At 63.0% G+C, this 56,289-nt stretch carries 54 protein-coding genes (2 of these 54 only partly in view); 35 read left to right on the top strand and 19 right to left on the bottom strand.

The window, feature by feature from the left end; translation table 11 throughout:
- Both QF092_RS12105 and QF092_RS12100 read left to right on the top strand, forming a co-directional pair.
- Positions 1-753, top strand: partial view of a dioxygenase family protein gene (locus QF092_RS12105; protein ID WP_281464161.1) — the 3' portion only. The gene continues 141 nt to the left of window position 1, outside the view; 753 of the gene's 894 nt are visible here — the last part of the coding sequence; the start codon falls outside the window, past its left edge; it ends in the stop codon at positions 751-753.
- A 7-nt stretch (positions 754-760) separates the two neighbouring features.
- Complete coding sequence (locus tag QF092_RS12100; protein WP_281464160.1) at positions 761-1,543, top strand: fumarylacetoacetate hydrolase family protein; 783 nt, start codon at positions 761-763, stop codon at positions 1,541-1,543.
- A gap of 17 nt (positions 1,544-1,560) precedes the next feature.
- Here the strand turns inward: QF092_RS12100 and QF092_RS12095 are convergent, their stop codons facing one another.
- On the bottom strand, positions 1,561-1,959 hold the full coding sequence (locus tag QF092_RS12095; protein WP_281464159.1) for a winged helix-turn-helix transcriptional regulator: 399 nt from the start codon (positions 1,957-1,959) through the stop codon (positions 1,561-1,563).
- Between the two features lie 125 nt (positions 1,960-2,084).
- On the opposite strand from QF092_RS12095, the gene QF092_RS12090 reads away from it, so the two are divergent.
- Positions 2,085-2,936, top strand: a complete 852-nt coding sequence (locus QF092_RS12090) for an NAD(P)H-binding protein (RefSeq protein ID WP_281464158.1) — start codon at positions 2,085-2,087, stop codon at positions 2,934-2,936.
- Between the two features lie 42 nt (positions 2,937-2,978).
- On the opposite strand, the gene QF092_RS12085 is transcribed toward QF092_RS12090, so the two are convergent.
- Genes QF092_RS12085 through QF092_RS12075 form a run of 3 tightly spaced genes read right to left on the bottom strand, consistent with a single transcriptional unit; the run spans position 2,979 to position 6,585 of the window.
- Positions 2,979-4,859 (bottom strand): bifunctional sugar phosphate isomerase/epimerase/4-hydroxyphenylpyruvate dioxygenase family protein, encoded by a 1,881-nt coding sequence (locus QF092_RS12085; protein WP_281464157.1) that lies wholly within the window; start codon positions 4,857-4,859, stop codon positions 2,979-2,981.
- Positions 4,860-4,872: 13 nt separating this feature from the next.
- Positions 4,873-5,796: an AEC family transporter gene (locus QF092_RS12080; protein ID WP_281464156.1), complete on the bottom strand. Its 924-nt coding sequence runs from the start codon at positions 5,794-5,796 to the stop codon at positions 4,873-4,875.
- Positions 5,797-5,820: 24 nt separating this feature from the next.
- Entirely contained in the window at positions 5,821-6,585 is a 765-nt protein-coding gene (locus QF092_RS12075) for an HpcH/HpaI aldolase family protein (RefSeq protein WP_281464155.1), read from the bottom strand.
- A 262-nt stretch (positions 6,586-6,847) separates the two neighbouring features.
- Here QF092_RS12075 and dctP point away from each other — a divergent pair, with 262 nt between their 5' ends.
- Genes dctP through QF092_RS12055 form a run of 4 tightly spaced genes read left to right on the top strand, consistent with a single transcriptional unit; the run spans position 6,848 to position 10,511 of the window.
- Positions 6,848-7,846 (top strand): TRAP transporter substrate-binding protein DctP, encoded by a 999-nt coding sequence (gene dctP / locus QF092_RS12070; RefSeq protein WP_281464154.1) that lies wholly within the window; start codon positions 6,848-6,850, stop codon positions 7,844-7,846.
- A complete protein-coding gene (locus QF092_RS12065; RefSeq protein WP_281464153.1) occupies positions 7,846-8,349 on the top strand; it encodes a TRAP transporter small permease in 504 nt (167 codons plus the stop codon). The genes dctP and QF092_RS12065 overlap by 1 nt, the downstream gene beginning before the upstream one ends.
- A 12-nt stretch (positions 8,350-8,361) precedes the next feature.
- Positions 8,362-9,657, top strand: coding sequence for a TRAP transporter large permease (locus QF092_RS12060; protein WP_281464152.1), 1,296 nt, complete (start codon positions 8,362-8,364; stop codon positions 9,655-9,657).
- Positions 9,654-10,511 carry a shikimate dehydrogenase family protein gene (locus QF092_RS12055; RefSeq protein ID WP_281464151.1) on the top strand — a complete coding sequence of 286 codons (858 nt, stop codon included), beginning with the start codon at positions 9,654-9,656 and terminating at the stop codon, positions 10,509-10,511. The genes QF092_RS12060 and QF092_RS12055 overlap by 4 nt, the downstream gene beginning before the upstream one ends.
- A gap of 7 nt (positions 10,512-10,518) precedes the next feature.
- On the opposite strand, the gene QF092_RS12050 is transcribed toward QF092_RS12055, so the two are convergent.
- Entirely contained in the window at positions 10,519-11,169 is a 651-nt protein-coding gene (locus QF092_RS12050; protein ID WP_281464150.1) for a GntR family transcriptional regulator, read from the bottom strand.
- Positions 11,170-11,320: 151 nt separating this feature from the next.
- Here QF092_RS12050 and QF092_RS12045 point away from each other — a divergent pair, with 151 nt between their 5' ends.
- On the top strand, positions 11,321-11,992 hold the full coding sequence (locus tag QF092_RS12045; RefSeq protein WP_281464149.1) for a GntR family transcriptional regulator: 672 nt from the start codon (positions 11,321-11,323) through the stop codon (positions 11,990-11,992).
- Here the strand turns inward: QF092_RS12045 and QF092_RS12040 are convergent.
- Genes QF092_RS12040 through pcaD form a run of 6 tightly spaced genes read right to left on the bottom strand, consistent with a single transcriptional unit; the run spans position 11,989 to position 16,622 of the window.
- On the bottom strand, positions 11,989-13,314 hold the full coding sequence (locus QF092_RS12040) for a class-II fumarase/aspartase family protein (protein ID WP_281464148.1): 1,326 nt from the start codon (positions 13,312-13,314) through the stop codon (positions 11,989-11,991). The genes QF092_RS12045 and QF092_RS12040 overlap by 4 nt on opposite strands.
- Positions 13,314-14,144 carry a 3-oxoadipate:acetyl-CoA acetyltransferase gene (locus QF092_RS12035; protein WP_281464147.1) on the bottom strand — a complete coding sequence of 277 codons (831 nt, stop codon included), beginning with the start codon at positions 14,142-14,144 and terminating at the stop codon, positions 13,314-13,316. Before QF092_RS12035 ends, QF092_RS12040 begins: the two co-directional genes overlap by 1 nt.
- Complete coding sequence (gene pcaG / locus QF092_RS12030) at positions 14,145-14,756, bottom strand: protocatechuate 3,4-dioxygenase subunit alpha (RefSeq protein WP_281464146.1); 612 nt, start codon at positions 14,754-14,756, stop codon at positions 14,145-14,147.
- On the bottom strand, positions 14,756-15,478 hold the full coding sequence (pcaH, locus tag QF092_RS12025) for a protocatechuate 3,4-dioxygenase subunit beta (RefSeq protein WP_281464145.1): 723 nt from the start codon (positions 15,476-15,478) through the stop codon (positions 14,756-14,758). The genes pcaG and pcaH overlap by 1 nt, the downstream gene beginning before the upstream one ends.
- Positions 15,475-15,846: a 4-carboxymuconolactone decarboxylase gene (gene pcaC, locus QF092_RS12020; RefSeq protein WP_281464144.1), complete on the bottom strand. Its 372-nt coding sequence runs from the start codon at positions 15,844-15,846 to the stop codon at positions 15,475-15,477. Before pcaC ends, pcaH begins: the two co-directional genes overlap by 4 nt.
- Positions 15,843-16,622, bottom strand: coding sequence for a 3-oxoadipate enol-lactonase (gene pcaD, locus QF092_RS12015; RefSeq protein ID WP_281464143.1), 780 nt, complete (start codon positions 16,620-16,622; stop codon positions 15,843-15,845). Before pcaD ends, pcaC begins: the two co-directional genes overlap by 4 nt.
- 77 nt (positions 16,623-16,699) lie before the next feature.
- Between pcaD and QF092_RS12010 the strand changes: the two genes are divergently transcribed.
- A complete protein-coding gene (locus QF092_RS12010) occupies positions 16,700-17,614 on the top strand; it encodes a LysR substrate-binding domain-containing protein (RefSeq protein ID WP_281464142.1) in 915 nt (304 codons plus the stop codon).
- 603 nt (positions 17,615-18,217) lie between these two features.
- Positions 18,218-19,381 (top strand): substrate-binding domain-containing protein, encoded by a 1,164-nt coding sequence (locus QF092_RS12005; protein WP_281464141.1) that lies wholly within the window; start codon positions 18,218-18,220, stop codon positions 19,379-19,381.
- Between the two features lie 3 nt (positions 19,382-19,384).
- On the opposite strand, the gene QF092_RS12000 is transcribed toward QF092_RS12005, so the two are convergent.
- A complete protein-coding gene (locus tag QF092_RS12000) occupies positions 19,385-20,203 on the bottom strand; it encodes an SDR family oxidoreductase (protein ID WP_281464140.1) in 819 nt (272 codons plus the stop codon).
- 147 nt (positions 20,204-20,350) lie between these two features.
- On the opposite strand from QF092_RS12000, the gene iolG (QF092_RS11995) reads away from it, so the two are divergent.
- The 5 genes from iolG (QF092_RS11995) to QF092_RS11975 all read left to right on the top strand — a co-directional run bounded on the left by iolG (QF092_RS11995) (position 20,351) and on the right by QF092_RS11975 (position 26,244).
- Positions 20,351-21,361 carry an inositol 2-dehydrogenase gene (gene iolG / locus QF092_RS11995; RefSeq protein ID WP_281464139.1) on the top strand — a complete coding sequence of 337 codons (1,011 nt, stop codon included), beginning with the start codon at positions 20,351-20,353 and terminating at the stop codon, positions 21,359-21,361.
- Between the two features lie 202 nt (positions 21,362-21,563).
- Positions 21,564-22,613, top strand: coding sequence for a sugar ABC transporter substrate-binding protein (locus QF092_RS11990; protein WP_281464138.1), 1,050 nt, complete (start codon positions 21,564-21,566; stop codon positions 22,611-22,613).
- 15 nt (positions 22,614-22,628) lie between these two features.
- On the top strand, positions 22,629-24,128 hold the full coding sequence (locus QF092_RS11985; protein WP_281464137.1) for a sugar ABC transporter ATP-binding protein: 1,500 nt from the start codon (positions 22,629-22,631) through the stop codon (positions 24,126-24,128).
- The gene (locus tag QF092_RS11980) at positions 24,125-25,168 is read left to right on the top strand and encodes an ABC transporter permease (protein ID WP_281464136.1); all 1,044 of its coding nucleotides are present in this window, start codon (positions 24,125-24,127) and stop codon (positions 25,166-25,168) included. The genes QF092_RS11985 and QF092_RS11980 overlap by 4 nt, the downstream gene beginning before the upstream one ends.
- 209 nt (positions 25,169-25,377) lie before the next feature.
- On the top strand, positions 25,378-26,244 hold the full coding sequence (locus QF092_RS11975) for a MurR/RpiR family transcriptional regulator (protein ID WP_281464135.1): 867 nt from the start codon (positions 25,378-25,380) through the stop codon (positions 26,242-26,244).
- A 32-nt stretch (positions 26,245-26,276) separates the two neighbouring features.
- Here the strand turns inward: QF092_RS11975 and QF092_RS11970 are convergent, their stop codons facing one another.
- Genes QF092_RS11970 through iolD form a run of 3 tightly spaced genes read right to left on the bottom strand, consistent with a single transcriptional unit; the run spans position 26,277 to position 29,862 of the window.
- Entirely contained in the window at positions 26,277-27,092 is an 816-nt protein-coding gene (locus QF092_RS11970) for an SDR family oxidoreductase (RefSeq protein ID WP_281464134.1), read from the bottom strand.
- The gene (gene iolE, locus QF092_RS11965; RefSeq protein WP_281464133.1) at positions 27,089-27,982 is read right to left on the bottom strand and encodes a myo-inosose-2 dehydratase; all 894 of its coding nucleotides are present in this window, start codon (positions 27,980-27,982) and stop codon (positions 27,089-27,091) included. Before iolE ends, QF092_RS11970 begins: the two co-directional genes overlap by 4 nt.
- Positions 27,983-27,990: 8 nt before the next feature.
- Positions 27,991-29,862 (bottom strand): 3D-(3,5/4)-trihydroxycyclohexane-1,2-dione acylhydrolase (decyclizing), encoded by a 1,872-nt coding sequence (gene iolD / locus QF092_RS11960; protein ID WP_281464132.1) that lies wholly within the window; start codon positions 29,860-29,862, stop codon positions 27,991-27,993.
- A gap of 107 nt (positions 29,863-29,969) precedes the next feature.
- Here iolD and iolG (QF092_RS11955) point away from each other — a divergent pair, with 107 nt between their 5' ends.
- From iolG (QF092_RS11955) to QF092_RS11905, 11 genes are all read left to right on the top strand, one after another.
- Positions 29,970-30,977, top strand: coding sequence for an inositol 2-dehydrogenase (gene iolG, locus QF092_RS11955; RefSeq protein ID WP_281464131.1), 1,008 nt, complete (start codon positions 29,970-29,972; stop codon positions 30,975-30,977).
- Positions 30,977-32,416, top strand: a complete 1,440-nt coding sequence (locus QF092_RS11950; RefSeq protein WP_281464130.1) for an NAD-dependent succinate-semialdehyde dehydrogenase — start codon at positions 30,977-30,979, stop codon at positions 32,414-32,416. Before iolG (QF092_RS11955) ends, QF092_RS11950 begins: the two co-directional genes overlap by 1 nt.
- The gene (locus QF092_RS11945) at positions 32,413-33,222 is read left to right on the top strand and encodes an HpcH/HpaI aldolase family protein (protein ID WP_281464129.1); all 810 of its coding nucleotides are present in this window, start codon (positions 32,413-32,415) and stop codon (positions 33,220-33,222) included. Before QF092_RS11950 ends, QF092_RS11945 begins: the two co-directional genes overlap by 4 nt.
- Complete coding sequence (locus QF092_RS11940) at positions 33,222-34,202, top strand: hydroxyacid dehydrogenase (RefSeq protein ID WP_281464128.1); 981 nt, start codon at positions 33,222-33,224, stop codon at positions 34,200-34,202. Before QF092_RS11945 ends, QF092_RS11940 begins: the two co-directional genes overlap by 1 nt.
- A complete protein-coding gene (locus QF092_RS11935; protein WP_281464127.1) occupies positions 34,199-35,317 on the top strand; it encodes a Gfo/Idh/MocA family protein in 1,119 nt (372 codons plus the stop codon). The genes QF092_RS11940 and QF092_RS11935 overlap by 4 nt, the downstream gene beginning before the upstream one ends.
- Positions 35,314-36,288 carry a Gfo/Idh/MocA family oxidoreductase gene (locus tag QF092_RS11930; RefSeq protein WP_281464126.1) on the top strand — a complete coding sequence of 325 codons (975 nt, stop codon included), beginning with the start codon at positions 35,314-35,316 and terminating at the stop codon, positions 36,286-36,288. The genes QF092_RS11935 and QF092_RS11930 overlap by 4 nt, the downstream gene beginning before the upstream one ends.
- A 24-nt stretch (positions 36,289-36,312) precedes the next feature.
- Positions 36,313-37,137 carry a TIM barrel protein gene (locus tag QF092_RS11925; RefSeq protein ID WP_281464125.1) on the top strand — a complete coding sequence of 275 codons (825 nt, stop codon included), beginning with the start codon at positions 36,313-36,315 and terminating at the stop codon, positions 37,135-37,137.
- Between the two features lie 197 nt (positions 37,138-37,334).
- Complete coding sequence (gene xylF, locus QF092_RS11920; protein ID WP_281464124.1) at positions 37,335-38,360, top strand: D-xylose ABC transporter substrate-binding protein; 1,026 nt, start codon at positions 37,335-37,337, stop codon at positions 38,358-38,360.
- Positions 38,361-38,455: 95 nt separating this feature from the next.
- On the top strand, positions 38,456-39,757 hold the full coding sequence (locus QF092_RS11915) for a sugar ABC transporter permease (protein WP_281464123.1): 1,302 nt from the start codon (positions 38,456-38,458) through the stop codon (positions 39,755-39,757).
- Entirely contained in the window at positions 39,754-40,515 is a 762-nt protein-coding gene (locus QF092_RS11910; RefSeq protein WP_281464122.1) for an ATP-binding cassette domain-containing protein, read from the top strand. Before QF092_RS11915 ends, QF092_RS11910 begins: the two co-directional genes overlap by 4 nt.
- A 46-nt stretch (positions 40,516-40,561) precedes the next feature.
- Positions 40,562-41,632, top strand: a complete 1,071-nt coding sequence (locus QF092_RS11905) for a Gfo/Idh/MocA family protein (RefSeq protein ID WP_281464121.1) — start codon at positions 40,562-40,564, stop codon at positions 41,630-41,632.
- 74 nt (positions 41,633-41,706) lie between these two features.
- Here QF092_RS11905 and QF092_RS11900 read toward each other — a convergent pair whose 3' ends face one another.
- A complete protein-coding gene (locus QF092_RS11900; RefSeq protein WP_281464120.1) occupies positions 41,707-42,729 on the bottom strand; it encodes a LacI family DNA-binding transcriptional regulator in 1,023 nt (340 codons plus the stop codon).
- Between the two features lie 278 nt (positions 42,730-43,007).
- Here QF092_RS11900 and QF092_RS11895 point away from each other — a divergent pair, with 278 nt between their 5' ends.
- The 8 genes from QF092_RS11895 (at position 43,008) to iolG (QF092_RS11860) (ending at position 50,105) form a co-directional block, all read left to right on the top strand.
- A complete protein-coding gene (locus QF092_RS11895) occupies positions 43,008-44,024 on the top strand; it encodes a sterol desaturase family protein (protein ID WP_281464119.1) in 1,017 nt (338 codons plus the stop codon).
- 103 nt (positions 44,025-44,127) lie between these two features.
- Positions 44,128-45,099 (top strand): substrate-binding domain-containing protein, encoded by a 972-nt coding sequence (locus QF092_RS11890; protein ID WP_281464118.1) that lies wholly within the window; start codon positions 44,128-44,130, stop codon positions 45,097-45,099.
- A 91-nt stretch (positions 45,100-45,190) separates the two neighbouring features.
- A complete protein-coding gene (locus QF092_RS11885; RefSeq protein WP_281464117.1) occupies positions 45,191-46,237 on the top strand; it encodes an ABC transporter permease in 1,047 nt (348 codons plus the stop codon).
- A gap of 7 nt (positions 46,238-46,244) precedes the next feature.
- On the top strand, positions 46,245-47,066 hold the full coding sequence (locus QF092_RS11880) for an ATP-binding cassette domain-containing protein (RefSeq protein WP_281464116.1): 822 nt from the start codon (positions 46,245-46,247) through the stop codon (positions 47,064-47,066).
- Positions 47,067-47,171: 105 nt separating this feature from the next.
- On the top strand, positions 47,172-47,483 hold the full coding sequence (locus QF092_RS11875) for a MocE family 2Fe-2S type ferredoxin (protein ID WP_281464115.1): 312 nt from the start codon (positions 47,172-47,174) through the stop codon (positions 47,481-47,483).
- Position 47,484: 1 nt separating this feature from the next.
- Complete coding sequence (locus QF092_RS11870) at positions 47,485-48,258, top strand: TIM barrel protein (protein ID WP_281464114.1); 774 nt, start codon at positions 47,485-47,487, stop codon at positions 48,256-48,258.
- A 19-nt stretch (positions 48,259-48,277) separates the two neighbouring features.
- Positions 48,278-49,087, top strand: coding sequence for a 3-methyl-2-oxobutanoate hydroxymethyltransferase (locus QF092_RS11865; RefSeq protein ID WP_281464113.1), 810 nt, complete (start codon positions 48,278-48,280; stop codon positions 49,085-49,087).
- 16 nt (positions 49,088-49,103) lie between these two features.
- Positions 49,104-50,105 (top strand): inositol 2-dehydrogenase, encoded by a 1,002-nt coding sequence (gene iolG, locus QF092_RS11860; protein WP_281464112.1) that lies wholly within the window; start codon positions 49,104-49,106, stop codon positions 50,103-50,105.
- Between the two features lie 495 nt (positions 50,106-50,600).
- On the opposite strand, the gene QF092_RS11855 is transcribed toward iolG (QF092_RS11860), so the two are convergent.
- Positions 50,601-50,852, bottom strand: coding sequence for a transposase (locus QF092_RS11855; protein WP_281464111.1), 252 nt, complete (start codon positions 50,850-50,852; stop codon positions 50,601-50,603).
- Positions 50,853-51,256: 404 nt separating this feature from the next.
- On the opposite strand from QF092_RS11855, the gene QF092_RS11850 reads away from it, so the two are divergent.
- Positions 51,257-51,760 (top strand): hypothetical protein, encoded by a 504-nt coding sequence (locus QF092_RS11850; protein WP_281464110.1) that lies wholly within the window; start codon positions 51,257-51,259, stop codon positions 51,758-51,760.
- Between the two features lie 4 nt (positions 51,761-51,764).
- On the opposite strand, the gene QF092_RS11845 is transcribed toward QF092_RS11850, so the two are convergent.
- The gene (locus QF092_RS11845; RefSeq protein WP_281464109.1) at positions 51,765-53,132 is read right to left on the bottom strand and encodes a cytochrome P450; all 1,368 of its coding nucleotides are present in this window, start codon (positions 53,130-53,132) and stop codon (positions 51,765-51,767) included.
- A 577-nt stretch (positions 53,133-53,709) separates the two neighbouring features.
- A protein-coding gene (locus QF092_RS11840) for a Hint domain-containing protein (RefSeq protein ID WP_281464108.1) crosses the window boundary here: on the bottom strand, positions 53,710-56,289 show its 3' portion. Its footprint extends 780 nt past the window's final position; 2,580 of the gene's 3,360 nt are visible here — the last part of the coding sequence; its start codon lies beyond the right edge, outside the window; its stop codon occupies positions 53,710-53,712.

The raw sequence follows: 56,289 nt of genomic DNA, 5'->3' as shown, positions 1-56,289 counted from the left end.
GAGGCCGAGTTCCAGAAGGCGACCCGGATTCTGAACACGATGGGCCAGCAGACCACCGAAAAGCACAACGAGTTTGTCCTTATGGCGGGCTCGCTGGGTGTGTCCACGCTGGTCTGCCTGATGAACAACGGCGATAATGGCGCGACCGAGACGACGCAGTCCCTGCTTGGCCCGTTCTGGCGGATGAACCAGCCGCAGACCGAAAACGGCGGGTCGATCCTGCGGTCGCCTACGCCGGGACAACGCCTCTATGGTACGTTCACCTTCCTGGATCGTGACGGGCAGCCGATCGAGGATCTGGAGGTCGACATCTGGCATGCCTCGCCGGTCGGGCTCTACGAGAATCAGGATGAGGCCCAGGCAGAGTACAACCTGCGCGGCAAGTTCCGCACCGGGCCGGATGGAGTGGTGCGGTTCACCTCGGTCAAGCCGGTGGGCTATCCGATCCCGACGAACACGACGGTCGGGCAACTGTTGGCCGCGCAGAGCCGCCACCCGTACCGGCCAGCGCATATCCATTTGCTGGCGCACAAGGTGGGGTTCAAGACGCTGATCAACCAGACCTATGTCGACGAGACTGACTATTTGACCTCGGATGTCCAGTTCGGCGTGACGGCGGCATTGATCGGCAAGCTTGAACGCCATTCCGGTCCGCACCCAATCGACGGGGACATCGGGGACTGGTTCACGCTGGTCCATACACTTGTCCTTGAACCGGGCATCTCGACCCTTCCCGTTCCCCCGATCAAGTGAGGCATTGATGCTGACCGAAACCGAACGGCAACTGGTTGCCGACACGATCCTTGCCGCCGAAGACAGCCGCAAGGTCTGCCCGCAGCCGTCGAAGACCTGGCCAGAGATGACGCTTGAGGACGCATATGACGTGCAGCGCCGCTGGGCCGACGCGCGGACCCGGCGTGGGGCCAAGATCATCGGCCGCAAGATCGGCCTGACCAGCCGGGCGATGCAGCAGGCGTCGAAGATGACCGAGCCGGACTACGGCGTAATGCTGGATGACGCGCTCTATCGCGACGGAGCCCGGATCGCTGCGGGGACCTTCATCAAGCCGCGGCTTGAAGTGGAACTGGCCTTCGTGATGGGGCAGGATCTGCAAGGCGCGGGCTGCCAGATTCATGACGTGCTGCGCGCGACCGAGTTCGTGACCCCGGCGCTGGAGATTATCGACTACCGCACCGAGGTGCCGCGCCAGATCGTCGATACCATCGCCGACAACGCTGCGTTTGGGGCCACCGTTCTGGGCGGACGGACGATCCGGCCCTTTGACGTGGATCTGCGCTGGGTCGGCGCGACGCTCAGCCAGAATGGCACGATCGAGGAAACCGGGTTGGCGGCCGGCATCATGGGGCATCCGGCGGCGGGTCTGGCCTGGCTGGTGAACAAGCTGTCAGCGCAGGGGGATGGGCTGAAGAAGGGTGATATCGTGCTGGGCGGGTCCTTCACCCGGCCGGTCGATATCCGGTCGGGCGACGTGATCCACGCCGACTATGGCCCGCTTGGGGGGATCGGGGTCAGTTTCGCCTGACCCTTTGTGAATCCGGGTCAGTCGGTGGAACTCGCGTCGAATGCCGCCCGCGCGGCCTCGATATTGGCCTGCTGTCCGCGTGCCCAGATGGCCAGCGCATATAGCGGCTCCGTCAGGGAGTGGCCGACGGCGGTCAGTTCGTAATCGACGCGGGGCGGGATCGTGGCAAAGGCAGTGCGCTTCACCAGACCGTCCCGCTCAAGCCCGCGCAGGGTCATCGTCAGCATCCGATGTGACAGGCCGGGGATTTCCCGCTGCAGCGCGTTGAACCGCATCGGGCCGTGCGACAGGACGCCCACGACCATGATCGTCCATTTGTCGCCTATCCGGTCTAGGACCTGACCCAGCGCCTTGCAGTTCGCGGCACCCTCCTGCGCCTGATCTGGCGTCACCAGTCTGAGCTTTGGCTTGGTCACGGGTACCTCACTTATTCTGCACGCACAGAAAGGTGCGTGGGGATCATTCACGTGCGTTCTTGCACGAAGTTGTGGTTACGATCATATCGCCACGAACTAAATGTTCGTGAAAAAGGATGCAACCCATGAAGATCGGTATCAGTGGCGCAAGCGGCCAGCTTGGCCAGGCAGTGGTTAAGGAACTGGTCGCCCGTGGCGGCGGGCATGAGCTGGTGGCGATCTCGCGCACGCCGCGCCCGGCCACTGGGATCGAGGGGCGTCCCGGCGACTATGACCGGCCCGAAAGCCTCGCCGCCGCCTATGGCGGTCTGGATCGCCTTCTCCTGATTCCGTCCAGCGATCTGCGTTCCGGGGTGCGGGGCGGGCAGATGGCGGTGGCCATCAAGGCGGCGGTCACGGCCGGGGTGGGCCACATCGTGCTGATGTCGGCGGCAGGAACCCGGGCGCAGGCGGAGCCCGCCATTGGCGCATCCTATTGGACGGCCGAGCAAACCCTGATCATGACCGCACCGGTCTGGACGATCCTCCGGATGAACTACTATGCCGAGGCGCTGGCGCAGGAAGCGCAGATGTCGGCGGCCTCTGGCATGCTGACCGGCCTGTCGGAAAATCGCGTGGCCTTCGTCTCACGCGATGACATCGCGGCGGCAGCGGCGGGGATCTTGACCGGCGATGGACATGCGGGCGCGATCTACAACGCAACGGGACCAGCCGCCCTGGCCGGTGCGGAACGGGCAGCGCTGATTGCCGAAGTGGGTGGCTTCCCCCTTGGTTTCGTGACCCTCCCCGAGGCTGCGCTCGCCGACGGCATGGCGCAGATGGGCCTGCCCGAGCATGTCATCAACGCCGTCATCGGCATCCAGCGCGACTTCTCGAACGGGGCTTTCGACATCGTCACGGGCGATATCGCAAAGTTGGCGGGCCGCCCGCCACGGACGTTGCGCGAGGTGCTGACCGAGTTGCTCTCTGCTACCTAAACTAGGGACTGACGCACAGAATGCCCGTCCCCGGGCGCATGGTCAGAACTTCGGCAACCCTGGCGGGCGCGTCGCGCGTTTCTGGGCTGCAATTCGGAACGGAGCATTGGCAGCACCGTAGCCGTCATAGTTGCCCTGGCGCTGGACGAACTCGAAGAACAGGCCTTCGGGGCGGCTGCGGGAATAGACCTGGAAGAACTGTCCGCCCGCGTCTTCGTCATACAGCACGTTCAGCGGCTTCATCCGGGCAACCAACGTGTCCGGCAGGCCGAAGCGGGCGGCGACATCGTCAAAGTAGTTTTCGCCAATCTTCAGGATCGGGAAGCCACGGGCTGCCAGTGCCTCGGCCGTGGCGAAGATGTCGTTGGTCGCAAAGGCGATGTGCTGGACCGAGGCACCGAAGCCTTCCTCGACAAAACGCCCGACCAGCGTCCGGCGGGCCTCGGACCCGTTCAGCGTGACCCGCAGCGCCCCGGACTGCACCGCCTGCGACCGGACTAACCCGTCCGGGTCGGCCACGTCGACCATCGGGGCCTTCGCCGCATCGAACATCGCGTGGTAAAACAGCGACCAGCTGAGCATCTCGTCATGCGCCATGGTCTGGCCGATATGGTCGATGCCGGTGAGGCCGACACCTGCGTCAGCGGCCGCGGCTTCGGCGAAATCCGCCTTCCAGATGCGCGACAGGGTCGGGCCGTCATCCAGAAGCCGCAGTACGCTGCCACCGACGCCGCGGACGGCTGGGATCGACAGTTCCCCGGGCGGCACGTCCTCGGCGTGAGGGGTCACATGGAGTGCCCTGGCCCGGTCCAGGGCGGCCTCTGCATCAGGGACCTTCAGGGCTATCTCGGATACGGTCGTGCCGCGCACGACATAGGTGGAATGGGCAAATCCGGTGGATTCCATATTGACCAGCACGTTGACCCCACCCTGCCGCCAGCGTGTCACCGACTTGGAGACATGGCGGGCAACAGGGGTGAAGCCGGCACCGGAAAGGAAGGTGGAAAGGTCCGGTTCTTCCTTTTTGGAGGTCACGAATTCGACGAACTCGACGCCCTTGATCGGCGCGGGCGCCGGGAAATCTGGCAAGGCTGAAGGCAGCGCCGGTTCCTGCCGGCGCACCCTGTCCATCAGATCGACCAGCGACCGGTAGCCGTCCAGCGCCACCAGACGCGGCAGGCCCGCGCGGAACTGGTCGTTGAAGATTTCAAGGCTCAGCGGCCCGGCATAGCCGGTGGCCGTGACCGCGCGCATGAAGCCGGTGACGTCCAGATCGCCCTCGCCCGGCATGTTGCGGAAGTGGCGCGACCAGTACAGCAGATCCATCGGTATGGCGGGCGCATCGGCCAACTGGACAAAGAAGATGCGGTCACCGGGGATCGACCGGATCGATTGCAGGCTGATGCCCCGGCCAAGGGTGTGAAAGCTGTCGAGGATCAGGCCGATGTTCGGGTGATCGGCACGTCGCACCACCTCCCAGGCGTCGCGGTGGTCATTGACGTGGCGGCCCCAAGCCAGCGCCTCGAACCCGACTCGGATGCCATGCTGGGCGGCAACTTCGCCAAGATCACGGAAATCCTGCGCCATACGGTCGATGCCGCCTATCGCGGCGGGGTGGACAGAGGAGCAGACCAGCACGAGGTCCGTGCCAAGCTGGTTCATCAGGTCGAACTTGCGCTGGGCCCGGGCAAAGGCGCGGCTTCGGTGCGGCTCGGGCAGGCCTTCGAAGTCGCGGAACGGCTGGAAGAGGGTGATCGTCAGCCCGTGGTCTGCGACCATGCGTCCTACATCGCGGGGCGACATGTCCGACGCTATGAAGTCCTGCTCGAATATCTCGATCCCGTCGAAGCCAGCTGCGGCAACGGCTTCCAGCTTTTCGGGCAGGGTGCCGGCGATTGAGACAGTAGCGATGGAGGTTCTCATGGGCAATCTCCGGTCACGCAGGGGATGAAGTCAGCCAAAGGATGGCCGAAACGGTGAGGAAGGACAGCACGGTGGTCAGGATTAGGGCCGAAGCGGCGAAGCTTTCGGCACCCCAGCGCTGGCCAAACAGGGCGTATATCGACATCATCGGGACACTGGCAAATAGGACACCGGCGAGGACAAGGTCCTGCGGCAGGCTCCCACTGAGGGTCAGCGCAACAAGCACAGCCAGGGGATGCAGGACCAGCTTGCCCGCCACAACTGCCGCCACCGGTCCCTTGATCGGGGCAAAAGACAGGGCGGCCACGATCCCCCCGACGGCCACCAGAGCGACCGGCGGGCCGACGGGCGCGAGGATCTCCAGCGTCCGCTCCATTGCTCCTGGCAGGGCCAGGCCCGAGGCGGACAGTGCCAGCGCGGCGACCACGGCGATCAGGATCGGGTTCGACAGCACGGGGCGCAGGGTGTTTTGCAGGAGCGATTGTCCCCTCCCGCCGTCGGCCAGCAACATCGCAAGCGGGATCATCACCACGTTTTCGACCAGCATCGCCATCGCCAGCGCTTGCACAGCCACATCGCCCAAGACCATGGCGACGATGGGAAAACCCATGAAGCCGCTGTTGGACGAGGACATGCCTAACCCTTGCAGCACCGCGACCTGTCGGGACTGTCGCAGGACCTTCGCCGCGAAGAGGGTGCCCACCGCGAAGATGGTGAGCGATCCCGCGAGATAGCCGACGACGAAGTCCCAGCGCATCGCCTCGGCCACGGGGACGCGGCTGATGTTCACGAACAGGGTCGCGGGGATGAAGATCCCGATCACTACCCTGCCGAGCGCCCGGATGTCCTCGACGCTGACCAGTCCGCCCTTCACCACCGCAAAGCCAAGCGCGATGATCAGGTAAATCGGAAAGGTGATCGCAAGAACCTCTACCATGCGCCCCCCTTGCGCCGGATGCCGTCAGCCCTTCCACTGCCGCGCCAGCGCGCGCGCCCCTCGCAGCAGGATCGCCTGGTCCACATCGACAGCGGTAAAGACCGACCCCGCAGCCACCGCCTGTTTCAGAAGGTCAGGGTCCAGTGACAGGATGCCCGCGGGCTTACCGGCCGCGCGGACGCGGCGGATTGCCTCAAGGATCGCGGCCTTCACCTCAGGCGCGCCGGTGTCGCCCGGAAAGCCCATGCTGGCGGCGAGGTCGGCGGGGCCGACAAAGATGCCGTCTACACCTGGCACGGCTGCGATGGATTCGATGTTCGTCAACGCCTCGGCGGTTTCGACCTGCACTAGCAGACATATCTCGTCATTGGCACGGGCGATGTAGCGGTCCACCGCGCCATAGCGGCTGGCGCGGGTGATCCCGGCCACGCCCCGCGTCCCATGTGGCGGATAACGGACGGCCGAGACCGCGCGCGCGGCCTCTTCGGCGTTCTGGATGTAGGGCACCAGAATCGACATCGCGCCGGCGTCTAGGATGCGCTTGATTTCCACCGCGTCGTTCCAGCCGGGGCGCACGATGGTCTGCGTCGGGTATGCCGCGGCCGCCTGCAGCATCGCCTTGACCGTGTCGAGACTGACCGTCGAATGTTCGGTGTCGATCAGCATCCAGTCAAAGCCGCAACCTGCCAGCGCCTCGGCATTGTCGGAACCGGCGATCGAGCACCAGATGCCGATCTGGGTCCGCCCTTCGCGCAAGGCCGCCTTGAACGTGTTTCGTGGCAAGTCCATGTCCCGCTTCCTTCCTGTCGGCAAATCAACCCCTCCCGTCCTGCTGTGCAGAACGCCGCGCCATCCAGGCGACGGTGCCGAATCGGGGATGTGCTGCAATTCATGAAAATCGATTATTCGGTAAAACTCCATAGAAATCGGATCAGTGAAGGATAATCATGCTTATAAGATAAACGGTAGACACGTAGGTCCTTTCCTGTCAAACTTTACGCATTGGCCCGAGGGAGAGGGCCGAAAAATCCGATGTCACAGGGAGGAAACCATGACATTCACCATCTCGCGCCGCGCATTGCTTTCGACTGCTGCCGCCTCCGCTCTGGTCCTTGCCGCAGGGGCCGCCGTGGCGCAGGACAAGATCCGCCTGCGCCTGTCCTCGGTGAACACCGAAACCGACAGCCGCGCCATCGGCCTGATCGAAAAGTTCGGCCCCGCCGTCGCCGAGTTCGCGTCATTCGAGCCGCATTGGAACGGAACGTTGTTCAAGCAGGGCACCGAGCTTGAGGCCATCGCGCGCGGCAACCTCGACATGTCCATCGCCTCCGCGCAGGAATTCTCCAGCTTCTTCCCGGAATTCTCGATCCTGACCGCAGGCTATGTCCACCAGTCGGCCGAACATCAGATCGCCGTGTTCAACGACCCGATCATGGACCCGCTGAAGGCAAAGGTCGAAGCCGAGCTTGGCGTGAAACTGCTGACGGTAATGTACCTTGGCAAGCGCCAGATCAACCTGAAGGGCGACAAAGAGATCAAGACCCCGGCCGACTTGGCGGGTGTCAAGCTGCGGATGCCCGGGTCGGACGCCTGGCAGTTCCTGGGGGGTGCCTTGGGCGCATCGCCCGTTCCGGTGGCCTTCGGCGAGCTTTACACCGCACTGCAGACCGGTGCCGTGGACGGGCAGGACAACCCGCTGCCGACCGTCATCGACAGCAAGTTCTACGAGGTTACCAACCAGATCGTGCTGACCTCGCATCTGGTCGACCTGAACTATCTGACGATCTCGAAGGCGGTCTGGGACGGAATGACGCCCGAACAGCAAACTGCGGTTCAGGCGGCTGCGGATGCGGCGGCGGAACATGCGCGCCAACTGCAGCTGAAGAAGGAAGAAGACGCAGTCGCCTTCCTGACCGAAAAGGGCATCAAGGTCTACGAGCCCGACGTGGCGGCCTTCCGCACCAAGGTTCAGGCCGACTACCTGGCTTCGGACTATGCCAAGGACTGGCCGGCCGGCATGCTGGACCGGATCAACGAACTGGCCAAGTAATGATGGCCCGCCTTCTGCCGGTTCTGGCGAAGGCGGCGGAAGGCGTGGCGGCGGGCATGCTCGCCGCCATCTTCGCCACTTTCATTCTGCAGATCGTCGCCCGCTACATCTTCGGCTGGTCGCTAGGCTGGACTATCGAGCTGTCGCTCAGCCTATGGCTCTGGCTGGTCCTGTTCACTTGTGCTTTCGTGTTGCGGGAACGAGACCATGTGAAATTTGACGTTCTGGTCACGTCCCTGCGCCCCGGGGCGCGACGGATCTGCGCCTTGCTGGCCTCGATCTCGATCTTTGCTGCGCTGCTGGCATCGGTGCCCGACAGCTGGGACTACGTGACCTTCTACAAGATCAAGAAATCGGCGGTCTTCCGCATTCCGCTGATCTGGGTTTTCTCAATCTACATCATCTTCCTTGTGGCAGTCATCGCACGTTACGGCTGGCGGATCGCAGCGATCCTTCGGGGTTACAATCCTGATCTCGACCAGCGCGACATCATGGCGGACTGACCGGAGAACGACATGAGCATGGCCTTTCTGATCTGTCTTGCTACACTGTTCTTCGTCGCAGCCATCGGCGCGCCCATCGGCTACTCTATGATGGTGGCCGCCATAGTATGGCTGGCCTGGACGGGGTCTGACCTCTCGCTCGCGGGCGAACAGCTGATCCAGTCGATCTATGACGGCTATATCCTTTTGGCCGTACCGCTGTTCATCGTAGCGGCGAACATCATGAACGCGGGGTCGATATCGGATCGGTTGCTCGATTTCTGCAATGCCGTCGTCGGGCGGTTCCGCGGAGGACTGGGCCATGTGAACATCGCTGTTTCGGTGATCTTCGCGGGAATGTCTGGATCGGCGGTGGCCGATGCCGCGGGACCGGGGAAAATGATCATCGGCATGATGACGAAGGACGGCCGCTATGCCCCTAGTTATGCTGCCGGCATCACCGCCGCCGCGGCGACCATCGGCCCGATCATTCCGCCCTCGATCCCGATGGTGATGTATGCGCTCGTTTCTGACACATCGATCGGCTTCCTCTTCCTTGCAGGCGTGGTTCCGGGTCTTCTGATGGCGCTGTCGCTTGCAGCGATGAACAGTGTCCTCGCCGGGCGGGCGGAAAGAATCCGCGAAACACCCGTCCCGATGCGCGAGATGCCGCGCCTGACCTTCCGCGCCTTCCCCGTCCTCATGTTGCCCGTGATCCTTCTGGGCGGAATCTACGGCGGCGCCATTACACCGACCGAGGCTGCCGCCTGTGCCGCGCTCTATGCCCTGCTTCTTTCCATGGTCGTGTACAGACAGCTTTCGCCCGCAGGCCTGTGGGGGGTCTTCACGGAAAGCGCAAGACAGGCGGCGACGGTGGGAATCGTCATCGGCTCGGCGCTCATCTTCAACTACATCGTTGCCTCGGAACGCATCCCCGAGGCACTTGCCGCCTGGCTGGAAGCGCGGGAGATCTCGAAGATTGAATTCCTCATCGGCCTTAACATCCTCCTCCTCGTGCTGGGCATGCTTCTGGACGGCGGCACGATCATCCTGGTCGTGATCCCTCTGTTCCTACCCACGGTGAAATCACTCGGGATCGATCCGGTGCATTTTGGCGTCTTCGCCGTGGTCAACACCATGTTGGGCTTGATCACACCGCCCTATGGCATCCTTATCTTCGTCATCAATGCCGTCACTGGCATTCCGATCAAGGACATCGTGCGCGGCATCGCGCCCTTCTTCGTAGCGTTGCTGGCAGCCTTGGTCATCCTTGTCGCATCGCCCGACCTGGTTCTCTATTTTCCACGTCTCTTTGGATATCAGGGATGAACACCACGTTTACCTCCACACGCACTTGGCGACTTGGCCTGATCGGAGGAAACATCGTCGCCTCCCGGTCACCGGTCCTGCATACGGTTTGCGCCCTGTCGGTCGGGGGCAACGCCAGCTACGACCTTTTGATCCCGGCTGAACATGGCAAGAGCTTTGCCAAAATGCTGGACCACTGCCGGGACACGGGTTTTCACGGCGTGAACGTCACCTACCCCCACAAGGAAGAAGCGGCGGCGCTGGTCCCTGCGGGCGATCCGGTCGTGGCTGCGATGGGGTCGTCGAACACGGTACGTTTTACGGCAGAGGGGCCGCGCGCCTTCAATACCGACTATTCCGGCTTTGTCGCGGCGTTCCGGGCGCGGTTTCCGGGCAAGACGCCGGGACGGGTGCTGGTGCTAGGCACCGGCGGCGTGGGGCGGGCGGTGGTCTTCGGGCTGGCGAGTCTTGGGGCTAGCGAGATCCTCCTTTATGACACCGACTTGGCCAAGGTCGTCTCGCTGGGTGCTGCGGTGCGCAAGCAGTTTCCGGAAACGGCTGTGCTGGCCACGGAAAAGGACAAGCTGACCGATCTTGCCGACATCACCGGTCTGGTGAACTGTACGCCGCTGGGCATGGTCGGGCGTCCGGGCTCTGCCCTTCCGGCGGGTGCCAGGGGCGCACCCGTCTGGGCCTTCGATGCCGTCTATACCCCCGACAAGACCGAATTCCGCGCCCAGACTCAAGCCTTGGGGGCCGCCTTCCTTTCAGGCTACGAACTTTATTTCCATCAGGGCGTGCAGGCCTTCCATATCTTCACCGGGGCCGAACCGGATGAGCCTTGGGTGCGCAGCATCATCACGTACACCCCGTAAGGGCCAGTCACACAGGCTCGCCCTGCGCGGCAAGCGCATGCGCGACACCGCCATCCACATGGCGTTCCAGCACCGCGCGGGCGGTGGCGAAGTCGCGGGCGAGGGCTGCATCCAGAAGCGCCTTGTGTTCACGCGCCGCGATGTCGCCCCGGAAGGTCAGGAAGATCATCTGATAGCGCAGGTACTTGTCGAAGACCGCCCGATGCACCGCCAGCAATTCCTCGGACCCGCAGGCCCCGATCAGCGTCTGGTGAAAGCCGAAGTCATAGCGCTTCCACTCGCTGCGGTCGGCGGCCTCACCCGCGATCAGCTGCTGCTCGATCCGGCTCAGCTTGTGGTGCGCGGCGACAACCTCGCTTTCCCAGGCCACGGTGCCCATCCGGAACGACAGTTCAAGCGCATGCACCTCGATCAGCTTGCGCAGGCTGGCCAGTTCCAGAAGGTTCGCCACAGAGATCGGCGCGACCGCAAAGCCGCGCTGGTCTTCGGACACCACCAGCCCCTCCGAGGCCAGCCGGTTCAGCACCTCGCGCAGGGTAGGGACGGACGCGCCATAGCGCGTGTGCAGCTCCTCAAGCCGCAGGCGCAGGCCGGGGGCAAGCGCGCCAAAGACGATATCGCCGCGGAGCTGGGCATAGGTAGTCTGGAACAGCGACATGGGGGGCGACCTTCTTCGATTCGCCGAATGAACGACGATTCTCATCACTTTCTGGTGCCCGCCAAGATTTCAGGAATCATCCATTTTTCCAAGCTGAACATTGTAAGGCGAAGGTTCGTCTTTTATGGTTCGGTCAAGGAATGAGGTGACCATGGCTGAAGCCCCCCGCAAGGAAACGATCTCCAGCCGCATTTCCGCGACCCTGCGCCATGCCATCCTGCGCGGCGATCTGGCGCCCGGGTCGCGGATCAACCTGGACCGCCTACGCGAGGAACATGACATCTCAATCAGCCCCCTGCGCGAAGCCGTGTCGCGGTTAGTGGCCGATGGTCTGGTCGAATTCGAGGATCAGCGCGGTTATCGCGTGGCCCCAGTGTCGTCGGCCAATCTGACCGAGGTGACGGCACTGCGGGCCGAACTGGACGTCATGGCCTTGCGCGCCAGCATCGCCCACGGCGGGCTCGACTGGGAAAGCGATGTCATGCGGACCCACTACCTGCTGACCCGCTCGGTGCGTGATCCGGCAAGGCCCGAGACCGTTGCGGCATGGGAAGAGGCGCATGCCGAGTTTCACCTGGCACTGATCCGGGGCTGCGGGATGCCGCTGGTGCTGAGCTTCTGCAAAAGCCTGCACAACATGATCGACCGCTATCGCCACCTCTATCCGCTGGATGACGTGACCGACCGAGACATCGAGGCGGAACACAGCGAGATTGCCGCGGCTGCGACGGCGCATGACAGCGACCGCGCCTGCGTGGCGCTGCGGTCGCATATCCTGTGCACAGGTCAGGCGCTGTCGGCGCGGATGGCTGTGCAGGGTTAGGAGGCGGGCGGCCCCGCGCGCTGCGCGGCGGCCGCAAAGGCCCTCGCCTCGGCCGGAGCCTCTCCCACGGCCATCGGCACGTGCAGACCCGGCCATTCGCGGGCGGCCAGCGCCTGCAGGTCTATGCCGGTCTGCAAAGCTTCGGCGCACAGGCGTTTGACAGCAGCCTCCGCCTCGGGGCGGGGCATCCGGGCGGCCAGCGCGAAGGTCAGCGCCTCGGCGTGGATAGTGCCGGCGTCGGCCGCCAGCACCCGCGCCATCGCTGCTGGGTCAGGCTCGACCCGTGTGGCCAGATCCCCCGCCAGTTCCAGCGCCCGCCCTGTCGAGATGCACATCTGCGGCAGGGTCAGCCATTCGGTGAACCACGCCGCCCCGTCCCGCGCCTGCCGGTGCAGGCCCGCCCCGATCAGCGTGGCGGACAAGCCGATCACCTGCCGGGCCAGCGCCACCAGCACGCTGGGCCCGACCGGGTTCTGCTTTTGCGGCATGGTGGATGACCCGCCCGCGCCGGCAATCCGCACCTCGGACAGGCCGGTGGCGGTCAGAAGGATCAGGTCCTCGCCGATCTTGCCGAGGGTCGCGCAAAGTCCGGCCATCCACGCTCCGAAGGCGGCCATCCCGTCGCGTTCGCCGTGCCAGCTTGCGCCGGGGTCGGACAGGCCCAATGCGTCGGCAAGGGCGGCGCGGACCTTGGGCCCACGCGGACCCATCGCCGACAGTGTTCCGGCTGCCCCGGACAGCGAGACCTGCAGGACCTCTGCGCGGAGCGGGTTCAGCTTTTCGCGGTGCCGCAGCAGCGGGCGGCCCCAACTGGCCACCTGCGCGCCAAAAGTCGAGGGCGTCGCGGCCTGACCATAGGTGCGTGCGGCCATGGGCAGGTCGGCATGGGCCGCGGCCAGTTGGCTGAGTGCCAAGATCAGCGCGGTCAGCCGAGCCTCCCACAGGTCTAGCACTCGGCGCAGGCGCAGGGCGAGGGCAGTGTCGATGATGTCCTGACTGGTCGCGCCCCAGTGCAGCCAGCGTATTGGATCGGGCGCCCCTGCCTCCTTGCGGAAGGCGGCCAGCAGGGCGGGCACCGGCACACCGTTGCGGGAGGTCTCGGCGGCAAGGGCGGCGGGGTCGATCTGCAATTCGCGGGCCGCGCGGTCGATGAAGGCGGCGGCATCGGCGGGGATCAGGCCAAGCGCGCCCTGCACCCGCGCGAGGGCCCCTTCGACCAGCAGCATCGCCCGCACCTCGGAGCTGTCGGTGAAGAGAGAAGCCGTCTCGGCATCGCCGAACAGGTCGCGGTAGATCGCGCTATCGGCGGTGGCGGCGGGCATCACGCGGGCCGCAGGCCCAGCCGAGCCCGCGTCTGCGCCCAGGTAGCGACGGGACGGCCCGCGCGGTCGCAGAGGTCCACAACGCGGCGGACGAGAGCCGCGTTCGACGGGGCGAGGGTGTCGCGGTCAAGCCGCACGTTGTCCTCAAGGCCCGTCCGGGCATGGCCACCGCTTTCGATACACCATTGGTTGACCACGATCTGCGCCGGGCCGATCCCGGCGGCGCACCAGGGGACGTCTTCGCCGAACAGCCGCTTGACCGTGGCGACCATGAAGTCAAAGGCCACCCGATCCGCCGGCATGGCGTTCTTCACGCCCAGCACGAACTGCACATAGGGCCGCGCCGTCAGCTGCCCCTTGCGCCACATCTCATGCGCCTTGAAGATGTGGGACAGGTCGAAGCATTCGATCTCGGGCGTGACCCCATACGTGACCATCTCGGCGGCCAGCCAGTCCACCAGATCGGGCGGGTTCTCGTAGACACGGGTCGGAAAGTTGTTCGACCCCACCGACAAGCTAGCCATATCCGGCCTCAAGGGCAGCATCCCGCCCCGCGCCTGACCGGCACCCGACCGCCCGCCGGTTGACAGTTGTACGATCATGCCGGGGCAGTACTGGTGCAACCCTTCCATCAGTCGGGCAAAGCGGTCGGGGTCCGAGGTCGGCTTCCCCTCGTCGTCGCGCACATGGCAATGGGCGATGGTCGCCCCGGCCTCGAAGGCCTCTTGTGTGCTTTCCACCTGTTCCGCGATTGAGATCGGCACGGCGGGGTTGTTGGCCTTGGTCGGCAAGGAGCCGGTGATGGCGACGCAGATGAAGCAGGGTTCCATTCAGATATCCAGAAACACGGTTTCGCCGTCGCCCTGCAGGCGGATGTCGAAGCGATAGCTGCCGAGGCCGGTCTTGGTGGCGATCAGGGTCTTGCGACGGGTCGGTTGCTCGACCGAGGTCAGCACGGGATCGGCCGAGTGGTCATCCTCGGGGAAATACATCCGGGTGTTCAGCCCGATGTTGATGCCGCGCGCCACGAGCCAGAAGCTGACATGCGGTGCCTGCAGTCGCCCGGCGCGGCCCGGCGTTGCCCCCGGCTTGATCGTGTCAAACGACCAAAGCCCGCTGTCGAAATCGGTGATGATGCGGCCCCAGCCGCGAAAGCCCGGTGCGACCTCTGCATGGCGCGGATCTTCGGGGTGCGGATAGATGCCAGCCGAGTCGGCTTGCCAGACCTCCAGCAGCACGTCCTTTACCGGAGCGCCGGTGCCATCCAGCACGACGCCCTCTACCCGGATGCGTTCGCCCGCGACGTCGGGCCCGGCGATGATCTGGCCCAGCTCCTGCTCAAAGGTCTTGAAGCCCGCAGCACCGGGGGCCAGCCCGATATGGACATAAGGCCCGGCAGTCTGCGAGGCGGTTTCCTTCAGGTAATCAAGGGATTGCACCATCAGTTCCCCCCCAGCCGATTTTCGAACAGCGTCGACCGTCGCCCGCGCAGCACGATGTCGAACTTGTAGGCCAGGCAATCCATGGGAACCGAGGCGTTCAGGTCCATCGGCGCGATCAGGCGCTGGACGGCGTCGGGGTCCGGTATCGTCTGCACAATCGGGCAGAGCGGGATCAGCGGGTCGCCTTCGAAGTAAAGCTGGGTGATCAGGCGCTGGCTGAACGAAGCGCCAAAGACCGAGACATGGATATGCCGGGGCCGCCAGGAGTTGACGTAGTTCATCCAGGGGTAAGGCCCGGGCTTGATGGTGCGGAAGAAGTAATAGCCCGTCTCATCTGTCAGCGTCCGCCCGCAGCCGCCGAAGTTCGGGTCGAGGGCACCAAGGTAGACGTCTTTCTTGTGGCGATAGCGCCCGCTGGCATTGGCCTGCCAGATCTCGACCAGCGTTTTCGGCACCGGGCGGCCGTTTTCGTCCAGGACGCGGCCATGCAGGATGATCCGCTCGCCCACCGGCATCCCGCCGTGGGAAAAGTTCAGCGTCAGGTCGTTGTCGAGGCGGCCGATGTCGCCGTGCCCGAAGGTCGGCCCGGTGATCTCGCTGGGGGTTTGCTGCAGGGTCAGAAGCGGCAGTGACGGCGAACGCGCGACGCTGGTCTTGTAGCCGGGATGATGGGCCGGGGGATGCAGGGTACGGTCGCGCTGGTAGTATTCGGCGGGGGTCATGTCGCATCCTTCATCGCGGCAAAGGTGTCCTTGGCGATCTTCATCGCGTGGTTGGCCCGGGGCACGCCCGCATAGATCGCTACATGCAGGAGCGCCTCCATCACATCGGCCTCGGAGGCCCCGGTGTTGGCAGTGGCTCGGATGTGCAGGGCAAGCTCGTGGTCGTTGCCAAGGCCCGCAAGCAACGCGATGGTCAGCATGGAACGTTCGCGCAGGGAAATGGTGTCGCGCCCCCAGACCTGCGCCCAGGCGGCCTCGGTGATCAGGCCCTGAAACGGCGCATCGAAGGCGGTTTTCGCGGCCTCGGCACGGTTCACATGGGCGTCGCCCAGCACCTTGCGGCGTATCGCCATGCCCTTGGGATTCATGCCAGCCCCCGATGGAAATCGGCTAGCAGGCGGGCGGTGATGTCGGGGTTGTCGATGGCGGGGATATGGCCGGAGCCCTGGATGATTTCCACCCGCGCGCCGTTGATCGCTACGGCCGTTGCGCGCACCAGCTCTTCGGGGGTGGAGGCATCGGTCGTGCCGCCGACCAGCAGGACAGGGCAGGCAATGGCGGGCGAGGTGGTGCGCAGGTCCGCCGCCGCCAGCACTCGGCAGGCGCCGATATAGCCCGCGTTGTCGCCGCGCATCAGCATCGTCTCCCAGGCCTTCGCCTCGTCACTAGCGCGGAAGGCCGGGGCGAACCAGCGATCCATGATCTGGGCAGCCATGCCGCGCAGGCCCTGCTCGGTGATACCGGCGATCCGGGCGGCCCAACTTTCGTCCGTGCCGACCTTCATTGCGGTGTTCGACAGGAACAGGCCCGCGATACGCGACGGCGCCAGCGTCGCCATCCGCTGCGCAATCATTCCGCCGATGGAGCAACCTGCGACTACGGCACGATCGACGCCCAGATGGTCCATAAGTGCCAAGGCGTCGCCTGCCAGATCGTCCAGCGTCCAGACGTCTGTGGGGGTGGCCGAAAGGCCGTGCCCGCGCTTGTCCATCCCGATCAGGCGGAGGTCTGGCAGGCGGTCAGCCACGCCCTCCCACATGCGCAGATCGGTGCCAAGCGAATTGAGGAGGATCACCGGCAGTCCGGCATCCGGGCCGCGCAGGCGGTAGTGCAAATGCCCCCAGGGGCGCATCAGAACGGACATCAGGCTTCCTCCCGTGCGCAATTTGGCATAATATTTTCTCTCAGGAAAATAGAAAGAGGGCGCTGAAGCATAACCATATGAATATGCATCCCGGCGTTAAGCTGCGTCATATAAGGCTGTTTCTGGCCGTGGCCGAGCATGGCAGCCTTACCGCCGCCGGCCGGGCCGAGGGTCTGTCTCAACCCGCGGTCTCAAAATCGCTGGCCGAGATGGAGGCGATGCTGGGCGCCCGGCTGGTACAGCGGCAGGGCCGCAGGGTGGTGCTGACGGCCGAGGGCGAGGTGTTCCGCCGCCATGCTCGCGAGGCTGTGGCCAGCCTTGAAGCCGCTGCCGCCGCGCTCAGACCCGAGCATGGGGCGGGGCGGCTTTCGGTCGGCCTCCTGCCCACCGTTTCGACCCGTTTCTTCCCGAATGTAGTGGGAGAGTTCCTGCTTGACCCGCCTTTGCCGACCTTGTCGATCGAGACCGGCTCGCATCCCGTCCTTCTGCGCAAATTGCGCGACCGCGCGATCGATCTGATGATCGGCCGGATGCCGCAACCCGCCGAGATGCCGGGCCTGGAGTTTGAGTTCCTCTACGAAGAGCCGATAATTGCCGCCGTGCGCGCGGGTCATCCGGGGCGGGGTCAGCGCATCGCCCGGGTCTTGCGTGACTATCCGGTGATCCTGCCCACGCGGGATGCAATCATCCGGGGCACGGTGGACGCCTACCTTGCCAGCCTGAACTTGGCGGACCTCGTCCCTGCGGTCGAAACCTCGACCCTTGCCCTGGGCCGCGGGCTTCTCTACGCGACCGATGCGATCTGGTTCATCAGCCAGGGTGTGCTTGAAGCAGAGATCGAGGCCGGGCAGGTCGAGACCTTACCCTTGGGCGCATCCTACCTATCAGGCGCGGTCGGGATGACGGTTGTCACTGGCCACGTGCTACCGCCGACTCTGTTGCGGTTGATGAACCTTGCTCGACGACAGGCAGAACATCGAAAGAAGATCTAAGTCAGATCGCATTGTTTTTTTGCCTTTCCGGCGTGGTTCAGCCTTCGCAAGGAAACTGACCCATAAGCAACGCGTTCTGCCTGAAGGACGCGAAGATCGGATGTCTGGACGCTCTCTTCAAAAGAGGCTTGGCACGCCGCGCGTGGATACCCAGCGGGTTCCAATCGCCATAACCGGCCATTCAACCCTGCTGTGGCGATCGTCTGCCCTTCGCCCGGATCGGCTGTCTCACCCGTTTGGGGTGCGACGGATTATCGGTTGTGGCGGGCATTAACTGAGGGGGGAGAAGCGGAAGTTTGCAGGTGCAGCAGGGACGTTTCTTGCGCCCTGTGCAAAAGTCGACGCTCGCGGCCCAAAGCTGCCCTTCGCCGTTGGAGCGGCAAGAGGCTGACGCTAAACGTGTCTTGCCGAGGATGGGGTTTGTCGTCAACCGTTGCCCAAAAAATCCCGGATGCGTGTTTCACCTCGAAATCGTTTCCACCAGTTGACCCTCCGTGTTTTCGCGAAGGTTTCGGCGCCTGATATTTCAGAACATCAGATCTGCAATAAAACTTGCGAAGTCGCAACGCTATGCTAGAATCGTGCATGACAGGATAGGTAGTCATGGACATTCCCTACAAGAAGCCCTCGACGGTCAAGGAGGTCCAGGCCCGCCTTGCTTCGATGAGCCCCGACTTCAGCAAAGGTTCGCGTCGGATCGCGGATTTCTTGATGGCAAATCCGTCCATTGTTGCCGTCTTGTCCGCTGGAGATGTCGCGAAGCGTTGCGATGTCCACCCGTCCAGTCTTGTGCGGCTGGCGCAGGGGCTTGGGTTGTCCGGCTTTCGTGAATTGAAGGCAGTTCTTCAGAATGACATCGCGATATCGAAAGAGCTTACCGGCACCGCACCTCCCGCCATCGCCATCCAGCGCGAACTGGGTGAAAGGTTGCGATTGCGCCTACTTGCCGAGTCGGGGAAATCTTTCAATCAGGCTGCCAGCGAGGCCGCCGAGCGCCACTGGCTGAACAAACCCGAAGTCGAGTTTCGTGCCGAATCGCACGTGTCGCACAGTATCAGCGCCGAAGAATTGGCCCACCGGATCAGCGTGGTGTCGGCAGATGCTGACGGGATCCTGCTCGTCGCACGTGAACATCCCGCGATCAATCGCGCTGTCCAAGAGGTTACAGCACGGGGCATTCCCGTTGTGTGCTTGACAAGTGATCTTCCGGCATCGGGACGCACCGCCTATGTCGGAGCGGACCAATACGCGTCCGGTTCGACCGCCGGCTGGTTCTGTGGTCGTCTTGCCCCCCGACAACAGGTGGGGCGCGTTCTATTCGTCTGTAGCGTCCCATTCCGCTGTCAACTCGACCGCGAACAGGGATTCCGGCAGGTTTTGCGGTCAGAGTTTCCGATGCTGACAATCGAAGAGCGCGTTGGTTCGGATGAAAGTGTCGAAGTGACCTACGAGGCGATACGACGGCATATCTCGCAGAACGGGCCGCCAGTTGCGATTTACAACGTATCGGGGGCAAACCTTGGGATCGGGCGCGCGCTCGAGGATGAGGGCTTGGCCGGAACGACCGTTTTCGTCGGGCACGAACTGAACGCCAACTCACGGATGTTGTTGGAGAAAGGGATCATGGACGTCACCATCGGCCATGATTTCGACCGCGAGATTTCTCTCGCGGTTGATGCAATCCGCATGGCCCGAAGCGGGGTTCAGCCGACAAGCCGTATCATGCCTAGCCTACTTTACACGCGTCACAACTGTGCCATCGCCTAAAGGTCAGAGCGCGAGCTTTCCGACCGGCACCGGCGGTGCAAAGGGGTAGGCGCCCCAGACAGACTGGTCGAAATGGATCACAGCGCCTGTCATCATGCCGGATTCGGACGAGAGCAGGAAACCGACCGCCTTTGCGACTTCTTCTGGTGCCAGCAGGCGGCCGAACGGTTGTTCCGCAGCAACCTTTTCCAGCCAGTTTGCATCCGCGTTGTGGTAGTCGCGCTGGATCCGGTCTTCACCATCTGACGCCATCCAGCCAATGTTCAGTTGATTGACGCGGATCTGGTTTTTCATCGCCGCAAAGGCTGTGTTGCGCGTCAGCGTGGCCAAAGCACCCTTGCTGCCGCAATAGGCCGCAATGAATGGTTGGCCCGAAAGCGCTGCAGCCGAGCCGATGTTGACGATGGTGCCGGGTGTGCCCTCCCTTACCATGATCCGAATCGTGTCCTGCATCAGGAAGAACGGTGCACGGGTGTTGATCGCGAACATGCGGTCGAAAAGCGCCTCATCGGTCGTCAGGATATCTCCGCGGTCTGTGATGCCAGCTGCGTTAACCAGCATGTCCACGCGACCAAACGACTTGTCGGCAGCCGCCACCACTGTTCGGACATCGGTTGCAACACCAAGATCGGCCTGCACGAAGCGCACATCGCAGCCGGTTTCCTCGCGGATGGCTTGGGCCACTGCGGTGCCTTTTGCAGCATTGCGCCCGCACGTCACCAGTCCAGCAGCGCCAGACCGAGCGAGTTGCCAGGCAACCGCTGCCCCAAGCCCCTGCGTGCCGCCCGTTACCACCCCAATCTTCCCGTCGACCCTGCTCATCCTGTCTTCCTTCACCGTTCGGACTCCGTCCCGACTGTCTTGCACTGTTTATTGCAATACTAAGTCGTTGCAAAATTTCTATTGACATAAGTGCGGTAATGCAACAGTTTTTGCGAAACTGAATGAAATACTGCGCTTGGGGGGAATATGTTGCGAATTGCGGTTCTGGGATGCGGACGCATCGGCCAGATGCACGCGGCGAATGTGGCGCGGCATCCGCGGACAACGCTTGCGGGCGTCTATGACTTGCACCCGCCCTCGGCGGACCGCGTTGCGGGGGAGCATGGCGTTCGGGCCTTTGCATCGGCGGCGGATGTCTTTGATTCCCCGGATGTCGACGCGGTTCTGATTGCAACGGCAACCCCGACCCATGCCGATTACATCGAACTTGCCATCGCTTCCGGTAAGGCGGTTCTCTGCGAAAAGCCAATCGACCTGAACCTTGCGCGTGTCGAGGCTTGTGCCGCCAAGATCAAGGGCAGCAAGCTGCCAATCCAACTTGGTTTCAATCGCCGCTACGATCCCGGACACAGCGCCGCGCGCAATGCGATGCTTGCAGGCGAGATCGGGGACCTCCATCAGGTCATCATTACCTCACGCGATCCGGGCATCCCGCCCCGCGCTTATCTGGAAGCGGCGGGCGGCTTGTTCCGCGACATGACAATCCACGATTTCGACCTTGCCCGATTCATGCTGGGCGAGGAGCCGGTCGAGGTTTTTGCCATCGGTGGAGCCTTGATCGACCCCGCCTTGGGTGCTGCTCTGAACGAGGTGGACAGTGCCATGTTAATCTTGCGAACCGCATCTGGCAAACAATGCCACATCAACAACTCGCGGACCGCTGTCTATGGCTATGACCAGCGTGTTGAACTGATGGGCAGCAAGGGGATGGTGATTTCCGACAACCGCAAGCCCCACGAAATGCGCCGCTATACCGCGACGACGACCGAGACCAGCGCGCCCTACCAGTTCTTCTTTCTTGAACGCTACAACGAGGCCTTCATGGCCGAGATCGACGGGTTCGTGGATTGCGTCGAGAAGGGCGCGGTCCCTCTTGCCAGCTTCGAGGATGGCCATCGTGCACTGGTGCTTGCCGAAGCGGCCTACTTGTCCATGCAACAAGGCCGGATGGTCAAAGTGTCCGAAGTCAAAGCCTGACGGGAACACCCAAGGGCAACCCAATACCGTGCCCGCCTGAAGGGGGCGCGCGCCCCGAAACGCTGTGCCTGACGTCAGGTGAGGAGATTTGTCGTCAGCACGGTCAACTGATCCCTTTGTGACGCGCACAAAGGGCCAAAAGTGGTCCTCCGATCCGGTGAAAGCCCGAGGGGATCGCAAAAACCCAGTGGAGGACGACATAATGAAATCCAGCATGACCCGTCGCCAGTCGGTCAAGGCGCTTGCCGCCGGAACGGTGGCATTCGCTCTGTCCGCAGGCGTGACCTTTGCGGACAACGCCGATGTGAAGATTGGTTTCACTCCGAAGTTCCTGAAGGACGACTTCCAGACCCTGATGCTGGATCTGTCGAAGAAAGCCTTCGACGCCAAGGGCTTCACCCTCGTTGGCGCGCCTGATCCGAATGGCGATATCGCGGCGCAGGTCGACGCCCTGACGAACCTGATGGCCAATGGCGCGAATGTCATTGTCTTTGCTCCGCTTGACGCGGCGGGAATCGTGCCGGTGGTCAAGAAGGCCAACGAAGCCGGCGTTCTGGTCTTTTCGATCGACGACAGCCCGGCGGGCGGCAAGGTGACCGCGACCGTCCGCGCCGACAACGTCGACGCCGGCGCGCAGGGTGCCAAGGAAATGGCCAAGCGACTGGAGGCGGCCCCGTGCTGGAAAGACGATAGCTGCATCGTGCTGGAACTTCAGGGCGCACTGACCACGCCGAACGGCCTTGACCGGTCAGAAGGCTTTGCCAAGACGCTCGGCGAATTGGCCCCCAAGGTGCAGATCATCCAGCGCCCGACCGAATGGACCGCCGATATGGCAGCGGATGCGGCGCAGAACGTGCTGACCCAGAACCCCAACCTCGCTGGTATCTTCATGGCTTCGGAGCTGATGGCGACCGCTGTCAATGCGCAGCTTAATGCCGCGGGCAAAGGCGCTGCAGTGGGCGAGGAAGGCAATGTGATCCGCATCGCCATCGACGGCACCCCGCAGGGCCTGCAACTCATCCGCGACAAGGCGTTGGACGCCACCGTTTCCCAGCCGCTGAGCGCGTATGCCACCAAGACGGCAGAGCTGATCGAACTGGTCAAAGGCGGCGGCACCATCGAGATCGGCAAGCGTGATGACGGTCAGGTGATCGACACCCCTGTCGGCCCGCAATACCAGCTGAACGCCACTCTCGTGACTGCCGAGAACGTCGACTCGCCTGACCTTTGGGCGAACCAGGTCGGCAAGTAAGCCTGCTTAGACATCGTGGATCCAGAGATCATGGACAGACAGCATCCCATCGTCGAGATGCGCAACATCTCTAAGACCTTTGGTTCCACGAAAGCCCTGCGGGGCGTGGATTTCACCGTCATGCACGGTGAGGTTCACGCCCTACTGGGTCGTAATGGGGCAGGAAAAAGCACTCTGGTCTCAACGATGAGCGGACTTGTTGCCTCTGACACAGGCACCATTCGAATTTCCAAGACGGAAGTGGTGGCCAACGGTCAGCCCTACGCAGCCAAAATCCGCGACGACATAGCCCATGTGCAGCAGACGCCCCAGCTTTTCAATTTGCTGACGGTGGCCGAGAACTTGTTTCTGGAAAACCCGCTGGTGCGCAAGAAATTTGGCGTCGTCAGCCATAGGCTGATGATGTCCGAAGCGCAGGCGTTGCTGGATAAATGGAACGTCGATATACGCGCCGAGTCCCTTGCCGGGGAACTGAGCGCAGGCACGCGCCAGCTGCTGGAAATCATGAAGGCGCTCAGCCGTGGTGTGCCCGTCATCATCCTCGATGAACCGACCGCCGCCCTGAGCAATGCCGAGAAGCGCATGCTCTTTGAACAGGTGAAAGCGCTCAAGGCGCTTGGTGTTTCGTTCATCTACATATCGCACCATCTCGACGAGGTGTTCGAGGTTGCAGACACCGTTACGATCCTGCGCGACGGGCTGGTCGTCAAGGAAAGGGAAGATGTCGGCAATCTTAATGTCGAGTTGATCGCCGACTTGATGATGGGCGAAAAGACTGTCCGCTCCGTTCGTGTGGATCACACGCGCAGCGATGCGCCTGTTTTGTTGCAAGCCAAGGGGATCGGCCTTTACCCCGTTTCGGCGGAAGGTGTCGATTTCCAGATCAAGCCCGGCGAGATCGTGGCGCTGGCCGGTCCCGTCGGCGGCGGCAAGGAAGCCTTGGCGATGATGCTTGCGGGCCAATTGACCCCTTACAAGGGCAAGGTCAGTGGCTCGGACGGCATGCTTCCGACCATCGGCCTTGTGCCGACCGACCGGCATGCAAGCGGGTATGTCGGGCTTCTGGGCGTTCGGGAGAACGTCGCTATCGGTGGGCTTGACGTTTTGTCGGGCCGCTTGGGATTCATCAAACTCGACAAGGAAGCAGCCCATGTCGGTAACCTTGCACGGCAGACGAATGTGATCTGCTCGTCGCTGGAACAAGCGGTCAGCCAGCTTTCGGGTGGAAACCAGCAAAAGGTCGTCTTCGCCCGCGCCCTTTGCCAGAACCCGCAGGTGATCGTTGCCCTTAGTCCGACGCGGGGTGTCGATGTGGGAGCAAAGGAACAGCTTTATGCCCTGCTGCGCGATCTGGCGAGCAAGGGCTTGGGCGTGATCGTTGTGTCGGATGAAGAGGACGAGATTGCGCAACTGGCAAGCAGGGTCGTGATCGTCTTCGAAGGCAAGATTACAGGCGAACTGCGCGGAGACTACACGATGAAGGACTTGATTTTGCGTATGGAGGGCGTGGCATGAGCGATGCGATGACAGATAAGGCAAAAGCTGGCCAGAAGGCCGGTCGGTCCCAGCTTTCGGCCTTTGGCAGCGCCTTTGTCTCGGGCGGTTACACCATGTATCCGGTGTTGGCCCTTCTGGTGCTTGTGGGTGCGATTGTCGCGCCGAACTTTGCCACAGGCATCAACCTGATCAACATCCTAGAACAGGTCAGTGTGCTTGGTCTGACCACCATCGGGCTTACCTTTGTCGTTCTGATCGGGCGGCTCGACCTCTCGCTCGAAGGGATCGTCGGGTTTGCGCCGATGTTGGCGGCGGTCTGCCTTGTGCCGGTTGCCGCAGGCGGCCTCGGGCTTGAGTTGCCGTCGTGGATGGGGCTTGTCGTTGCCTTGGGAACGGCGGGGTTGATCGGCTACTTCAACGGCTTCATGGTCGTGCGTATCGGGCTGAACCCCTTTATCTCGACGCTGGGCCTGCTGGTCCTGCTGCGCGGTGGCGTGCTGATCGTATCGAACGGGCGGTCGATCTATTCCCCCGGCCCTGCGCTGACATACCTCGGATCGGCCAAGTTGTTCGGGCTTCCGGTGTCTGTCCTTGTCTTCGCGATCGTCGCGGTCGCCATCGGTCTGGTGTTCAAATACCACCGCTATGGCCGCGCGCTTTACGCGATCGGCGGAAACGAGGATGCTGCGCGGGCGGCAGGTATCAACGTCGATCGCGTGATCTGGTCGGCCTTTGTCTATGCCGGGCTTCTGGCCGGTCTGGCAGGAGTGCTGATGACGGGGCGCTTGGACTCGGCGGTGACTACCCAAGGGCAAGGCATCATCTTCTCGGCCTTCGCGGCGGCTGTGATCGGGGGTGTAAGCCTTGGAGGTGGGCGCGGCACGATGGTTGGCCTTGTCAGCGGCGTGCTGCTGATCGGCGTGATCAACAACCTGTTGACGCTGGCGCAGGTGCCATCCTTCTACGTGCAAGCATCGACGGGTGCCGTGATCATCGTGGCGGCGGTATTAACCACCGTGGCCAGCCGTCGGTCGAGCGGCGTGCGCACCCGCACCTGAGGTGGAGTCTGGGGAAAGGCAATGTGTCGCCATTTGTAGGGAATGGCGGCACGCTGCTTTGGCAATGACAACTCCCGTCCTAAAACGCCCCTCGACGCGCCGCGCGCCAAGTGCACCATTCCATGCATTGCAAACAAATTGACAAACTTCGGTGCGGCGTGCTCGATGGGAAGGCAGCGGGAAGATGTCCGCGATGAAGGAAGCCGTCCATGTCCTACCGTCCGCCCGAGAGCTATGAAGAGCTGATCAAGCTGATCCATGATCGCTATGATGACATGAGCAAATCCTACCAAAGGATCGCTCTTTATCTGACGCAGAACCCGAACGACGTGGCTGTGCTCTCGGTAAATGCCATCGGGGCGAAATGTGGGATCCATGCATCCAGCTTTGTCCGCTATGCACAATCCCTCGGATACAAGGGGTTCAAAGAGCTTCAGGCCGTCTTCCAGCGTCGACTGTCGACGGCGGCACCGGGGTTCGATGCGCGGGTGCGGGCCTTGGAGGCCGAGCTCGGGGGCGCGAAGGAAGGGGAGCTCGGATTCCTTGCCGACCTTGTGACTCGGGATGTGGCGTCGCTTCAGGATCTCTTGTCGAACATGCAGGCTGCCGATCTTGTGGCGGCTGCGGAACTGATGGAGAAGGCGGACACGATCTACCTGATCGGGCAATTGCGATCTGCGCCCGTGGTGGAATTGCTGCGGTATGTGCTGACCATGCTCGGGAAGCGCACGGTGCTTCTGGATCCGGGCGGTGGGTTGGCGACGCATATGGCGAAGGTGTCGCGGCCGACCGATCTGCTTTTCGTCGTGTCGTTCCGGTTCTATGCCACGGAAGTGGTCAACGTGGCGGAAGAGACGGCGGGGCGCGGGGTGCCGATCGTGGCGATCACTGACAGCACGCTGTCGCCCTATGCCAAGCTGGCGAAGGTGCTCTTTGCCGTGCCGGAGCATGAATACACCTTCTCGCGCTCGCTTGCCGCGCCGATGTGTCTGGCGCAGGCCTTGTGCGTGGCTCTGGCGTCGCGGCTTCAGAAGAACAGCAGCGATCCGCGCATCCCAGTGGTCACGGGACCATGAAATAGGGGGCGCGGTGCGCTCCCAGACTTCGCTCAGGCAAGTTTCATCGGACCGTCTGGAACCGGCATGCCTGCGGCCACTGCGCCCCAGACCGACTGGTCGAAATTGACGATGGCACCGGTCATCAATCCCGCATCGTCCGAGACGAGGAAGTTCACCGCGCGGGCCGCTTCGTTTGGGTCCACAAGACGGCCGAAGGGCAGGGAAGCTGCAGCCTTCGCTTCCCAGTTGGGATCGCCGCCTTCGGCCTGGATTTCACGCTCGTGGTCGGATGCCATCCAGCCGACGTTCAGCTGGTTCACGCGGATGCGGTTCGCCATCACCGAGAAGGCGGTGTTGGCAGTGAGCGTGGTCAACGCCCCCTTCGACGCGCAATAGGCGTTGATGAATGGTTGCCCGGCGAGGGCCGAGATCGAGCCGATGTTGCAGATCGCCCCTTCGATGCCCTTAGCGATCATCAGCTTGATAGCTTCCTGCATCAGGAAGTATGGGCCCCGCACATTGGTGGAGAAGAGGGCGTCGAAGGTTTCGGGCGTTGTGTCAACGATAGTCCCGCGCGCCGTGGATGCGCCCGCATTCACCAAAACGTCGATCCGGCCAAACAGCCGATCCGTTTCTGCGATGACCATCCGGCAGTCCTCAATCTGACCGAAGTCCGCCTTCAGGAAGTGCGCCCAGATCCCATGTGCCTCGGCGATCTCGCGGGCCACATGGGACCCGCGATCCGCGTTGCGGCCCGTGATGACGATCCCGGCGGCACCTGCCGCAGCAAGGCGGCGGGCGATGGCCGCGCCCAAGCCCTGCGTCGCGCCCGTGACGACACAGATCTTGCCGTCCATCCGGTTCATTGCACGACCTCGTAGCCTGCAGCGGACATGACGCGCATCAGTTCCTTATGGCCCTTGATCGCCATTTCGAGCGGGGGCGAGACCTTGGGATCCTGCTCGGCCTCGACCACGAACCAGCCTTCGTAACCCTTGGCCGCGAGCGCCTTGACGATGGCTTCGAAGTCGAGCGAGCCGTCGCCCGGAACGGTGAAGGCACCTTTCACGACAGCGTCGAGGAAGGACTCCTGCGTTCGGTCAAGGCCGTCGACGACGGGACTGCGGATGTCCTTGGTGTGAACATGTGTGATCCGCTTCCAGTGGTTTTCGATCACGCGCAGATTGTCACCGCCAGCAAAGGCCATGTGGCCCGCATCGAAGAGAAGCGGAACAGAGGAGTGCTTCATGAAGAGGTCGACTTCGGCCTCGGTCTCGATCGCCGCCGCCATGTGGTGGTGGTAGCTGATCGGCATGCCTTCCTTGGCGCACCAGTCGGCGAAGTCGCTGATCTTGCGGCCATAAGCGGCGGTCTCTGCCTCGGTCAGTTTCGGCTTCGTCGCGAGCGGGGCCGATTTGATGCCCTGCACAGACCGCGCGGTTTCGCCATACACGATGCAGGGGGCCTTGGCCGCCTTGAAGAAGGCCATCTGCTGGGCGATGCGGTCCTTCTCCACCTCGATGTCGCCATCGAGAAGGAGGCCGGAGAACCAGCCGCCGCAGACAGAGATGCCGAAGCGTTGCAGGATGGGCCCGAGTTCGGCCATATCCATCGGGAAGCGGCGACCCGTTTCCATGCCGGTGAAGCCTGCCATCGACGCTTGACGCAGGCATTCCTCAAGGCTGACGTCGTCCGACAGTTCGGCGAGGTCGTCGTTCCACCAGGCGATCGGGGCGATACCGAGTTTGGCTTTCATTTGTCTTCTCACACTCCAACGCGCTGTTTTGCGCGGATTTCTTGCTGGTGGGCGCGCGCCTTCTGCACGCTTTCGCGGTCAGAAATTTCCGGCACGCCGACATCCCAGTCGGCATCGCCGGGCACCCAGGAATGGGCGTCGGTCACGATGGAAATGACGGTGGTGCGGTCGTTGCCTTTGGCCCACTCAAGCGCGGATTCCAGATCGGCAAGGCTTTCGCAATGGCGCGCCGCTGCGCCCATCGATTCTGCATGCTTGGCGAAGTCGACGTGCAGCGGGTTCTCGCGGTTCTGGATGCGGCAGTCCTTGAGAAGGTTGTTGAACCCGGGGACGCCCTTGAACTGCTGGAGGCGGCTGATGACCGCATAGCCGCCATTGTCGCAGACCACGACGATCATCTTGTGGCCCGAAAGGACGGTCGAGTAGATGTCTGAGTTCATCATCATGTAGGTGCCGTCACCAAGCATGACGATGGGCGTGCCGCCGACCGCGCCGGGACCTTCCTGCGCCATGGCGCAACCCCAGCCCGCTGCGATTTCGTATCCCATGCAGGAGAAGCCGAATTCGAGGTCGAAGGTGTTCGGAGCCTTGACGCGCCAGCCCTTGGCGACCTCACCGGGGATCCCCCCGGCTGCGGCGATCAGCGTGTCCCTTTCGCCCGCCGCGCCGTTCACCACGTTGACGACCTGCGCATAGGTCGGGATGGGCGTGTTCGTCGGGGTCTGGTGGCGGTCCAGAAGGGCGTCCCATTCCTTGAACAGCTCCTTGGCGCGCGGCAGATGGCCCGCAGGTGCTTTCCACGCGCCAAGCGCCGCGTCGAGTTCGTCGACGGATTCCAGTGCGTCGCCCACCACGGCAAGAGCTCGGTGCTTAAGCGCGTCAAAACGGGCTGCGTTGATCGAGATGAAGCGGGCATCACGTGCGAAAGCTGTCCAGGATCCGGTCGTGAAATCCTGCAGTCGCGTTCCGATGGCGAGGATGACGTCTGCCTCGGCCGCGAGGGTGTTTGCCGAGGTGGAGCCGATGATGCCGATGGGGCCCGCGTGGACGGGATGGTGGTGGGTGAGACCGCCTTTGCCCGCGATCGTCTCCACAACCGGAATTCCGCGTTCGGCTGCGAATTTGGCGACCGCGGCCTCTGCGCCAGAGTAGCGCACACCGCCGCCCGCGATGATGAGCGGCTTCTTGGCGGTCTTAAGGAGCGTCGCGGCATCGGCAATCGTGCGGCGGTCGGGGCGCGGGCGCGGGATGGCCCAGACGCGGGGTTCGAAGAATTCGACCGGATAGTCGAAGGCGATTTCCTGTGTGTCCTGGCAAAGGCCGATGAATGCGGGGCCGCAATCTGCAGGGTCGAGCATCGCTCCCACCGCCTGCGGAAGCGATGAGATGATCTGTTCCGGCAGGGTGATGCGGTCCCAGTAGCGTGTGACGGCCTTGAAAGCGTCATTCACCGTGATGGTGGGATTGCCGAAGTGTTCGACCTGTTGAAGCACCGGATCGGGGGTGCGGTTGGCGAAGGTGTCTCCCGCGATCAGCAGGACTGGCAGACGGTTCGCATGGGCGGTGCCTGCGGCCGTGACCATGTTCAGTGCGCCCGGTCCGATCGAGGAGGTGGCGATCATGATCTGCCGCCGACGTTTGGCCTTGGCAAAGCCGATGGCGGCAAGGGCCATGGATTGCTCGTTCTGGCCACGCCATGTCGGTAGAGTGTCCTGAACGGCCTCCAGCGCCTCGGACAGGCAGGTTACGTTGCCGTGGCCGAAGATACCGAAGACGCCGCCGAAGAGCGGGACCCGCTGACCGTCGATTTCGGTGAACTGCACCGTGAGCCAACGCACCAGCGCCTGGGCCATGGTCAGGCGAATCGTCGAGTGTTCCATGAAGTCCTCCTCCCTCAATGCGATGCGACCATAATCGCGCGCATTACATGTTGACAATAGGTGTTTAACGCAATGAGTATTGCAATTACTGAATCGGGAGGAATGAGATGATCCGGATCGCTGTGCTCGGCTGCGGGCGCATTGGCGTGATGCACGCGAACAACATTGCAGCGCATCCGCGCGCCACTCTGGCCGGTGTCTTTGACATCTATGCTCCTGCTGCAGAAGCAGTTTCCACCAAAACTGGCGCACAGGTTTTCGGTTCCGCCGAGGCGGTTTTCGCGGCGAAGGACGTCGATGCCGTCTTGATCGCTACGGCGACCGATACGCATGCGGACCTTCTGGAAATGGCCGTTGCGGCGGGCAAGCCAGTGCTTTGCGAAAAGCCGATCGACCTGAGCCTTGATCGTGTGAACCGTTGTGCAACGACCATTGCAGGAACGAAGGTCGCTATCCAGCTGGGGTTCGTGCGCCGTTTCGACCCCGGCCATGCCGCCGTCCGCAAGGCCATCGAGGCGGGCGACATCGGCGAGTTGCACCAGGTCGTCATCACCTCGCGCGACCCCGGCATGCCGCCGCCCGCCTATACCGCCGTCTCTGGAGGGATACTGCGGGATATGACGATCCATGATCTCGATATGGCGCGGTTCATTCTGGGGGAGGAAGTGACCGAGGTCTTCGCGACGGGATCGCGCCTCGTCGATCCTGCGCTGATGGACAAGCTCGGCGACTACGACACGGTTACAGTCGTCCTGAAGACTGTCAGCGGGAAGCAGGCTATCATCAACAACTCGCGTCAGGCGGTCTATGGCTACGACCAACGGGTTGAGGCTCTGGGCACAAAGGGGATGGCGCTTTCCGAAAACCGCCGCCCGCACGAGATGACGCTGCACACGGCAGATTTCACCGACCGCGCCGAACCCCTGCTGAATTTCTTCATCGAACGCTACCGCGAAGCTTTCGATGCCGAGATTTCGGAGTTCGTGGAGGCGGTGGAGGCCGGTCGCGCCCCTTCGGTCGGTTTCGAGGACGGGCGTCTGGCGCTTGTTCTGGCCGAGGCCGCGCTGAAATCCATCAAAGAAGGCCGTGTCGTTTCGGTCGGGGAGATGAACTGATGTATGACCATTTTGGTCTCTTCATCGACGGTGCGTGGCGTAGCAGCGCCGATGGCGCGACATCGCCTGTATTCAGTCCTGTCACGGAACAGTCCCTCGGGGAGTGTCCGGTCGCATCGGTGGTCGATACAGAGGCGGCCATCGCCTCGGCGAAGGCGGGCCTCGCTAAATGCCGCGCATTGCCTGCATTCGATCGCGCAGACGCTCTGCACCGGATTGCGGACGAGATGATCCGCCGGACCGATGAAGCCGCCCGCATGATTGCAACCGAGACGGGCAAACCCATCGCACAGGCCCAGAGGGAGTGGGCGCTGAGCATCGACCAGTTCCGCTGGTATGCCGAAGAGGCCCGCCGCATCTATGGCCGCATCGTCGAGTCCCGCGTGCCGGGTGGCCGGTTCGAGATTCACCACGAACCCGTCGGGGTCGTCGCGGCCTTCACGGCGTGGAATTTTCCCGCAGCCTTGATTGCACGCAAGTTGGCTCCCGCCCTTGCCGCGGGCTGTTCCATCATCGTCCGTCCGTCGTCGCAGACGCCGGGCGTGGCGATGGTGATGGTTGACTGCTGCCGTGCAGGGACCCTGCCTGCCGGCGCAGTCAACCTGGTCATCGGGCCAACGGCGGCGACCTATGCGCCGCTCATGGCGGCGAAGTCGGTGCGGAAGGTGTCGTTGACGGGGTCAACCCGTGTCGGTCAGCAGATGATCCGCGATGCTGCGGCGACGCTGAAGAAAGTGTCGATGGAACTGGGCGGCAATGCCCCCGTGATCGTCTATGACGATGCCGATCTGGAAGCCGCGCTGAACGTGGCCGTGCCGACGAAATTCGCCAATGCGGGGCAGGTCTGCGTCACCGGCGACCGCTTCTATGTGCATGAGAGCCTGCACGACGCCTTTGTGGATGGCTTCGTGAAGCGGGCGGAGGCGATCAAGCTGGGTGACGGTCTGGACCCGAGCGTCGGGATGGGCCCGCTGATAAATGGCGGCCGTCTGGCCGAGATGGAGAAGATCGTGGCCGGTGCCGTCGCGGCCGGGGCAAAGGTTGCTACGGGCGGGACTCGCGCGCAGGGCTTCAACTCGGGCCATTTCTTTGCGCCCACGGTCCTGACGGGCTGCACCGACGAGATGGGCGTCATGGCGGACGAGAATTTCGGCCCCATCGCAGCGATCACCCGTTTTGCATCCGAGGAGGAGGTGCTTTCGCGCGCCAATGCGTCGGACATGGGTCTGTCGGCCTATGCCTTCACCACCAGCCCCGCCCGCGCTCGCCGGACGGTTTCGGCTCTGAAAGCGGGGATGGTTGGGATCAACTCTTTCGCGATGGCGGCAAGCGAGGCTCCGTTCGGCGGAACCAACCATTCCGGCATGGGTCGTGAAGGCGGGATCGAAGGGATTCGGGATTACCTCGACATCAAATCCAGCCAGATGGTGTGGGCATGATCCCGAACAAGCTCAAGGCCCTATGGGCCGAAGGAAAGCCGACGATCAACGGCTGGTGCAGCATCGGCAATCCCTTCACGGCTGAGATCATGGCGGCGCAGGGGTTCGATAGCGTCACAATCGACATGCAGCACGGCGCGCTCGACTACTCCGCCGTCTTGCCGATGTTCCAGGCGATGCGGGCAAGCGGAGCGGTCCTGTTGGCCCGCGTGCCGTGGCTGGAGCCCGGGATCATCATGAAGGCGCTGGATGCGGGTGCCTATGGCATCATCTGCCCAATGGTGAACAGTGCCGAGGATGCGGCGCGGTTCGTGAGCTACATGCGCTATCCGCCACACGGGCAGCGCAGCTTCGGCCCGACGCGTGTTTCCTTTGCCGCCGGCGCGAATTACGCGGGCGAGGCGAATGACAACATGCTTGCCTTCGCCATGATCGAAACGGCGGAAGGGATGGCAAATCTGGACGCCATCGCCGCGACGCCGGGACTGGACGGGATCTATGTCGGCCCTGCCGACCTGACCCTGTCCTTGACCACAGGCCGCCTTGCCCCCGGTTTCGATCGCGAGGAGCCGGAGATGATCGCGGCCCTGCAAACCATCGTCGCCGCCTGCAACAAGAACGGTATCCGCGCCGCGCTTCATTGCGGGACGCCGGACTACGCGGCGCGCGCCATCGGCTGGGGGTTCGATATGACGACGGTCGGGGGTGACTCGCGCTTTCTGGCCGCGGCGGCAGGGGCTGCAGTGGCGGGCTTCCGCAAGCTGACGGATGGCTTTTCGACCAAGACCGAGAAGGGGGCCTACTGATGCCGCATATCCTGATCGCAGGAAAGCTGCATCCTTCGGGGTTGGCCCTGCTGGAGGCTTCTCCGGGCGTCACCTTCACGCATGTCGAAGAGATCAGCGAGGCGTCCTATCAGGCCCATCTGGACAAGGCCGACGGCATGGTGATCCGCACCCAGCCGATGACCGCTGCGAGCGTCGCAAAGGCGTCCCGTTTGAAGATCGTGTCGCGGCATGGCGTGGGGTATGACGCGGTGGATGTGTCGGCGCTGAACGCGCGGGGCATCCCGCTGTGCATCGTGGGGGATGTGAATTCCGTCTCGGTCGCCGAACACGCGATGATGCAGATCCTTGCCTGCGCCAAGCAGTTGATCCGGTCCGACCGCGCCGTTCGCCAAGGCCCCTGGGGGTGGCGTAACAAGCTCGAACAGGGCGAGGTTTCTGGCAAGACGCTGCTGATCATAGGGTATGGACGGATCGGGCGGCACCTGGCGACGATGGCAGCGGCCTTCGGGATGAAGATCATTGCCCATGATCCTTATCTCGCGGCCAAGGGGTGGCCGGAAGGACAGGTGGCCTGCGCGGGCGATCTGGGCACGGCGCTTGCGGTGGCGGATTTCGTGTCTGTCCACATCCCCAAGGCCGACAGGCCGATCATCGGCGCGGCCGAGATTACGGCGATGAAGCGCGGGGCGATCATCGTGAACACCGCGCGCGGCGGGGTCGTGGAAGAAACCGCCTTGGCCGATGCGCTGCGGTCTGGACAGATCGCCGCCGCAGCCCTTGACGTCTTTGACGCCGAACCCCCAGCAGCGGACCATCCGCTTCTGGCCTTCGATCAGGTGATCCTGACACCGCATACGGCGGGCCTGACAGCCGAAGCGGCGGCACGGATGGCTGTGTCGTCGGTCCAGAACGTTCTGGACTTCTTTGCCGGTCAGCTTGACCCGGCACTCATCGTCAATGCTGCCGCCCTTGGCGGCATTAAGGAACTTGTGAAATGACCAAACCGAAACTCCGCATCGGCCTGATCGGCACCGGCTTCATGGGCAAGGCCCATGTCTTCGGCTTTACCTCGGCCCCGCGCGTGTTCGAATTGCCTTACGATCTGGAACTGCACACGGTGGCCGACATCACCGATGCTGCAGCCGAACGCGCCCGTGTGACGCTGGGCTTTGCCCATGCGACGAGCGATTGGCGGACGATCATGGCCAATCCAGAGATTGACCTCGTCTCGATCACCGCGCCGAACGCGTTGCACAAGGAAATGTCGCTGACCGCCATAGCCGCGGGAAAGCACGTTTATTGCGAGAAGCCGCTGGCCCCGCTCGCCATCGACGCGCTGGAGATGACCGAGGCCGCCGAGGCGAAGGGCATCAAGACGCAGGTCGGTTTCAACTACCTCTGCAACCCGATGCTTGCCCTTGCGCGCGAGATGATCGCGGCAGGCGAACTGGGCGAGATCCGCGGTTACCGTGGCATCCATTGCGAAGATTACATGGCCGATGCAAGCGGGGCGTTCACCTTCCGCCACGATCCGGCGGGTGGCGGCGCTCTGGCGGATATCGGCAGCCATGCTCTGGCCAGCGCGGAATTCCTCTGCGGTCCGGTGACCCGCGTCATGGGCGATTGCGTCACCATGATCGCCAGCCGTATAGATGCAAAAGGCAATACCCGTGCGGTCGAGGTGGATGACGTGGGCCGCGCTTTCCTGCGCTTCGAAAACGGCGCGACGGGCAGCATCGAGGGCAACTGGATCGCGACGGGTCGGAAGATGCAGCACGACTTCGAGGTCTACGGGACAAAGGGCGCGCTGGCCTTCAGCCAGGAACGGTTCAACGAGTTGCATTTCTTCTCCACCTCTGATGCCAAGGGGCGGCAGGGCTTTCGCCGGATCGAGGCAAGCCCCGACCACGCGCCCTACGGGCTGTTCTGCGTGGCCCCCGGCCACCAGTTGGGGTTCAACGACCTGAAGGCCATCGAAGTGGCGGGCTATGTGAATGCCATCGCGGGCAAGGCCGCCGAGCCGTTCAACTTCCGCAAGGGTCTGCGCATCCAGACGCTGGTCGAGACGATCCAGACCTCGTCGCGCGAGGCGCGCTGGATCGACGTGAAATGACACTGTCGGTCGGGGTCATCGGGCTTGGCGTGATGGGGGCAGAGCATCTGCGTCTGTTGCGCGAAGAGACAGCGGGGGTTCATGTCGCGGCAATTTGCGACGCGGATGCCGAACGGGCAGGGCGTCTGGCGCAAGACGCCGAGGTCTTCTCCGATCCGCTGGCCCTGATCGCTTCGGACAGGGTTGAGGCGGTCGTCATAGCCTCGCCCGACGCGACGCATGCCGGATTGGCCGAGGCATGCGTCGCCCAACGCAAATTCGCGCTGTGCGAGAAGCCGCTTGCCGGAACGGCGGTCGAAGCCTTGCAGGTGGTCGATGCAGAAGTGACGCTGGGTCGGCGATTGATCCAGGTCGGCTACATGCGCCGCTTCGATCCTGCCTATGTCGAGATGAAGCGCGCCAAGGATGCCGGAGAGATCGGCGCGCCCGTCCTGTTGCATAACCAGCATCGGAATGCCGCCGCGCCCGGCTGGTTCACGGGACCGATGGCCGTGACGAACTCCTTCGTGCACGAGATCGACATCAGCAGGTGGTTGCTCGGTTCGGAACTTGTGTCCGCCGTTGTCCATGCTGCGCCGGGCGGTGATCCGCTTATGATCACGATGGAGACAGAGCGCGGCGAGATCGTCTCGACCGAGGTCTTCATGAACGCGCATTACGGCTATCACGTCCATGCAGAGATCGTAGGGCGGTCGGGCACGGTCCAGATGTCCCAGCCGGCTGTCACGCTCACGAACAGCGCCCTGCATCACGGGCATGGCTACCCGGAGAACTGGGTGCCGCGCTTCCGGGATGCCTACCGCGTGCAGATGAACGCTTGGGTCCGGTCGGTGGCGACGGGGGAACCTGTCGGCGCGTCGGCCTGGGACGGCTACGTTGCAACAGCCATTGCAGAGCAGGTCGTCACTGCATTGCAGACCGAAGGCAAGGCCAAGCTCTTTCTTGGCGCGCGCCCCGAAATATACGCCTGAAACGGCAGTCCGAAGGAAACAAGAATGCCGATCCGCTTTGCCCTGAACCGCACCTGCGCGCCGCACCTGCCGCTGGCCGATTTCATCTCGCTTGCTGTGGCCTCTGGCGTGAAGGCGGTGGAGATCCGGAATGACATCGAAGGTCGCGAATTCGCGGATGGAACGCCTGCGCGCGAGGTCAAGGCGCGCCTTGATGGGGCCGGTCTTGCGGTCGCTTCGGTCAATGCGTTGCAGCGTTTCAACGAATGGACGCCCGAGCGGGCGAAAGAGGCAGCGGCGATCATTTCATATGCGGCTGATTTGGGTGCGCCGGGGGTCGTTCTGTGCCCTGTGCATAATGAGGATCACGGCTGGTCCGACGCGGACACGGAGCGGAACTTGCGCGATGGTCTTGCAAAACTTGCCCCGATACTGCGGGATCATGGCGTCATCGGTTATGTGGAACCTCTTGGAATGAGGGGGTCCACGATGAAGAACCAGCACATGGCCGTGAATGCGGTGGGGGATGTGGGCGGGTGGGACACCTACCAGCTCTGCTTCGACACTTTCCAGTTCTTCCGCTGTGGCGACACGATCCTGCACCAAGATCGCATCGGCCTTGCGCATATGTCTGGCATCTCGCGCAAGGACCTGCAACCCGGCGAGTTGACGGAACCTGACCGGGGTCTCGTCTTCATCGACGACCGCGTCGACAACATCGGGATGCTGCGCAATTTGGTGGCGGGGGGATATTCGGGGTTCATTTCGATGGAGCCCTTCAATCCCGCCGTCCAGCACGACCCGGACCTGCTTTCCCGTCTGCGGGCGAGCCTTGAATATGTGACGGCGCTGCTTCCGAAGGCGGCCTGATCACACCGGACCAAATGGCAACGACGTGAGCCCCGGCAGGCCGGGGTCACCCTGCTTTGGCAATGCCTTGCAACGTTGTTTGCAAAGAAAATTGTCAAAAACAAAAATTGACAAATGAATGGTAAGCGCATTTCATGATTGCAGGCGAAGACCGCCAGCCGGCCGAAGGTGCCGGTGATTCCATGGGAGGAATACGAATGAAAAAGACCCTGCTGCTTGCTTCCGTCGCGGTTGCGAGCTTCACCTCCGCGGCCTCGGCGGCGGATCTCAAAGTCTGTGTGAGCTGGTCGAACTTCCGCGAAGAGCGCTGGAAGACGGACGAGGCGGCGATCAAGGGCGCTCTGGATGCGGCCGGTGCGGAATATATCTCGGCGGACGCTCAGACCTCGGCCTCGAAGCAGCTGGCTGACATCGAAGGCATGATCACGCAGGGCTGCTCGTCCCTGATCATCCTGGCGCAAGACTCGGCTTCCATCGGGCCGGCTCTGGACGCAGCCGAAGACGCCGGTATCCCGGTCGTCGGCTATGACCGCATGATCGACGATCCGCGTGCCTTCTACCTGACCTTCGACAACGTCGAAGTGGGTCGCATGCAGGCTCGTGAAGTGCTGAAGGCGATGCCGAAGGGCCGCTACGTCATGATCAAAGGCTCGCCCGTCGACCCGAACGCGGACTTCCTGCGCGGTGGTCAGCAAGAGGTCCTGCAGGCTGCGCTCGACGCCGGTGACATCACTATCGTCGGCGAAGCCTACACCGAAGACTGGCAGCCTGCGAACGCCCAGAAAAATATGGAGCAGATCCTGACCCAGACCGACAACGGCGTTGACGCTGTCGTCGCCTCGAACGACGGCACCGCCGGTGGCGTCGTGGCAGCGCTGACCGCTCAGGGCATGGCCGGTATCCCGGTTTCGGGTCAGGACGGCGACATGGCCGCACTGAACCGCGTGGCTCTCGGCACCCAGACCGTTTCGGTGTGGAAAGACAGCCGCGCGCTCGGCAAGGCCGCCGGCGAGATCGCCGTGGCTCTGGCGAGCGGCACCGCGATGGACGCCATCGAAGGGTCGGCCAAGTTCACCTCGCCCGGTGGCAAGGAACTGAACTCGGTGCTGCTGAAGCCCGTTCCGATCACCAAGGACAACCTGAACGTCGTCCTGGATGCGGGCTGGATCACCAAGGAAACGCTTTGCGCCGGTGTCACGGGCGGCGTCGCCGTCTGCGAATAACGCGGTAAGCTAAGACCTGCGGCGTCCCGGTCATCGGGACGCCGCGCAATTACGAACGGGTCGGCACGCACCTCGGCCCGAGGGGAGGGAACCACATGACTGACACAGGGCAGGCCGTCGCTGCGCCCGCGCCGAAGCGCAGTATCGTCGATACGCTGGAACTGGATGTCCGGCTTCTCGGGATGCTGGTGGCCTTCGCCGCGATCGCGATTGTCTTCACCATCTGGACGGGCGGCACGTTCGTCAGTCCGCGCAACGTCTTCAACATCTCTGTTCAGGCCGTTCCCGTGGCAATCATGGCCTGTGGCATGGTCTTTGTGATCGTCGCCCGGCATATCGACCTTTCCGTCGGCTCCATGCTGGCCATGTGTTCCGCCGTCATGGCGATGAGCCAGGCTTATTGGCTGCCGACGATGCTCGGGCTTGAATATGGCAGCCCGGTGATCCTGTTCGTGACCATTGCTGTCGGTTTCCTCGTCGGAACGGGCATGGGAGCGCTGACCGGCTGGCTGGTCGGCTACCAGAAAATCCCGTCCTTCATCGTGACGCTCGGTGGCCTGTTCGTCTGGCGCAACGTGAACTGGTATACCACCAACGGTCAGTCCGTGTCCCTGACGGACCCGAACCTCCTCATGTTCGGTGGCACCGAAGGGGTTCTCGGGGCACCGGTCAGCATGATCCTTGGTGTCGTCGCCTCGATCGCAGCGGTGGCGGCGCTCTATTCCGCGCGCAAGAACAAGCTGAGCCATGGGTTTGTGGTGAAGCCGCGCTGGGCCGAAGGCGTCATGATGGCGCTCGTTGTCGGGGCCATCATGTTCTTCGTGACGTGGCTTTCCCGCTATCCGGTCCCCGAGACAAAGCTGAAGCGGCTTTTCGAGGCGCGAGGCGAGGTCATGCCCGAAGGCTATACCGCCATGCACGGTCTTCCGATCTCGGTCATCATCCTGATCGTTGTCGCGGTCGGCATGACGGTGATCGCACGCAAGTCGCGCTTCGGCCGCTACATCTTCGCGGCCGGCGGAAATCCCGACGCGGCGGAACTGTCGGGCATCAACACCCGGGCCCTGACCGTCAAGATTTTCGCGCTGATGGGTTTCCTCTGTGCGCTTGCCGCCCTGATCGCGCAGGCGCGTCTACAGAGCCACGGCAATGACATCGGCATGCTGGAAGAACTCCGCGTCATCGCGGCGGCCGTGATCGGTGGCACTGCGCTGGCGGGCGGCGTGGGCACGATCTATGGCGCGGTTCTCGGTGCGCTGATCATGCAGTCGTTGCAGTCGGGGATGGCCATGGTTGGCGTCGACACGCCATTTCAGAACGTTGTCGTGGGCCTCGTCCTCGTGATCGCCGTCTGGGTGGACATCATCTATCGCAAGCGCATGGGGCTGACGAAATGAGCAATGCAGGACGCACTCCGCTTGTCGAGATGCGCGACATCTCGATCTCCTTCGGCGGGATCAAGGCGGTGGATCATGTCTCGATCGACCTCTACCCCGGTGAAGTGGTCGGTCTTCTGGGTCACAACGGTGCGGGCAAGTCGACGCTGATCAAGATCCTTGCCGGGGCCTATCAGGCGGATCACGGGGACATCCTGATCAATGGCGAGAAGGTCGAGATCAAGAACCCCCGCGACGCCCGTGCTCTGAACATTGAGACGATCTACCAGACGCTTGCGCTGGCCGACAACCTTGACGCCGCATCGAACCTGTTCCTCGGGCGGGAGATCATGTCGCACGGCTTGGTGAACGACGCGAAGATGGAAGCGGAGACCCGAAAGATCATGGGTCGGCTCAATCCCAACTTCCGCAAATTCAATGTGGCGGTGTCCGCACTGTCCGGCGGTCAGCGCCAGTCGGTCGCCATCGCACGCGCCGTGTATTTCAATGCCAAGATCCTAATCATGGACGAACCCACCGCCGCCCTCGGCCCGCACGAGACGCAGATGGTGGCCGAACTGATCGAGGAGCTGAAAGCGCAGGGACTTGGGATCTTCCTGATCGAGCATGACATCCACAATGTGATGAAGCTCTGCGACCGGGCATCGGTGATGAAGAACGGCCAACTGGTTGGCACAGTCAACGTGAACGAAGTGACCGATGACGACATTCTGGGGATGATTATCCTCGGCAAGAAACCGGCCCATCTTGCGGCCTGAGGGATGCGCCTTCGGGCGCATCCACGCACATCTTCAGGGGATTACCATGATACGATACGCCGTCGTCGGCGCGGGCTGGATTTCGCAAGAAGCCTTCATGCCTGCGGTTGCCCTGACCGGGAATTCCCGCATGCAGGCCATCGTCTCGGGCAGTCGTGACGCGGCGGGCAAGCTTGCCGAATTTCACGCTGTGCCGGAGGTTGTGGCCTATGACGGCTATGACGCGTTGCTGGCCAGCGACCGGATCGACGCGGTCTACATCGCGCTGCCGAATTCCATGCATGCGGACTACACCATCCGCGCCCTGCGGGCCGGAAAGCATGTGATGGTCGAAAAACCTCTGGCAACGACGCTTGCCGAAAGCGAGGCGATGATCGCGGCGGCACGGGAAAGCGGTGCCTTCCTGATGACCGCCTATCGCCTGCATAACGAGCCCGGCACGCATGGCATGATCGAGGCCGTCCGTTCCGGCAGGATCGGCGACCCAGTCTATTTCGCCTCCACCTTCGGATTCCAATCGCAGCTTGGAAACCATCGCCTGAAGGCCGGTCATTGGGGCGGGGCCCTGCCGGATGTCGGGGTGTATTGCCTCAACGCCGCCCGCCATATCTTCGCGGCCGAACCGATCGCTGTGCAGGCCATGGCCAGCCGCACTGCGGGTGATCCGCGGTTTGTCGAGATTGATGCGGGTCTGGCGGTCACCCTGAAGTTTCCCGACGAGCGTCTCGCACAGTTCTTCTGCTCCTTCGGGTCAGGCACATCGGAGTCGATCCGCGTCGTCGGCTCAACCGGGGAGCTGATCCTCGACCCTGCTTTCAAATTCGACTCCGCTCTTCGCCTGACCGTCCGCGAAGAGACGGGAGAGACGGTAACGACCTTCGATCAGGTCGACCATTTCGCTGGCCAGATCGCCTATTTCTCCGACTGCATCGCGGCGCGAACCCCGCCGGAAGCAGATGGAGAGGAAGGCAATGCGGACATGCGCGCACTTCTGGCCATCGACGAGGCGGCGCGCACCGGCGAGACGGTCCGCCTCGAACCCCGGCCTTTCCGTACGGGAATCCGTCCTCCGATGCTCCGCGAGTTTCCGCCAACAGGGAAGCGCCTGCTTCTTTGAAGTCGGATGGTCCGCGAAAGTCCGCTTTCCGCCCAAAGCTGCCCTTCGACGGCGTGCCAAAGCGGACAATCGTCCTAGATGTTTTCGCGTGTGTAGATTTCAAACGGAGCGATGCTCGTCTGGTTGCTCCCGGGAGAGCTGCAAGCGCGGATCATGCCGTCGATCGCGTCGCGGGCAAGGCGGGCGAGGGGATGGGAGATGACAAGGGTCATTGTGCCGTCAAGCAGGGCCGCCCGGGTGACTTCGGTCAGGTCGTAGCCGACGACGACCATCTGCCCCGCCCGTCCGCTGGCGCGCAGGGCGGACAATGCGCCCGAAATCCCACCGCCTGAGATATATAGCCCAGCAAGGTCCGGGTGCTCGGCCAATAGCTTCTCTGTCATCTCCTGCGCGACGGCGGCGGATTCGAAGGTGGAGATGGGTTCGAGCAGGGTGAAATCCGGCGCGTGCTCGCGGAAGTAGGAGCGGAAGCCCGTCTCATTCATCTCTTGGTTCCGGTAGCGCGGGTTGCCCATCAGGATGCCGATCTTTCCGGGCGCCTTGCAGATGTTGGCAAAGGTCCAAGCCGAAGTGCGACCGACCTTCCAGTTGTCGAGTCCGATATAGGACATCTGCCCTGTGACGCTGATCTGCGAGACGAAGGCGAAGACCGGGATGCCTCTTGACTGGATGCGTTCAAGCGCCTCGGTCACGACGGGGTGGACAGCGGCTGTCAGGCAGATGGCATGGCAATCCTCGGCCAGTGCGAGGGCGCGATCGGCAACGTTCTGCGGCGAGAGGTCCTCAAGGAACTCGATCCGCAACTCGATTTCCGCGCCCGCAGCATTGGTGGCGGCTTCTTCCATGGCGCTTGCAATGTTGCGGTAGAAGGGGCGATGGGGTTGGAGGAGCAGGACGCCGAAGCGGAGTTTCGGACGGGCCGCCGAGACGCGGGCCTGTATGCTGCCGAGACCGTAGAACCCAATTTCCTCGGCGGCCTGTTGCACCCGTTCGCGGGTGGCGAGGCGGACGTTGCCTGCGCCGGAGAGGACGCGGTTGACCGTGGCAATGGAGACGCCTGCGGCTTCGGCGAGGTCGGGGATGGTCGGGCGGCGCATGTTGCGATGATCCTGTTCGTATCATTTTTTCGCATCATTGAGACGAATGATACGTTTTCATGTTTCCGCTATCATGGTGGGTTGATTTGATATGCGTCAAGGCGCTTATTTCCCGCCATCACGGCGGAAGCGGACCCTGAGTCCCAACCGCCGCGCGGAGGGAGTTATCGGAAAGCTGACGGCGGGGCGCTGCGTGCCCCGGTGCCTCGGGATCTGTCCCGCGGGACGATGCCACATGCTGTCCGTCCCTCTGAGCGAAGGGAAGAGGAAGGACGAAGATGGACGATCTGCAATTCGGCACCCGCAACAAGCGTGGAGACTGGGCACCGAACGCGCATCTGGAAGTGGCTCCGTTCTGGCTGCGCCCGTTCAGCATCCTGCGGGTGCTGCGCTGGGTGCCGGAATATCTGTTCCCGTGGAATGCGTTCCACATGGCGACCGCGCTGCTTTACTGGTTCTACGTCGTGCCGGATGTCGAGGTGATGAAAACCCTGTCCTGGGGTTGGGCGCTCTGGCTCTATGTCGTGAACGCTGCCGCGATCTTCGTCATGTATGGCTCGGTGGAGCTGTTCTGGTATGTCCGCCGCAAGCAGGGAACGCGGTTCAAATACAACGCCAAATTCCCCAGCGAGCAGCCGTCGGACGTGTTCTGGTTCAAGTCGCAGAACATTGACAACTTCCTGCGGTCCTTCTTCATCTCGATCCCGCTTTGGACACTGGTCGAGGTGCTGTTCCTGCACGCTTTCGCTGCCGGCTATGTGCCGTGGCTGAGCTGGTCAGACAATCCGTGGTATCTGGCGGCGCTGGTCCTGCTGGCACCTGCGATCCACGAGGTGCATTTCTTCGCGATCCACCGGCTGATCCATACGCCGCTGCTCTACAAATGGGTGCATTCGGTACACCACAACTCGGTCAACCCGAGCCCTTGGTCGTCGCTGTCGATGCATCCGGTAGAAGGGTTCCTCTACCATGCCGTGGCCTTCTGGCACCTGATCATCCCGTCGAACCCGATCATCGCCATGTTCCAGCTGCACATTGCCGGGTTCGGCGCGGTGAATGGGCATATCGGATTTGACAAGCTTGAGGTCACTGAGGGCACCGCCATCGATAGCCACGCCTATGCCCATTACCTGCACCACAAGTATTTCGAGGTGAACTACGGCGGCGACGGGCTGATCCCGCTCGATAAGTGGTTCGGCTACTGGCACGACGGTTCCAAAGAGGGCGATGCGATGATGCAGGCCCGCTTTGAAAAGAAGAAGGCGCGGATGAACGCCAAGGCGGCCCGCACCTGAGCCCGCGATCCGGCGCGTGACCCGGAGGAGGGCGCGCGCCGGTCAAATCCCACCAACGTCAACGCCCACCGGAGGAACCGGGGGCACCAAGGGAGGACAGACCATGAAACTTGCAAACCTGACCAAGGTTCTTGCCACGACCGCGCTTGTCGCCTTCGCGGGCAGCGCCTCTATGGCGGCGGATATTGCCGTCGTGGGCGGATCGAACGATGACGCCTTCTGGAACATCATCAAGAAGGGGATCGACGATGCGACCCCGGCGGTCGAAGCGAATGGCGGTTCGGTGAACTACCTGCGCCTTGTGAACTATGACAACTTCGCCCCCGATGTGGTGCAGCTGATCCGCACGGCGATCAGCATGGAAGTGGATGGTCTGGTCATCCCGAACTGGGTTCCGGAGGCACAGGACCCGGCGATCAAGGACGCCATCGCGGCAGGGATCAAGGTCATCCTGATGAACGCGGGCGGGGCCGAGAAAGCGCGCGAACTGGGCGCGATCAACTATGTCGGGTCGGATGAATATGTGGCCGGTGTCGCGGGTGGCGAATACTTCGGAGACAATGGCCAGAAGAACGTGCTGTGCATCAACACCCTGCCCGGCACCGCGAATATCGAGGCCCGCTGCAAGGGCGTGATCGACGGTATCACGGGCAAGGGCGGCACGGGCGCGCAGCTTCCGCTGCCCTCGACCAGCTTTGGCGATGCGACGGCGGTGGCCGAGGCGATCAAGGCCGAGCTTCTGAAGGACGAGACGATCGACGGCGTCATTACCATCTCGGCGGGCGATGCCGACAGTGCGGCCATCGCGGTGCAGCAGGCCGGGAAGACCGAGACAGTGAAGCTCGGCTCCTTCGACATGAACCAGGCGGGGCTCGACCGGATCAAGGGCGGCACGCAACTCTTCGCCATTGACCAGCAGCCCTACCTGCAATCCTACCTCGCCGTCAGCCTGCTGGCCTCGCATATCGACTTCGGCACGGATCTGCCGGTCTTCCCGGTCCTGACCGGGCCCGGGATCGTGGATGCGTCCAACATCGAGGCCACGCTGGCCGGTGTCGCCAAGGGCGCACGCTGATCCGATGACCGTCCGGCCCGCCTGACGGTGGGCCGGACATCCCTGCCGACGCGGCATGCGTCATCCTCGGTCTGACGGAAAGGGAAACGCCATGACCTCCACCACAGCACGCCGGCCTGTCGAGGCCACGCCCCCGGGAAGCTCCGGTCTGTCGATTGGCAGCCTTCTGCGCCGCCCTGAGGCCGGGGCATTTCTGGGCCTTCTCGCCGTTCTCATCTTTTTCGCGGCCTTCGGAGGACTGACCTTCCTCAAGCCTGCAGGCATGGCAAGCTGGCTGAACGTGGCCGCCAACCTTGGCATCATCGCCATTCCGGTGGGCCTTCTGATGATCGCGGGGGAACTCGACATCTCGGTCGGCGCGATGGTGCCGTTCGGGGCGATGACGGTGGCCGTGATTGCGGGTCACTACGACCTCTCGATCTGGCTGGCCATCGCCGTCACGCTCAGCTTCGGCGTCACCGTCGGGCTGATCAACGGCATCATGGTGATCAAGACCGCCGTTCCCTCGCTGATCGTGACGCTGGGCAGCTTGTTTGCCGTGCAAGGCATCGTCCTGGGTCTTACCGTGCTGATCACGAAATCCACCAGTGTGGCACTGACGGTGGAGGGTCCGGCGAAGGTGATCTTCGGGGATTTCCTGTTCGGCGGGCAGCTTCAGGTCATGGTGATCTGGTGGCTCCTGCTCACGGCAGCCTATGTGTTCTTCGTGCACCTCTCGCCCAAAGGGAACTGGATCTTCGCCATGGGGGGCGACAAAGTCTCGGCCCGGAACGCGGGCATCCCGACCGACCGGATGACGATCCTGCTGTTTGTTCTCTCCTCCACCTCCGCAGCCTTTGTCGGGATGTGCCAGGCGATCCTTTACAATTCTGCGCAGGTCGCAGGTGGGCAAAGCTTCATCTTCAACTCCATCATCGCCGTGGTCGTCGGGGGTGTCCTACTAACGGGTGGTTTTGGATCAGTCGTCGGCATCTTCTTCGGCACCATCACCTTCGCCATCGTCAATCAGGGTATCTACTACACCGATTTCGACCGGAACTGGTCTGCCTTGATCATCGGTGTGCTGCTTCTGCTGGCGGTTCTGATGAACAACACCTTCCGCAAGATGGCGCTGTCCTACAGCCCGAAGAAGAAGTGAGGGCGCGATGACCACACCCATCCTTTCGCTGCAAGGCGTGAACAAATCCTTCGGCCCGATCGACGTGCTGCATGACATCACCCTGAACGTCCATGCGGGCGAGGTGCTTTGCCTTCTGGGTGACAACGGCGCGGGCAAGTCGACGCTCATCAAGATCATGTCGGGGGTCCACAAACCCACCAGCGGCACGATCCTGATGGACGGCACGCCCGTCGCCTTTGACACCCCGCGTGATGCGTCGGATCGCGGGATCGCGACGGTGCACCAGTTCGGCGGAACCTTCCCGCTGATGTCCATCGGGCGCAGCTTCTTCATCGGGGTCGAACCGACAAAGGGCTGGGGGCCGTTCAAGATCTACGACCGGAAGAAGGCGAACGAGATCGCGGTCAAGGCCGTGCGCGACTTCGGGATCACCCGCATTGATGATGGTGACCGTCTGGTCGGCGGATTGTCGGGGGGCGAACGGCAGTCGCTCGCCATTGCCCGCGCGGTGCATTTCGGGGCGCGCGTTCTGATCCTGGACGAACCGACCGCCGCGCTTGGCGTGAAGCAGGCGACCCACGTCCTGCGGATCGTGAACGAGGCGAAGCGGCGCGGGTTGGCCGTGATCTTCATCACCCATCAGGTGATGCACGCCATGGCCGTGGGCGACCACTTCGCCGTGCTGATCCGGGGGGCCGTCGCCGCCGATTTCCGCAAGGGCGAGAAGACGCGGGAAGAGATCACCGACCTGATGGCTGGCGGCGCGTCGATGGCGAACCTTGAGGCGGAGATCGAGGGTTACATGGCGACCCATGACGGCCACCCGCCGCCGGTGACGCCTAGCTGACCTTTCGGCGCAGGGCGGCGCTCCACCCGCCCTGCGTCTTCAACGGCGGTCCGGAGCTCCCCCGGGCCGCCGCTCCCTCACAGACCCAAGACCAAGGACAGACCCATGCCGACATGGACCCGCGCCTGTGCGACAGACGATATTGAACTCGACGACCTGATCCGCTTCGACCACGGCAGCCAGACCTTCATCATCGTCCGCAGCGAGGACGACACCTTCCACGCGATGGACGGCATCTGCAGCCACGAGAAGGTGCATCTCTGCGACGGGCTGGTGATGGAGGGCACGGTGGAATGCCCCAAGCACAATGCGACCTTCGACTACCGCACGGGCGAGGCGAAGCGCGCGCCCGCCTGCGTCAACCTGAAAACCTTCCCCGTCCGCGTCGAGGACGGCCAAGTCTGGATCGAGATCTGAGATGACATTCCCCCTTGCCACCTGTGCGGAAATGCTCTGGCGCGACCGCCCCATCGACTGGCGCGCGTCCCGCCTGAAGGAGATGGGCTTCGGCGTGGGCCTGTGGAACTGGCCCGCGCATGATCTGACCGCGCTGGAGCGGACGGGGGCGACCTTCACGATCATGAACGGCTATCTTGAGGGACGTCTGGCGGATGCCGAAGGAGCAGACATTCTCCTGAAATCCGCGCGGGAAACCGCCGCCGTGGGCAAGCGTCTGGGCGTGCATCGCCTGAACCTGCACGGCACGGGTCTGGGCGACATGGGCATCCCAATCCCGCGCATCGGGTCGCATGCGCCGGGGGCGGAACTGCGCGCCCGCGACACGCTGCACCGCATCTGCGATCTGGCCGAGGAGATGGGCGTGACTTTCACCTTGGAAAACCTCAACCTCATCGACCACCCCGGCTGCCCCTTCGGCTCGACCGAAGCCGTGCTGTCGCTGGTGTCGGCGGTCAACCGCCCGCAGCTTCGCATCAACCTCGACCTCTACCACACCCAGATCGGAGAGGGCGACCTGATCCGCTGGTGTCAGGCCTGCCTGCCGTGGATCGGCGAGGTGCAAGTGGCCGACAATCCGGGGCGATGCGAACCGGGAACGGGAGAGATCAACTATCGTGGCGTGGCGCTGGCGTTGAAGGGCATGGGTTACACAGGCTCGGTCGCGATGGAGGCTTTTGCCAAGGGCGATGAGGAGGCTGCCCTCGAAGCCTTCCGCACAGCGTTTACAGTTTAAGAAAGGGCACGGTGCAACCATGGTCCACAAGTCCAACCGCCCGACCGTCCACGACATCCGCGCGATCAAGGCGCGTGGGCAGAAGATCTCCATGCTCTACGTCACCACGCTGGAAGAGGCGGCGGCGGCGGATGCGGCGGGGATCGACATGCTGTCGATCGAAAGCCGCTTCTTCAGCCCCGAGATGCGCGAGGCGGCGGGGCGCTGTTTCGTGCAGGTGGGCCTGCCTTTCGGCCCCTACGGACAACTCGCCACCGCCGAGGACTACCTGCGCGCGGCCTTCAAATTCACGGCGATGGGCGGCGACTGCTTCTATTGCGCGGCCTCCTTGGACATCCAGAAGGTGCTTTGCGACAACCATGTTCCCATCGTGGCCCATGTCGGCCTTATCCCGTCCTACATCACATGGACGGGCTGGCGCGCAGTGGGCAAATCCGCGACCGAAGCCCGGGCCGTCTGGGACCATGTGAAGCAACTGGAAGCCATCGGCTGTTTCGGGGCGGAGCTGGAGGTCGTGCCAGACCGTCTGGGCGAGTTCATTTCGAAGAACACGTCCATGATCATGCTTGGTATGGGAGCAGGGCCAGGAGCGGACGCGCAATACCTCTTCGCCGAGGATGTCCTCGGCTGTACGGATGGCCACAAGCCGCGCCACGCTAAGACCTACCGCAACTTCGCTGCCGAATATGCCCGCCTGCAATCCGAACGCATCGCCGCGTTCAAGGAGTTCATCGCGGATGTGAACACCGGTGCCTATCCGCAGCCGCAGCACAACGTGGCGATGCAAGATGCGGAGTTTGAAGCCTTCAAGGCCGGACTCGGCCAGTAACCCCAAGGAACATATCATGCTGAAAGTCGGCCTTCTGGGCGCAGGGCGCATCGCGGGCGTCCATGCCACCGCCATTTCCACCAATCCCGGATCCACCCTCGTGGCCGTGTCGGACATCAACAACGATGCCGCCGCGAAACTCGCTACCCAATACGGCGCCGAGGCGCGCGCGACCGATGCCATCCTGAACGATCCGGCCATCGACGCGGTGCTGATCGCCACCTCGACCGATACGCATTCCGACCTGATCGAACGGGCAACGGGCGCGGGCAAGGCGGTGCTCTGTGAAAAGCCGGTGGACCTGAGCCTCGCCCGCGCGCAAGCCTGCCAAAAGGTGGCGGCCAAGAACGGCAAGCCGGTGATGATCGGCTTCAACCGCCGCTTTGACCCGAACTTCTCGGCCCTCAAGGCCGCAGCGGACCGGGGCGAGATCGGCAAGACCGAGGTTCTGTCGATCACCTCCTTCGACCCCGCGCCGCCGCCGGTGGCCTACATCAAGGTCTCGGGTGGCCTGTTTCGCGACATGATGATCCATGATTTCGACATGGCGAACTTCATCATGGGCGCGGCCCCCGTCACCGTCTCGGCCGTCGGCACCTCGATCGTCGATCCTGCTATCGGGGAAGCGGGCGATGTGGATACGGCGGTGGTTACGCTGACTTATGCCGACGGGCGGATCGCCGTGATCAAGAACAGCCGCCGCGCGGTCTATGGCTATGACCAGAGGGTAGAGCTTCTTGGGTCCGAAGGGCTCTTGCAGGCGCAGAACATGCTGGAGAACACGGTGGTCAAGTCGACGACCGCAGGCGTGACGGGCGCGAAGCCCACTTACTTCTTCCTCGAGCGCTACATGCCCGCCTATGCGGCGGAATGGGCGGCCTTCGTTGCGGCGGTGAACGCAGGCTCCGCCTTGCCGGTGACGCTGGACGACGGCGTGGCGGCACTCGCGATGGCAGAGGCCGCGACGCAATCGGCGAAGACAGGCAAACCAATCACTCTCGCCAGCGTATTGAACTGATATTCATGCCCGCCTCGGCTTTGGCCGGGGTGGGCGCGATCTTGTTTGACCGCTTTCGAGGAGAGTGATGGGTCCCACCGACCGTCCGCCTTCCGCCCTAAGCCGCCATTGAAATCGTAGGCTCTTCAACACATCCTGCCCCCGCAACCAAAACTAATCCCTCAACAATACCAAAAGCTTCGAGTCCCGCGTCCGAAGCTTTTTTGCATTCTGGGCAAGCCCCACGTGGGCTGTGGATGCGCCGTCCAAAGCGCCAACCGTCCTGGCCCACAGAGAAACGCACGATCAAAAAGCGCGCGGGGGGTGGGCGATCCAGGGATCAGCGAGTGTTATGGCAAGCTCCGTGTGCTCGGCCCCACGACTACTCCTTCATCGGATGCTAAAGTTCAGCCCACTGCAATCCGACCCACAACGTTGCACCGCCGGCAGGCAGAGTTTGCCGGGGGGCAGAGCAACCAGCCGCTAGCCAAGCTTGCATGTGGACCGCAACCGGGATCAACCCGTCAGACCCTGGACCCGTCGCCCTTCCTTGACGATCTCCACCGCCAAAAGGCGCAAATCGGCGTCCTCTGATCTCCATCCGGCCTTGGGCCGATACTGGGGATCACGCAGCCAATTGAAGATCAGGTTCGCATTCACCGCATAGCGCTGCGCCACCATGGCGACCGAAATACCTGGCGCAGCTGTCTGCAGGCAGATCGACCGCTTTTCCGCATCCGTCCAAAGCCGCCTCGTCCGACACGCCATCAAGCACCATAGTGCCCACCAACAGTAATGGACATTATCTGGCACGCGGGTCACCCGGCAGTGACGCTTGCGCGCCTTACGTCCCCTGCGCAAATCACCCCGGCCGAAGACCAGGTTGCCTTTGTCACCGCGCCTGCGAATCTCTCGCCAAGGCCGGCGCCCCCATTTGCGATGAAAGGGTGGCCAACCTCTCGCGCCTCATCACCAGACCCGAAACGATCCCGCCGGCAGGGCTATACTGATCCCGGAAAGGCGCTGTTGCCCTGTAGGTGACCTGAACGGGTCACGTTTCCGCCCGATTGCCTAACCAAACCTAACGATGCGCGAACCTTCAAACCATTCCATGCCCTGACCGGAAATGGAATGTCGTTGTCGCCGCGTGCCAAAGTGCAACCAGCCGAGGTTTGACCGTGCCGACACAAGTCCTTGTAGCCGCCCAGTACGATATTGCGGCCCCAGCCCTTTTTGAACGTGCCCGCAGCTTTGGCGACTTGATCGAGGCCACGCGCCGCATATCGAACTACGATGGCCTGCCAGAGTCCGACATGGAGGAAGGGGCTGTCTACAAAACCAACATCCGTATCCTCGGCCTCGTGAATTGCAACGACTACGAAATCAAGGTCAACAAGATCTGCCGCGATACGCTTCGCGTCGAAACCCTAGAGTCAAACAACGTGGTCAGGCTCTGGTCGCACCATATCCAGATCAAACCGACTGAAACGGGCTCCATCTGGGTGGACCGTGTCATCATCGACGCCGGGCGCATGACACCCGTCGTCGCGCGCTATGCCCGCTTCATGTATCGTCACCGCCACCTTAGCCGCAAAGGCACGGTGCTTGAGGCGCGCCTTGGCAAATCAAGCCGTGCGGTCACCCCCCAAGTCCCGCTTTTCCATCCCGCGGAATGATCCACTAACCCGCTACTGGCTGTGCCTTCAGAAGGATCGGCCCACCGGGCCGCATCGTGAAGGTCAGGTTCGGCGCGGGAACCGGATGTTCGGTCATGGCAAAGCTGGCCCGACGCAGCGCCGATCCGATCAGGACCATGATCTCTGTCTCGGCATATTGCGCGCCAATACAGATGCGCGGCCCGTCGCCAAAGGGAATGTATTGCCCGCGCGGATAGCGGCGGTTGATGAACCGATCCGGACGATACCGATCCGCATCCTCCCACAGCAATTCGTTGCGATGCAGCGAATAGACCGGGAACATGATGACGTCGCCCTTCTTGAAGGTGACACCGCCCACCTCTGTCGTATCCGTTGCATCCCGCGCAAACAGCGCGCCTGCGGGATAAAGGCGAAGCGTTTCGCGCACATGGGCCTGCAGCAGCGGCATCTTCTGCACGGCGTCCAGCGTCAGCGGTGCCTCTCCGGCCACGGTCTTGATCTCATCCCGCACGCGATCCTGCACTTCGGGATAAAGCGCCAGCAGATACAGCGCCCAAGCAATCGTATTGGCCGATGTCTCATACCCTGCCGCCACAAAAGTCAGCAAATTGTCGATCGTCGTCTCGATATCCTCGCGGTCGGTTTCCAGCGCTTCGATCAGCAGATCAAGGAAATCTTCCGCCGTTTCGTGGCGCTTGGCCTGACGGCTTTGAATCACGTCGCGCGTCAATTGCCGAACATCGGTGATCACTTGCTTGGACCGCAGCCATTTCATCCGTGGCACCCATGTTGGCAGCCCCATCAGATCAAACAGCGACATATAGCTGATATAGTCGGTGAAACGGCGCATCCCTTCGCGGATATCCCGCTTCGCCACCGCTTCATTGCCGGAAAACATCACGCGGGAAATATTGGTCAGCGTCGCCTCTTGCGCGGAATCCGCCACATCCACCTCGCCATTGGCCGAGGCATAGAAGGATGCCAATTCCTCACCCGTCGCTGCGAAATGGCTGGTCAAGACAGGCAGGTTGCGCGCGGCGAAGAGCGGCGCATAGCGGTGGCGCTGTTCACGCCATTTCTCACCTTCGGACAGGATCATGCCATTGCCCACCGCAGGGCCGATGACATTGCGGGTAAAGCTCGATTTGGGAAAGGCGCGCCCGACCCCGGCAAGCAGTTCTGTCACCATGTCTGGGTCGCAGACGTAATGAATATTGGCCGGCCCCCGCAGATATTTCTGTGTTCGCGTCGCATCCGGGATCACCGAAAAGATGTTCTTCCCGGCCTTGCGCGCGAAATCGATCAGGCTGATCTGGCCCACCGCCAATTCGGCGGCCATGGGGATACGATCATCCAAACTGGGGGCGATTTCGCCCCGGAACTGTTCCATATGCCTCACGGCTCTGCCCTCGCGCCGGTTATCCCAAGAACACCGCCCCCACCACAGGGCCGCCAGTGTCCAGATGATCCAGCGCCGAACCTCCTAACCACATGGTTGGCCTTTCGCCAAAGGGCGGTCACTGGGCATGCACCTGCACCCTCAGCACCTTGACCCTTGACGCAACGCCACCCGTCCACTCGTCCGCACCGGAAGGCTAAAGCCTGTAACGAAGCCGACCATCCCGCAAGCCTCAACCGCAGGTAATCCTGCGGACATGGCATTTTCGCCATATTTTTGCCGGATTTCCGGCAACCGCCCGCCGACTCGGTCAACCCTTCCTGCCAATGGAGCTAGGCCAGCAGCATCTGACGGAACATGATCCGCCGCCTTCGCGCCAAGTTGGCATCATCGTCGGTTACCAGACAAGGGGGTGATCTGGCCTTCCTCCCCAACGATCGCGATCCTTGCGGAACCCGTCAACATTTCAGGCGTCGCCGACCTGTAGCGCGACGTCCAGCGCCATCTGCAACATGTCTACCAGCCCCCATCATAGGGCCAGACAAGGGCAATCCACCGATTACCGTGCTTAGCCCGCCGCCACCGCAGCCCGCGCGCCACCACCAGAGCGGCGTGACAGGCCCATTCCCGCCCCACCCGCCCCCCGCAGACGGCCTTCCTCGATCGCGTCTCGTGCCTCTCGCCCGGTCAGAACACGCCGCGCGGTCGGCCCGTAAATCTGCGCCAGCGTTTCGGTCGCCGTTTCCCCGATCACGTTCCGGCCGCGGCAAATACGCGCCGCAATCTCCATCCGGCTTGCACCGGACAGCGAAGCAAGACCATTCGGCCCAGGATAAAAGCTCTCAGCCGCCAGTCCATCCGCATCAAGGATCGTATGTTTTGGCATCAGCAAATGGTGATACTGCACGCTTCGCACGCCCTGTGCCACGCGCACACCCTTGAACCCGTGCCGTGCCAGATGGGTGGCGCGCACGAACACCTCTTCCCCGTCAAGCTGCATCAACACGGCATGCTGCGCAGAAAGACGCAGATCACGTCGATTGCCAAGCGCCCAGGCATTGATATGCACGGGCAAGAGTTTGCGATCCTGCGCAATCTCGTCCCGTTCGACGCGCCGCATTCCGCACCACAGGATCGGCTGCAAGCCGTGATCACGTGTCGCAACGATGTCCCCCTGCTGCAGGGTCTCGATCGCGCGCCAACCACTTGGCGTACGGATCGCCGTGCCCGCTGCGAAACAGGGAATGCCAATAGCCACAAGATTGGCTTTCCCAGTGATCGCCCCCGGGGCAACGCCCGTCAGAATAAGCGTCTGCCCGTTCGGAAACGTCAGGACAGCATCGCCAGACCCATCCCCGACCGTGTCGGTGATGACCACATCCTGCCAATTGACCGGGTTTCCTTCGGTATCCGTGACGCTCGACGCATCCACCTGATCGGTGGCAATGCCGCTGATCCGCGTCAGGTTGAAATCGGTGATCCGGTCTGTCCCGCCACCATTCTGCAGGACAAAGGTGTCGCGCCCATCGCCGCCGGACAGCGTGTCGTTGCCTGTGCCGCCGGACAATGTATCCGCCCCGTCACCGCCGAGGAGAGAGTCATTGCCGTCGCCGCCTGCGACACTGTCATTGCCAATACCGCCATCGACCGTGTCATTGCCAAGGCCTGCATTGACCGTGTCATTGCCCGCGCCCCCGGCGATGCTGTCATTGTTCCCGTCGGTGCCATCGATCTGGTCGCCATCGGCATCGGTGAAGCCGGGACCAAGGTTGTCAGCACCCGACGTGCCGTCCACCACGCCATTGTTGTCGCGGAGGATCGTCTCGATCCCTTGGAAGGCCAGGGTCGAGCCGTCGCCGAAGGTGACCGTGCCGCGGGTCGCGCCGGGGTCGTTGGGATCGGCCTCCTGGCTGATGGTGACGGGGCCCGCGCCGCGCAGGTCGAGCACGTCGGTGTCGGTGGTATCCCCCACGCTGCCGAAATCGTTGCCGCGGATGTTATCGCCAGCCCCTTCGGTCGCGCTGGTGACGATGATCGTGTCATTGCCCGCCCCGCCGACGATCTGGTCAGCGCCGGTTCCGCCCCTCAGGGTGTCACTGCCCGTACCACCGCGCAGATCGTCATCGCCTGCGCCGCCAAGGACCGTGTCGTTGCCCGTGCCGCCATCGACAAAGTCGTTGTCCGCGCCGCCGTCGATGCTGTCATTGCCGTCACCGCCGCGCAGGTCGTCATTGCCCTCGCCGCCAAGGACCGTATCGTCGCCCGCGCCCGCATCGATGAAATCACCACCGGTGCCACCGTCGACGCTGTCATTGCCGCCGCCCGCGCGGATGTCGTCATTGCCGCCATTGCCGAAGATCGTGTCGGCGCCGTCGGTGACCAGATCGCCCTGCGTATCCGCATAGCCCACGGGCATGAACTCGCCCGTCTCGGCCCCCTCCACCACGCCGTTGGGGTCGCTCAGGATCGTCTCGATCCCCTGGAAGGCCAGGGTCGAGCCGTCGCCGAAGGTGACCGTGCCGCGGGTCGCGCCGGGGTCGTTGGGATCGGCCTCCTGGCTGATGGTGACGGGGCCCGCGCCGCGCAGGTCGAGCACGTCGGTGTCGGTGGTATCCCCCACGCTGCCGAAATCGTTGCCGCGGATGTTATCGCCCGCCCCTTCGGCCGCGCTGGTGACGATGATCGTGTCATTGCCCGCCCCGCCGACGACCTGGTCAGCGCCGGTTCCGCCCCTCAGGCTGTCATTGCCGTCGCCACCGCGCAGGTCATCGGCCCCGGCCCCGCCAAGGATCGAGTCATTGCCCGTGCCGCCGTCGATGAACTCGTTGCCCGTGCCGCCGTCGATCGTGTCGTTGCCCTCATTGCCGCGCAGGTTGTCAGCGCCGTCGCCGCCCGAGATGCTGTCATCGCCTGCATTGCCTTCGACGAAGTCGTCGCCCTCATCGCCAAGGATCACGTCATTGTCGTTGCCGCCGCGCAGGTCGTCATCGCCAGCGCCTCCAAAGACCGTGTCATTACCCTCGCCTGCCTGAACGAAATCATTGCCGGCCTGCGTGTTGATGACATTGGCGTCCGCCGTGCCGGTGACATTGTCATTGCCGCCGCCGGTGGTGAGGTTTTCGAAATTCGAAAAGTTTTGCGACCCCGC

Origin of the sequence: Fuscovulum ytuae (assembly GCF_029953595.1) — a bacterium.
In the GTDB taxonomy this organism is placed as follows: domain Bacteria; phylum Pseudomonadota; class Alphaproteobacteria; order Rhodobacterales; family Rhodobacteraceae; genus Paragemmobacter; species Paragemmobacter ytuae.
This window is presented reverse-complemented; position numbering and strand designations above follow the sequence as displayed.

Coding starts and splice junctions, on each gene's coding strand:
- QF092_RS12010 (WP_281464142.1), top strand. CDS start 16,700: ATGAATATGCATCCCGGCGTTAAGCTGCGTCATATAAGGCTGTTTCTG.
- iolE (WP_281464133.1), bottom strand. CDS start 27,982: ATGAAAGCCAAACTCGGTATCGCCCCGATCGCCTGGTGGAACGACGAC.
- QF092_RS12005 (WP_281464141.1), top strand. CDS start 18,218: ATGGACATTCCCTACAAGAAGCCCTCGACGGTCAAGGAGGTCCAGGCC.
- QF092_RS11990 (WP_281464138.1), top strand. CDS start 21,564: ATGAAATCCAGCATGACCCGTCGCCAGTCGGTCAAGGCGCTTGCCGCC.
- pcaG (WP_281464146.1), bottom strand. CDS start 14,756: ATGGTGCAATCCCTTGATTACCTGAAGGAAACCGCCTCGCAGACTGCC.
- QF092_RS11905 (WP_281464121.1), top strand. CDS start 40,562: ATGATACGATACGCCGTCGTCGGCGCGGGCTGGATTTCGCAAGAAGCC.
- QF092_RS12055 (WP_281464151.1), top strand. CDS start 9,654: ATGAACACCACGTTTACCTCCACACGCACTTGGCGACTTGGCCTGATC.
- QF092_RS11925 (WP_281464125.1), top strand. CDS start 36,313: ATGCCGATCCGCTTTGCCCTGAACCGCACCTGCGCGCCGCACCTGCCG.
- QF092_RS12085 (WP_281464157.1), bottom strand. CDS start 4,859: ATGAGAACCTCCATCGCTACTGTCTCAATCGCCGGCACCCTGCCCGAA.
- QF092_RS12040 (WP_281464148.1), bottom strand. CDS start 13,314: ATGCCCGCCGCCACCGCCGATAGCGCGATCTACCGCGACCTGTTCGGC.
- QF092_RS11870 (WP_281464114.1), top strand. CDS start 47,485: ATGACATTCCCCCTTGCCACCTGTGCGGAAATGCTCTGGCGCGACCGC.
- QF092_RS11915 (WP_281464123.1), top strand. CDS start 38,456: ATGACTGACACAGGGCAGGCCGTCGCTGCGCCCGCGCCGAAGCGCAGT.
- QF092_RS12000 (WP_281464140.1), bottom strand. CDS start 20,203: ATGAGCAGGGTCGACGGGAAGATTGGGGTGGTAACGGGCGGCACGCAG.
- QF092_RS11900 (WP_281464120.1), bottom strand. CDS start 42,729: ATGCGCCGCCCGACCATCCCCGACCTCGCCGAAGCCGCAGGCGTCTCC.
- iolG (WP_281464112.1), top strand. CDS start 49,104: ATGCTGAAAGTCGGCCTTCTGGGCGCAGGGCGCATCGCGGGCGTCCAT.
- iolD (WP_281464132.1), bottom strand. CDS start 29,862: ATGGAACACTCGACGATTCGCCTGACCATGGCCCAGGCGCTGGTGCGT.
- QF092_RS11935 (WP_281464127.1), top strand. CDS start 34,199: ATGACCAAACCGAAACTCCGCATCGGCCTGATCGGCACCGGCTTCATG.
- QF092_RS11885 (WP_281464117.1), top strand. CDS start 45,191: ATGACCTCCACCACAGCACGCCGGCCTGTCGAGGCCACGCCCCCGGGA.
- QF092_RS12050 (WP_281464150.1), bottom strand. CDS start 11,169: ATGTCGCTGTTCCAGACTACCTATGCCCAGCTCCGCGGCGATATCGTC.
- QF092_RS12075 (WP_281464155.1), bottom strand. CDS start 6,585: ATGGACTTGCCACGAAACACGTTCAAGGCGGCCTTGCGCGAAGGGCGG.
- QF092_RS11910 (WP_281464122.1), top strand. CDS start 39,754: ATGAGCAATGCAGGACGCACTCCGCTTGTCGAGATGCGCGACATCTCG.
- QF092_RS12080 (WP_281464156.1), bottom strand. CDS start 5,796: ATGGTAGAGGTTCTTGCGATCACCTTTCCGATTTACCTGATCATCGCG.
- QF092_RS11895 (WP_281464119.1), top strand. CDS start 43,008: ATGGACGATCTGCAATTCGGCACCCGCAACAAGCGTGGAGACTGGGCA.
- QF092_RS12100 (WP_281464160.1), top strand. CDS start 761: ATGCTGACCGAAACCGAACGGCAACTGGTTGCCGACACGATCCTTGCC.
- QF092_RS11845 (WP_281464109.1), bottom strand. CDS start 53,132: ATGGAACAGTTCCGGGGCGAAATCGCCCCCAGTTTGGATGATCGTATC.
- QF092_RS11855 (WP_281464111.1), bottom strand. CDS start 50,852: ATGGCGTGTCGGACGAGGCGGCTTTGGACGGATGCGGAAAAGCGGTCG.
- pcaD (WP_281464143.1), bottom strand. CDS start 16,622: ATGTCCGTTCTGATGCGCCCCTGGGGGCATTTGCACTACCGCCTGCGC.
- QF092_RS11975 (WP_281464135.1), top strand. CDS start 25,378: ATGTCCTACCGTCCGCCCGAGAGCTATGAAGAGCTGATCAAGCTGATC.
- iolG (WP_281464131.1), top strand. CDS start 29,970: ATGATCCGGATCGCTGTGCTCGGCTGCGGGCGCATTGGCGTGATGCAC.
- pcaH (WP_281464145.1), bottom strand. CDS start 15,478: ATGACCCCCGCCGAATACTACCAGCGCGACCGTACCCTGCATCCCCCG.
- xylF (WP_281464124.1), top strand. CDS start 37,335: ATGAAAAAGACCCTGCTGCTTGCTTCCGTCGCGGTTGCGAGCTTCACC.
- QF092_RS11875 (WP_281464115.1), top strand. CDS start 47,172: ATGCCGACATGGACCCGCGCCTGTGCGACAGACGATATTGAACTCGAC.
- QF092_RS12045 (WP_281464149.1), top strand. CDS start 11,321: ATGGCTGAAGCCCCCCGCAAGGAAACGATCTCCAGCCGCATTTCCGCG.
- pcaC (WP_281464144.1), bottom strand. CDS start 15,846: ATGAATCCCAAGGGCATGGCGATACGCCGCAAGGTGCTGGGCGACGCC.
- QF092_RS12090 (WP_281464158.1), top strand. CDS start 2,085: ATGAAGATCGGTATCAGTGGCGCAAGCGGCCAGCTTGGCCAGGCAGTG.
- QF092_RS11930 (WP_281464126.1), top strand. CDS start 35,314: ATGACACTGTCGGTCGGGGTCATCGGGCTTGGCGTGATGGGGGCAGAG.
- QF092_RS11940 (WP_281464128.1), top strand. CDS start 33,222: ATGCCGCATATCCTGATCGCAGGAAAGCTGCATCCTTCGGGGTTGGCC.
- QF092_RS11980 (WP_281464136.1), top strand. CDS start 24,125: ATGAGCGATGCGATGACAGATAAGGCAAAAGCTGGCCAGAAGGCCGGT.
- QF092_RS12060 (WP_281464152.1), top strand. CDS start 8,362: ATGAGCATGGCCTTTCTGATCTGTCTTGCTACACTGTTCTTCGTCGCA.
- QF092_RS11865 (WP_281464113.1), top strand. CDS start 48,278: ATGGTCCACAAGTCCAACCGCCCGACCGTCCACGACATCCGCGCGATC.
- QF092_RS12065 (WP_281464153.1), top strand. CDS start 7,846: ATGATGGCCCGCCTTCTGCCGGTTCTGGCGAAGGCGGCGGAAGGCGTG.
- QF092_RS12035 (WP_281464147.1), bottom strand. CDS start 14,144: ATGGAACCCTGCTTCATCTGCGTCGCCATCACCGGCTCCTTGCCGACC.
- QF092_RS11950 (WP_281464130.1), top strand. CDS start 30,977: ATGTATGACCATTTTGGTCTCTTCATCGACGGTGCGTGGCGTAGCAGC.
- QF092_RS11945 (WP_281464129.1), top strand. CDS start 32,413: ATGATCCCGAACAAGCTCAAGGCCCTATGGGCCGAAGGAAAGCCGACG.
- iolG (WP_281464139.1), top strand. CDS start 20,351: ATGTTGCGAATTGCGGTTCTGGGATGCGGACGCATCGGCCAGATGCAC.
- QF092_RS11880 (WP_281464116.1), top strand. CDS start 46,245: ATGACCACACCCATCCTTTCGCTGCAAGGCGTGAACAAATCCTTCGGC.
- QF092_RS11970 (WP_281464134.1), bottom strand. CDS start 27,092: ATGAACCGGATGGACGGCAAGATCTGTGTCGTCACGGGCGCGACGCAG.
- dctP (WP_281464154.1), top strand. CDS start 6,848: ATGACATTCACCATCTCGCGCCGCGCATTGCTTTCGACTGCTGCCGCC.
- QF092_RS11890 (WP_281464118.1), top strand. CDS start 44,128: ATGAAACTTGCAAACCTGACCAAGGTTCTTGCCACGACCGCGCTTGTC.